This is a genomic window from Sinomicrobium endophyticum, assembly GCF_052983315.1.
In genome coordinates this window covers 1-41,975 of the sequence record NZ_JBRKIS010000038.1, presented here as the reverse complement: position 1 = coordinate 41,975, position 41,975 = coordinate 1, and the positions used below count along the sequence as shown (strand labels likewise).

The window sequence follows — 41,975 nt, the reverse complement described above, 5'->3', positions numbered from 1 at the left end:
CCACCAGGAACAACTCCGGGTTAGGAATAGTGTTCTGGAAGGCGCAAGGGAGCTTCGTAAGGGCCATCCTCGGCTGGGTTGTAGGAAGCTCTATGCGGAGCTCAAGCCTACCGGGATGGGTCGGGACAAGACCGAGGCCTTATTGCTGAGTCATGGCTTTAGGTTAAAGCGCAAGCGCAACCGTTACCGTACCACTTATGGGGGGAAGCATTGGTATCCTAATCGGATCACTGATTTACAACTAACCGGGATCAACCAGCTTTGGGTGAGTGATATTACCTATATCGCTGTATCGGCTAAGAAGCCTTATTACCTGACCTTGATCCTGGATGTGTACAGTAGGAAAATCAAAGGCTGGAGTTTGTCAGCCACCCTGACCGCAGAGGATACTATAGTTGTAGCTTATAGGGAAGCCCTGGCCACGACTGCTAAAACCGAACGGAAACAACTCATATTTCATTCGGATAAAGGCAGCCAATACGTTTATAAGCGATTAGCTGAGTTACATACAGAAAATCAGGTACAGCCTAGCATGGGCGGTAAAGCCTGGGAGAATGCTCATGCAGAATCTTTAAACGGCATATTAAAAAATGAATATATCGATTTTGACCACTCCCATATCAGTTTAAAACAAGGGAGAATATTGATAAAAAAAATCGTAGAAAAGTACAATTATCAACGTCCACATGGTTCACTAAAAAATATGAAACCTGTAGAATTTGAAACCTTTGTTCAGGGGTTAACCCCTGAACAAAAACCGAGATTTAAGATTAATTATTAACCAGAAAAAAGGCAACCATATTCAGGCATGCCCAATGCCCAAACTTGGAACCTGTAACCTGTAACCATTAAACGTTTCAATTATAGTTTTTTTAATGCGTTTGCCCTGGAAGTGAGATGGATTTGATAACGTAGTGTAAATAACCAAGAACTCCCGAAGACCAAGGCCTTCGGGAGTTAAAATACAATGTTAATGTATGCTTTTAGAACTGATAACGGATACCAAGGGCGATATCCAGATCCAGTCCGTCCCTGTAGTTATCCGTGAAACCCAGTTCCGGCCTGAAATCCAGGGATAAAATAAGTGGAATGTTGAAATTATATTCAATACCTACATCACCTGCCACGAAAAAGAAAGCACCGCTGTCATCAATATCTTTATTATCGTAGCTACCCAGACCACCACCGGCACCTGCATACCAGTTAAAATTACCTTCCAGGCTCCATACCCACTGGTACAAACCGGTAAGCTTAAAGGCATCCACATGGTCGGAGTCTCTCCAGCCCAGGTCGAGTTCCAGGCGGTTGTTGGACCCTAAAGCCCTTTGGTAAGAGATTTCCGCACCAAAACCTTTACTGTCTCCCAAACGAAGTCCAAGAGCATTGGGAGCGATCTCCTGTGCCTGGGATGTTGCCATAACCCCTACGAATAAAACGGCTAAAAAAACAAAATTTTTCATAACAGATATTATTAATTTAACAAAAATTATAGTTCAAGTTAGGGAATTTTTTTGATATTTCTACATCCAAATCCAATTGTTTTTTGCGAAATATATTGCAAAAACGGAAAGATTTACTCCAAAACGAATTTTAGAACTGGAACCGGATACCCAGGGCAATGTCCAGATCAAGGTCGTCCCTGTAATAATCGTTAAAACCCAGTTCGGGACGCATATCCAGGGAGATAACAAGGGGAATATCGAAATTATATTCCAGGCCTATGTCTCCCGCTAAAAACAAAAAAGTCCCGCTTTTATCCAGTCTGTCATTGTCGTAGCTACCCAATCCGCCGCCGGCACCTGCAAACCAGTTAAAGTTACCATCGAGTCTCCAGACCCATTGGTGCAGTGCGGTAAGTTTAACGGCGTCAACGTAACGGGAATTGCGCCACCCGAGATCGAGTTCCAGGCGGGTATTGCTTTTTAACAATCTTTGGTACGATACTTCCGCGCCAAATCCGTCACTGTCACCAATACGTAATCCGAGGGCATTAGGAGCTATCCGCTGCGCATGAGACACGGAAGCTACTCCGAGTACTACAAGTAAGAGCAAGAATGTTTTTCTCATATAGTTCAATTTAACTTTGTTTAATGCCATTACAACGCTATTTTTACACAAATCTTATTAGGATCATGTTAAAACCGGCAGATTTACAGCTCGAAGGCGAGATACGATATGATGATTTATATCGAAATATCTATGCCACAGATGCTTCCGTATACCGGAAACTTCCTCTTGCAGTAGCATACCCCAGGACCAAAGAAGATATAAAAAAACTCATAGCACATGCTGCGGAGAACAACTTGTCACTCATTCCCAGGACAGCCGGGACTTCCCTGGCAGGGCAATGTGTAGGAGAGGGGATTGTAGTAGATGTATCCCGCCACTTTACCAAAATATTCCACGTTGACAAAGAAAAGAAAACAGTAGATGTGGAACCCGGGGTCATAAGGGATGAACTAAACGAGTATCTGCATTTGTACGATCTTTTTTTCGGACCGAATACATCGACATCCAACCGTTGTATGATCGGCGGAATGGTAGGTAATAACTCCAGCGGAACGACTTCCATTCAATACGGAGTAACCCGGGATAAAGTACTGGAAATAGAAGCTGTTTTGTCTGACGGATCGGAAGTGATCTTTAAGTCTCTAACGGAAAATGAGTTTAAAGAAAAACTTGAATTAAACACCTTAGAAGGACATCTATATAGAAATTTACATGAAAAATTACTACCTGAAAGAGTAAGAGAACGTATCCGCGATGCTTATCCGAAACCTGAAATTCACAGGAGAAATAACGGATATGCCATAGATGAGATTATAAAGCAGAAACCGTTTGAGCAGAAGGGGGAAAACCTTAACCTCTGTAAACTGATCTGTGGAAGTGAAGGCACCCTTGCTTTTATCACCCGGATCAAATTGCAGCTGGAAAACCTTCCTCCGAAGCACAGTGTTATGGTGGCGGCACATTTTGACAGTATTGAAAGCTGTCTTAATGCTGTTGTACCGGTAATGCAACACAACCTGTTTACCTGTGAAATGATGGATAAGGTAATACTGGACTGCACCAAAAACAATAAAAGCCAGATGGCTAATCGCTTTTTTATAGAAGGAGACCCCATGGCTATTTTAATGCTGGAACTCAGGTCGGATGACGAAGCGGTGTTGGAGGAGAGAAAGAACAGTCTGCTGGAAGCACTCGTAAAAAGCAGCCAAAGCTATGCGTATCCGGTATTGTATGGCGATGACATTCAGAAAGCACTGGAACTGCGGAAAGCCGGGCTGGGACTGTTAGGTAACATTGTAGGAGATAAAAAGGCTGTGGCCTGTATAGAAGACACTGCAGTAGCCCTGGATGATCTTGCTCCTTACATAGCGGAGTTTTCCGCCCTGATGAAGAAATACAACCAGGGAGCGGTTTATTATGCCCATGCCGGGGCGGGAGAACTACATCTAAGGCCGATACTTAACCTGAAAGCCACGGAAGATGTGGCCATGTTTCGCCGTATAACCACAGATGTAGCAAAACTGGTTAAGAAGTATAAAGGTTCCCTGAGCGGAGAACATGGAGACGGGATTGTACGTTCGGAGTTTGTAAAACAGATGCTTGGGGAGGAAAATTACCGGTTACTGACGGAAATAAAATCGGTTTTCGATCCTAAGAATATCTTTAACCCGGGAAAAATAGTGCATTCACCTCCCATGGATGAATCACTTCGTTATGAGCCGGACCGCGAAGAACCTGAAATTAACACTTTTCTCGATTTTTCCGGCTCGGAAGGAATATTGCGGGCTACGGAGCAATGCAACGGTAGTGGTGATTGCCGGAAAACCCATCTGTCTGCCGGGGCTATGTGCCCGAGTTACCACGCGACGAAAAACGAAAAGGACACTACCCGTGCCAGGGCAAATACCCTGCGGGAGTTTCTTACCCGGTCAGAAAAGGAAAACAGGTTCGACCATAAGGAAATCAAAGAAGTACTCGATCTCTGTTTAAGTTGCAAAGCCTGTAGCAGCGAATGTCCAAGCAATGTGGATGTGGCTACATTAAAGGCGGAATTCCTTTACCAGTATCAAAAGGAAAACGGAACCAGTTTCCGGGACAAGGCTTTTGCCTACAATACGCAGCTAAATAGTTTTGTATCTTTTTTTCCCTGGCTGGTCAATGAGGTATACCGAAATAAGATTACGGCAGGACTGCTTAAAAAAGGAATCGGTATTGCGCCGGAAAGGAGTTTTCCCCCGTTAAACCCTTTTAAAAAGTCACTCTCGGAACCGGGAAATACAGCTGACAATATTAAAGATAAAGTTGAAGTTGTTCTTTTTATCGATGAGTTTACCAGTTATTTAGACGGAGATATCGGAGGTGATGCAATAGATCTTTTGCAAGGTTTGGGATACCGTATCCGGGTTTATAAGGGAGATAGTGGCCGCACCTTTATTTCCAAGGGTTTTTTAAAGCAGGCAGCAAAGGCTGCGGACAGGAATATAGAAAAATTACGAGGGCTGGTTTCCGGAAATAGCCCGTTGATCGGGCTGGAACCTTCTGCAATTCTGTCGTTTCGGGATGAGTATATGAAACTTGCTACAGATAAGGAAGAAGCTGGCAGACTGGCCGGAAATTCATTTTTGATCGAGGAATTTCTCGCTGCTGAAATGCAAAAAGGAAATATAACCAAAAGACAGTTTACCGATGATTCCAGACAGGTGAAAATACACAGTCATTGCCATCAGAAAGCTTTATCCGATCAGAAGGTCACATTCGATATTCTCAACCTGCCCGAAAATTATAACGTACGCATCATAAACAGCGGTTGTTGCGGAATGGCGGGTTCTTTCGGTTATGAAAAAGAACACTACGAAGTGAGCATGAAAGTAGGGGGGCTTCGATTGTTCCCGGCTATACGCGGTACGGAAGCAGACACCATCATCGCAGCGAATGGCACCAGTTGCAGACACCAGATACTGGACGGAACAGGCAGAAAAGCAAAACACCCGGTTACCATACTGAAAGAAGCTTTGAGGAAATAATGGAAATAAGATATGGAGAAGAATCAAATATCCCGTGGTAAACCTTCAAGTGTCGGGAAACTATAAAAATATTTCGATGCCATACGAATTATCGGGACGGAACATTTCATATCTCATGTAGTGAGTAGAATTTCTTTGGGTATGGAAATAGTTTTGATTTCGGAAGTGTTTGTTCCGGTTGCTGCATGACACACATAATCCGATGTAATGGACAATTTTTTCAAAAACCATATTTTGTTCCGGAACCGGGCCGGGTTACCGGAACAGTCCAGTTTTTTCATAGTATCGGTAATACCGCTTGCGGCTGCTTTCAGAACTGCTTCTTTCCTGGTCCAAATCTCGTAAAATGCCTGTTTTTGATTGTCCGCTTTAATGATATAATCTTTCTCACCGGGATGAAGAGGCCAGGAAAGTATGTCTGTGTCCATGTCTTCCGTAAATTCAATATCCAGGCCTACCGGCTCTGTTCTCCCAAGAAATAAAGCAACACACTGACGGGAATAGGTGAAGTTAAAAGTATCCCAGTCTTCAATATAGGGTTTCCCGTACGTGGTATGTTTCATCCGGTTCATCAGTTCCGGAGGATTTCCCGAATGCAGTATGGCTTTTTTCAGCAGTAAGTATGCAGCTACTCTTTTGGCTTTATCCGGGTCGAACCGGAAGGCATCTGTCCTGGCTTTAAAATACGGATTTTCAACCGGGATGTCCAGGTATTCTTTAAGATTGTCCTTGTCGAGCAGATGAAACCAAACTTTCACGGGGCAGGGCTTTGGTTAATTCTATCCGTAAAATTACGGTTTATTTCCTTAAAAGTATAAAGTTAGAGGTAGTATAAAGAGAGCCGGAAAACCTTTGAAACGAATCAGGTTTTCCGGCTCTTTCCTAAGGTAATTTATCTGGCATCCAGGAGGAAACTTTTTAGTTCGTCATAAGAACTTATATTCTGTTTCACTTTTTCTTTGCCCATTACGGCTTGAATCTGTTCTGGGATACCTACGTTCACTCCCAGTGTTTCCTCCACTATATCCAGGAATTTTACCGGGTGTGCGGTTTCCAGGAATATCCCGGTTTTTCCGGGGTTTTTGTCGAGATATTCTTTAAGTCCCAGGTAACCTACAGCACCGTGCGGATCAGCTATATAACCGGTTTCCTTGTAGATCGCGGCCATGGTATTGCGAGTAGCTTCATCCGTAAAACTGTAAGATGAAAATTTGGCTTTTAATACTTCGATATCATTATCAAAAAGCTGTTGTATACGTACGAAATTGCTTGGATTTCCTACGTCCATGGCATTAGATATCGTCTGTTTGGACGGTTTTGGAGCATACACACCGCTTTTCAGGTATTGTGGTACCGTATCGTTGATATTGGTAGCGGCTACAAAATGGCTAACAGGAAGCCCCAGTTTATTAGCCATAATACCTGCGCAAATATTACCGAAGTTTCCGCTCGGCACGGCGAATACGACGTCTTTATTCTTGTTTTTCAGTTGTTTGCAAGCGAAAAAGAAATAGAACATTTGTGGTAACCAGCGGGCAACATTAATGGAATTGGCTGAAGTTAGGTTCTTTTCTTTTAAGGTTTCATCCAGGAAAGCCGTTTTAACCATATCCTGGCAATCGTCAAAAGTACCTTTTACTTCCAGCGCGGTTATATTCTGCCCAAGGGTTGTAAGCTGTCTTTCCTGTATATCACTCACCTTTCCGGAAGGGTAGAGGATAACGACTTCTACACCTTCTACACCGAGGAAACCGTTTGCCACTGCACCCCCGGTATCTCCGGAGGTAGCCACAAGAACGGTAACTTTCCCGGAATCCTGTTTTCTGTCCCGGTTAAAATACCCGAGACACCTGGCCATAAACCGGGCCCCGACATCTTTGAATGCCATGGTAGGTCCGTGAAAAAGTTCGAGGGAAAAAACATCTTCCTCTACTTTTTCCAGGGGAAAATCAAAAGACAAAGTATCTTCTATGATGTTGCGAAGTTCTTCTTCCGGTATTTCGTTCCCCACGAATTGTTTTATGGCCCGAAAGGCGATTTCCGCATCCGGAAGGTTTTCGAGGTCGTTTAGGAAATCAGGTTCCAGCGGATGTGCCGATTCGGGAAAATACAATCCTTTATCCGGAGCAAGCCCCCTTATTACGGCATCTTTGAAAGTTGCCTTTTCACTTTTGCGGTTTAAGCTGTAATAGTTCATTATTTTTTACAAGTTGAGATGGTTCAGTATAAATTTGACACGGTCCTCCACGTTGATTTTCGGGAGTTCCACTATTTCATAATTCAGGCCGGTATATGTTTCGCGCATAACTTCATAAGTCCTCAGGGCTTCTTCAAAATCCTGTTTTCTCTCTCCGTCGGTCCGGTATATTTCTTCCCATGCCGGGAAAAGAAATACTTTGCTATGGTAACGATACCTGTGTATTTCATTTTTCATTTCTTCGGATACCGGAATATTTTCCAGGTAAGAATACGCGAGAGAATCCGGGATACCACGATCAAACAGAAGGATGCCGGTGGTTTTTCTTTCCACGGCATCCCGGTAAGAATCTATGGAATACCGTAACATCATATCCCGGTATTTTTCTTTATTTTTCCAGGGTAAAGCATCTCCTTTATTATCCATTTGTTCCCGGATGATCTCTCTTGCCACTTCCGGAACGTATTCCAGTCCTGATCGGGATAAAGCCTTCAGCGTAGTGGTCTTTCCTACGCCGGGGCCCCCGGTAAAAACATAAAACCCTTTTTCTTCCTGTGTATCCTTATGGAGCATTTTTAAAGGCGCTTTTTCAGGAAAGAATCCGCATTCCTTCCACGTTGATACCGGACACATGCACGTCAAAATCCACACCTGCATCGGCGTATATTCCGGCCATGGCTTCCGCTACTTTTGCCGCAGTGCCCTGTCCTTTGCTCAATGCAAAAATAGAGGGGCCGGACCCGGAAATCCCCCCTCCGAGAGCACCTGCGTCTAAAGCAGCCTGTTTCACCTGGTCGAATTTAGGAATGAGCAAGCTGCGCAGCGGTTCAATGATAACGTCGTTAAGAGACCTGGAAATTAATTCGTAATCTTCCGTGTACAGTCCGCTAACAAGACCTCCGAGATTTCCCCATTGTTGTATGGCTTTTTTTAATGGTACCGAATGTTTCAGCACGGAACGGGCGTCTGCTGTTTTTACTTCGATCTGCGGATGTATGACAGAAGCAAAAAGTTCTCCGGGAGTATGCAGTTTTATAACATCCAGGGGCTCGTAGCTGCGTACCAGGGAAAAACCACCGAGAAGGGCAGGGGCCACATTATCGGCATGCAGCGCACCGCTGGCCAGTTTTTCTCCTTCCATGGCAAAAGGAATGAGTTCTGCTGCGGAAAAAGGTTCTCCGAGAAGTTTGTTTATGCCGAATACGGCACCTGCGGCACTTGCTGCACTACTTCCAATGCCGCTTCCGGGTTTTATATTTTTATATATCTCTATTTCAAACCCTTGCGAACTCCCGAGCGCTTTAAGCATGGCCAGCGCGGATACACCTGCCACGTTTCTTTCCGTTTGGAGGGGAAGTTCCTGGCCCTCGACTTTGGTAATGGACACCTTACCGGCTTCCGTTTTCCGGACCACCATTTCGTCTCCAACCGTATCCAGGCATAATCCCAGTACGTCAAATCCGCAGGTGACATTGGCTATTGTTGCCGGGCAAAAAAATCGTATTTCGTTCATTTTATTGTTTTTTGAAACGACAAAAGATACCTGTAAACCAAAAACACCTTTTTTTTCGGTAAAACAGGCATCTCCTACTTTATTTACGGATTACATATTACCGGCCCTTATGATATCGGCGAAAATACCCGACGCGGTAACATCTGCCCCGGCTCCGGCTCCTTTTACAAGCAGGGGTTGTTCGTTATACCTCTCCGTAAAAAACAGTACAATGTTGTCTTTTCCTTCCAGGTTGTAGAAAGGATGGTCTTTGGGTATGTGCTGAAGTCCGACTTTAGCTTTGCCGTCTTCGAATTGTGCTACATATTTCAGCCTGCATCCTTCAGAAGCTGCGTTGGTGTATATTTTTTCAAAGTGCGACTTGTGATCTACCAGGGATTTGTAAAAATCATCCACCGAAACCGTATCCAGGCTTTCCTGTGGCAGGAAAGATTCGTTTTCAATATCGGCGATCTCCAGTGCATAACCACTTTCCCGGGCCAGGATGAGTATTTTTCGCATGACGTCAATACCGCTCAGGTCTATTTTAGGGTCCGGTTCGGTATAGCCTTCTGCCTGCGCCTGTTTTACGACCTCGCTAAAAGAACTTTTGTCATCGAAATTGTTGAATACAAAATTAAGGCTTCCGGAAAGCACAGCTTGTATTTTATTTACTTTATCTCCTGAAGCTACCAGGTTTTTGAGTGTATCGATAATAGGTAACCCGGCTCCCACATTGGTTTCAAAAAGGAAAGGCGCGTTGTACTTCCTGGAAAGGTCTTTCAGTAGGGAATAGTGTTCAAAATCGGAAGAACAGGCTATTTTGTTACAGGTTACTACTGCTATACTGTTTTTCAGGTAATTCGCATAAGTTTCGGCTACGATATCGCTGGCCGTATTATCTACGAATATACTGTTCCTGAGATTGAGTTCTTTTACCTTTTCAAAGAATTTTCCCATACCGGCAGTTTCTCCGTTTTCCAGGGCTTCTTTCCAGTTTTTCAGGTCTATCCCGTTGTCGTCAAAATACATTTTCCGGGAATTGGATAGGGCTACAACTCTTACGTTAAGCCGGAGCTTCTCCTTGAGGTATTTTTTTTGCCTGTCTATCTGGTTCAGGAATTTTTCACCCACATTTCCTACACCCATTACAAAGATGTTGAGCTGTTTCACGTTGTCTTCAAAGAAACGCTCGTGTAAGGTATTCAGGGCTTTTTTTACATCGGATTTGTGAATTACGGTAGAAATATTCCGTTCGGAAGCTCCCTGCGCTATGGCCCGGATGTTCACATTGTTCTGTCCGAGGGCACTGAACATTTTACCGCTGAGTCCCTGGTGACTTTTCATATTATCGCCAACCAGGGCTACGATAGCCAGGTTGTCTTCTACGATTACCGGTTTTATTTTTTTAGCGGCTATTTCGTACTCAAAGGCTTCATTGACAGCCTTCTCCGCTTTTTGCATATCTTTTTCGGCGATACCGATGCATATGGAATGTTCGGAAGAGGCCTGGGTTATAAGAGCAACGTTGATATTGTGCAGGGAGAGCACTTCGAAAAATCGTTTGGAAATACCGGAAATCCCAACCATACCGCTACCTTCCAGGGAAAGCAGGGCCATATTATCTATGTGGCTGATCCCGCGGACGGGCCGTGAGGAACCATTGGTGTTTTTGCGTATCAAAGTGCCTTTTTTCTCCGGGTGAAAGGTGTTGCGTATATGAATCGGGATCCCTTTTAGGAGTACGGGCTGAATGGTTGGCGGATACAGTACTTTGGCCCCGAAATGCGACAACTCCATGGCTTCTTCATAAGAGATGTCGGGTATGGCAAAAGCCTGTTTTACCAGTTTCGGATTTGCGGTATACATACCGCTTACATCGGTCCATATTTCCAATACGGAAGCATGCACGGCACCGGCTATGATGGCCGCTGTATAATCCGATCCACCCCTTCCGAGTGTAGTGGAATTTCCATTAGTCGAAGAAGCGACAAATCCGGGGGCCACAATTATTTTATAAGTTACGGTACCAAAATAGGTTTCGCAAAGATGGTTGGTAGCGGTAAAGTCTACAGCAGCCTTTCCGTAATTTTCATCAGTTTTGATAAGGGTCCGGCTGTCTTTATGAATAGCATCCAACCCTTCCGAAACAAAGAATTCACCTATGATATAGGAGGAGAGGAGTTCACCGTATCCCAATATTCTGTCCAGTAATTTGGATGTGGTTTCACCGATCAGAAAAGCCCCCTCCAAAAGAGTTTCCAGAGTGTTGAGCTCCCTTTTAAGGGCGCTTAGAATTTTACTTTGTGAAGATACCGGAAGCAGTTCCCGGGCAGTATCCAGATGTCGCTTCTCTATTTCTTCTATTATTTGGGTATAGCCTTCGTTGCGCACGGCAGCCTGTTCGGCTGCTTCCAGAAGAAGATCGGTTACACCGCTGAAAGCAGATACTACAATAACCTGTTTGTCATCTTTAGCATTGCTTTCTACGATATTTTTTACCAATTTTATGCGTTCGGCACTGGCAACGGACGAACCTCCGAATTTTAAAACCTTCATGTGTGAAAAATCTTGAGTTGATTATAAATATTAAGAGTTTGAATGTTTGGTTCAAACAAAAGAGATGCGGATTATATGAAAGAATTATACCCCAAACGGGGTAATAATACCAGTTGTAATAATGCCAAAAGAAATCATCCCGGATATAGAAGTACATCCTTTGAAAGTAATGGGTGATATATTAAAAGCTTCTGACATTTATTGAAGTATTGACAGTTCAAATGTAGTACATTTGTCAAAAGGAGCAAACATATTTTCGATTTTTGCGAAATTATTAAAGAAAAAATAAAAACTCAATACAATGAATATTTTTTCCCTTGAACAAATACGTGAAGCTGACAGATTAACAATTTTAAACCAGAATATTAGCAGTGATGCACTGATGGAAAGGGCAGGGGAGCAGGTTTTTGAGTGGCTTCATGGCAGGTTACAGGGCAATCCGGTATGTATTCATGTTTTTTGCGGTATCGGGAACAATGGTGGTGATGGCCTTGTTATTGCCCGTCACCTGTTGGAGAATGAATACCGTGTAAAGGCATATGTTGTCGACTTCAGCAAAAAGAGGTCCCCGGATTTTCTGCTTAATCTCGACCGGATAAAAAACATGAAACACTGGCCGGAACATTTTAACGGGGATAAAGGGGAAGAACTGCCGGAAATTGGCCGTGAAGACATTGTAGTGGATGCCATTTTCGGAGTAGGGCTTAACCGTCCGCCTTCCGGATGGGTGGAGGAACTGATACGGCATATCAATGCCGCCGGTGCTTTTGTGCTTTCCGTAGATATGCCTTCCGGATTGTTTATGGATAAAGGGCAGGAAAGAGATGCTGCGGTTATTCAGGCTGCACACACTCTTACGTTTCAATCCCCGAAACTGGTGTTTTTCCTCCCGGGCACTGGTGTTTATACCCCTTCCTGGGAAGTCCTGGATATAGGTTTGGACAAAGAATACCTGCAAAGTGTAGAACCTGAAGCCGTGCTTATAGAAAAAAACGAAGCAGTTTCTCTCTATATACCCAGAAAGAAATTCTCGCATAAAGGTACTTACGGACATGCCTTGCTTATAGGTGGCAGTTATGGTAAAATAGGGGCCGTATATCTTTCTGCAAAGGCTTGCCTGACCTCCGGGGCCGGGCTGGTAACCACATATATGCCCCGCTGCGGGTATTCGGTACTTCAAACCACCTTGCCGGAAGGTATGGTGCTGACAGATGCCAATGAAGAGCATATTTCCACTATTGCATTTGACATAGAGCCGGAGGTTATAGGTATAGGTATGGGATTGGGGAAACATAGGGCTACGGTAGATGCCTTTAAAGCTTTTCTGAAGAAGAACACAACCCCTTTGGTGGTCGATGCCGATGCGCTCAATATATTATCTGAAAATTCGGGATTGTTACAATGGATACCTGCAAAATCCGTGTTTACCCCACATCCGAAGGAGTTGGAACGGCTAATAGGGCCGTGGAAGGATGATATGGAAAAACTGAAAAAAGGAAAGGCTTTTGCAAAAGAATACGATCTTGTCCTGGTTATGAAAGATGCGCATACAATTGTAGTTTATGATGAAAAGTTATATGTTAACAGTACGGGGAATCCCGGAATGGCCACCGGTGGAAGCGGGGATGCTTTGACAGGGATTATAACAGGTCTTATAAGCCAGGGATACACTACTGTTAATGCTGCCATATTCGGTGTTTACCTTCACGGAAAGGCCGGCGATATAGCTGTTTCCCATACGGGGTACGAAGCGCTTACGGCAAGCGGAATTATAGATTATACGGGGGATGCCTTCCTGGACCTTTTTGCTCGTCCGGAGAATCCACCGGCCGGACAGGAGACCAGGCAATAGAAAAGCAGGAGGAATCACGGTTTTTCTATTTTCGCCTTTCACGATAAATAATTAATAATAAAAACTTGGTTTTTTTGGTTTGAATGTGGAATTTTGACCGATTTTTCAACTTCTGCAGGAATGAGGGATACACACTATATATGTACGGACATACTGAATTTGGAACAGATACTGGATATTGTCCGGAACGAGAAGAAAATAGCGCTTTCGGAAGAGGGTAAACTCAATATTAAAAAATGCAGGACATATCTGGATGAAAAACTGAAAAACCAAAAAGACCCCATTTACGGTATTAATACGGGCTTCGGATCGTTATACAACATTAAAATTTCGGGAGAACACCTGAATAAATTACAGGAAAACCTGGTCATGTCTCATGCCTGCGGAACCGGGGAAAAGGTGCCTGCGGATATTGTGAAACTGATGCTGCTGCTCAAGGTGCAGTCCCTTTCTTACGGATATAGCGGAGTGCAGTTATCCACAGCGCAAAGACTCATAGATTTTTATAATAACGATATTATCCCCGTGGTGTACACGCAGGGGTCGCTAGGGGCTTCGGGAGACCTGGCACCTCTTGCGCACCTGGCATTGCCGTTGATAGGAAAAGGAGAAGTATATTATAAAGGGAAAATCATACCGGCGGATGAGATGATGGAATCTATGGCGTGGGAGCCTGTGCAGCTACGATCCAAAGAAGGCCTGGCCCTGCTGAACGGAACGCAGTTTATGAGCGCTTATGGCATATCTATGGTGATACGGTCGTATAAACTTTCGTACCTGGCAGACCTTATTGGAAGTGTTTCATTAGAGGCATATGACGGAAGAATAGAGCCTTTTGATGCATCTATTCATCTCATAAGACCACATCGCGGACAGGTAAAGACTGCGGAAAGGATATCCGGCTTCCTCGAAGGCAGTGAACTTATATCCAGGAAAAAGAAGCATGTACAGGATCCGTATTCGTTCCGCTGTATGCCCCAGGTACACGGGGCTACGAAAGATACGCTGAACTTTGTGCGGAAGACCTTTAAAACGGAGATTAATTCGGTTACGGACAATCCTAATATCTTTCTGGATGAAGATAAAATATTGTCGGGAGGGAATTTTCACGGACAAGCCCTGGCACTTGCCCTGGATTATCTGGCGATTGCCATGGCGGAACTGGGAAACATTTCGGAGCGAAGAACATATCAGCTTATTTCCGGATTGAGAGGGTTACCGGCTTTTCTGGTCAACGACCCCGGACTTAATTCCGGTTTAATGATACCGCAATATACGGCGGCAAGTATCGTGAGTCAGAATAAACAACTTGCCACACCGGCCAGTATAGACAGTATAGTGTCTTCCAACGGACAGGAAGACCATGTGAGTATGGGGGCTAATGCGGCTACCAAATGCTTAACGTTACTGGACAATGTAGAGCGTGTACTGGCTATAGAACTGCTCAATGCATCACAGGCAATGGTATTCCGTGAGCCGGCCAAGACATCCCCTCTCCTGGAAAAATTTCTGGGAACTTTCCGGCAGAAAGTGCCATTTATAGGCCAGGACAGGGTTTTACATAATGATATTGCAGCAGCCATTGACTTTTTAAAAGATTACAATATCGAAGAAGAAATGCTAGCTGATTAACAACAGGGCGGATTGAAATTTTACAAAGGTTATCTGGTGAGGTAATATCAGGAGCAGGGTTTTAATCTATAACTTCATATAATAACAAGATAATACCCGTACAAATACCAAAAAAAACTTACCTGTCCCAAAACTTTATAACGGGATTGAAATAACCAAAAATCCCACAACTTTTCAATTAGCTAACCGAGAGTAACCCCCGGAGGTTTTTACATTATCCTGTATCCAGTTTTTAGCGTTTTCCAGGTTGTAAAAATACCGGAACGGTTTTTTGCAGAACAATTCTTCTATTCTGGAACTGAGCCTTTGTGCAGAAGTACTGACAACTACGGAAATAGCTACCAGGTTTTTAATTTTCTCTATTTCCGGATAAGTGAAAGGATCAACAGAATAAGAGTATATTCTGTTTGAAATATATCCGAAAGGCCTGTCTTTAAAATTTTCGAGACAAAGCGAAATGAGTATCTTATTTTGTTCAGATACAATATGTGTTCCCTCGTTTATTTCCGAAATAACGAAATTCTCGTGAAATTCGAGATATCCAAAGTCCAGTTTTATTCTTTTTGGCATAATGAGCGGGTTGTTTCCCGGTTAAAAAAGCATATCAAAAAGTATAGGTTGTTTTGAAAGGATGGTACGAAAATAAACTGGCTTTGAGGGAAATAGAAAAAAATCAGATAAAATGCATATATTTTCGAAGAAAAAGCTTTTTGGCAAAGAAAAGTAAAGGTCTGTACGGATTTTCCTGGCAGGGTTAGGGATTCAGGAAAACCCGGATGAGGGTAGGATAAAAGAAGAGGGTGTCTAAAAAGTCTTGAACTTTGTGGTTAAAAACCTTTTTAGATACCCTCTTGAATTCTCTACTTATGCTCTGTCACGATCCATCAGGATGCCGCGAAGTTGTTATATGTTTTATTCTTTAGGATTGTATTTAAGATATTTTTCGATAGCTTTTATCATCATAGAAGCAATATCTTTTTCCGTAGCGGTCTCAATACCTTCGAGACCGGGAGAGGAATTTACTTCGAGAAGCAAAGGACCTTTGGACGAACGGATGATATCCACTCCGGCAACCTGAAGTCCCATGGCTTTTGCTGCTTTCACGGCGATTCTTTTTTCCTCTGAAGTCACTCTTATGATGGAAGCAGTGCCGCCGAGGTGCATATTGGCCCGGAATTCTCCCGGAGGAGCTTCTCTTTGCATAGCAGCCACAACTTTACCATCTATAACAAAGCAACGGATGTCTTTACCGTTTGCCTCTTTAATGAATTCCTGAACAAGGATGTTCGCATTAAGGCTTTTGAAGGCATTAATAACACTTTCAGCGGCTTTTTTGGTTTCCGCAAGAACAACCCCTTTGCCTTGCGTACCTTCTAATAGTTTAATGATAAGGGGAGAGCCGCCTACCATTTTAATAAGGTCGTTGGTGTCCAGCGGAGAGTTGGCAAACCCTGTGGTGGGGATATCAATACCATTGTTAAGGAGTAATTGCAGGGAAAATAGCTTGTCCCTGGACTGGCTTATGGCAGCGGCACTGTTCAGGCAAAATACTTTAAGAGATTCGAATTGCCTGGTTAGAGCACAACCATAAAAGGTCATGGCGGGACGAATACGCGGGATTACCGCATCCAGTTCATTGAGTATTTTTCCTCCCCTGTAATGAATTTCGGGAGTTTTAGCATCCAGTTTCATATAACATTGGCGAATATTAAAAAACTTGACGTCATGTCCCCTTCGTTCTCCTGCCTCAATAATTCTCCGGTTGCTGTAAAGATCGGGATTACTGGCCAGAACTCCTATTTTCAAGCCGTCCCGGCTTTCTATTTTCAATTTGTATTCACTTTCAACATCTTCGTCGGACAATGCTCCCAGTAAAAAACTGCTTTCGGGGTCTACGAGCATGCGACCCATCATAGCTTCCCTGCCAAGCAGCATCCGATATCCCATACTGTCCCTGTTGGTGAGGGTGAGTTCTATATCCCATGAAGAACCATTGAGGTGCAGGGCAGTCCGGATCACGTAACGGTTTTCCCGGGTCCCGGTAGAGCTTTTTACAACCCTTTTGTCAATAACGAGTGCTTCACAATGAATAAGCTTCTTGCCGTTATTCTGTATAGGGAAAACATCGAAGGTAATCCACGTTTCGTTATTTCGCAGAAAAGGGTTTATGTTAACTGCATGAAGCGCAGAAGTTTTTGCTCCGCTGTCTACACGTACTTTTATGGCAGGAATCTGAAGTTGAGGCAGGGCAACCCACTCTTCACTTCCAACGATGGTTTTGTTTTCTGTCATGGTATGTTTTTATGGAATAAAGATGCTTTTTTTCATCGCGGCAAATAAACTACAATATATCAAAATTATAAAAGAAAAAATTGTAAATCTATTGTTACCTTTTTTGTCGGATAACAAGTGCTTTTTTCCTGGTATTACAAAACTCTTTTATACACAAAAGCCGCACTTTAAACAGAAAGGTAAAGTACGGCTTTATGCTGTGATGATCGTTATACTAAGATTAACTGTTTGTAGGCTCTTCTGCTTTTTTGATAGCAATGGTAAGCTCTTCTTTATCCTTGTCCAGGTCCATAAATATACTGTCGCCTTCTGCCAGTTTGGAGGTGATAATCTCTTCGGCAAGAGTGTCTTCTATATATTTCTGGATAGCTCTTTTGAGCGGACGTGCACCGTATTGCTTGTCAAATCCTTTTTCGGCGATATAATCCTTGGCTTCATTACTTAGTTTAAGGTTGTAACCGAGGTCTTTGATCCGGATATACAGTCTTTCAAGTTCAATATCAATAATCTTATGGATGTCTTCTTTTTCCAGCGGATTGAAGACTACCACATCGTCTATACGGTTAAGGAACTCCGGAGCAAAAGCTTTTTTCAGGGCGTTTTCAATAACACTTTTCTGATATTCACCTTCCTGTGCTTGTTTGGCGGAGGTTCCGAATCCGACACCCTGACCAAAATCTTTAATCTGCCGGGCACCGATATTGGAAGTCATGATTATAATGGTATTTCTAAAATCCACTTTTCTTCCGAGACTGTCGGTCAGAAAACCGTCATCTAACACCTGAAGGAGCATGTTGAATACATCCGGGTGCGCTTTTTCCACCTCGTCTAGAAGGATTACCGCGTAAGGTTTTCTGCGTATTTTTTCCGTAAGTTGTCCGCCTTCTTCATATCCGACGTACCCGGGAGGTGCACCGATAAGCCTGGATATGGCGAATTTTTCCATGTATTCGCTCATATCAATTCGTACCAGTGAATCTTCGGAATCAAACAGTTCCCTGGCAAGCACTTTAGCCAGCTGGGTTTTTCCTACACCGGTCTGACCGAGGAAAATAAACGAACCTATGGGTTTGTTAGGATCCTTAAGCCCGGCGCGATTTCTCTGTATGGCTTTGACCACTTTGCCAACGGCTTCATCCTGTCCGATAACTTTACCTTTGATGAGTTCAGGGAGTTTTGCCAGTTTGCTGCTTTCCGCCTGGGCAATGCGGTTTACCGGTATACCACTCATCATAGACACTACGTCCGCCACATTGTCTTCGGAAACGGTTTCCCGGTGCAGTTTGCTCTCTTCCTCCCACTTTTCCTGAGCAGTAGCGAGATCTTTTTCCAGGCGTTTTTCATCGTCACGCAACTTGGCCGCCTCTTCGTATTTCTGTTTTTTTACCACCGAATTTTTCAGGACCCTGACATCTTCGAGCTGTTTTTCAAGCTCCAGTATCTGTTTGGGCACTTCCATATTGGTGATATGCACCCTGGACCCGGATTCGTCCAATGCATCTATGGCTTTGTCCGGCAGGTAACGGTCCGTCATATACCTGTTTGTAAGTTTTACACAGGCTTCAATAGCCTCTTCTGTATAATTTACATTGTGGTGTTCTTCGTATTTTTCTTTAATGTTATGCAGTATCTCAATGGTTTCCTCTACCGTAGTAGGTTCTACGATAACCTTCTGGAAACGTCGCTCCAAAGCTCCGTCTTTTTCAATATACTGTCGGTATTCGTCCAGGGTAGTGGCTCCTACACATTGAATTTCACCTCTTGCCAGGGCAGGCTTGAACATATTGGAAGCGTCCAGACTTCCGGTAGCTCCACCGGCGCCTACAATGGTATGGATCTCGTCGATAAAGAGAATGATGTCATCGTTCTTTTCCAGTTCGTTCATCACGGCTTTCATCCTTTCTTCGAACTGTCCGCGATATTTGGTTCCGGCTACGAGAGAGGCCAGGTCCAGGGTAACCACACGTTTATTGTATAGTATCCTGGAAACTTTTTTCTTAACGATCCTCAGGGCCAGACCTTCGGCAATGGCACTTTTACCGACACCGGGTTCTCCGACAAGTAGCGGATTGTTCTTCTTTCTCCTGCTGAGTATCTGCGATACCCTTTCTATCTCTTTTTCCCTTCCTACTACGGGGTCCAGCTTGCCTTCTTCCGCCATTTGCGTAAGGTCACGCCCGAAATTGTCCAGAACCGGGGTCTTGGATTTTTTGGTGGATTTACCGCCGGAAGGATTGTTAAAAGGATTGTCCCTTGAAGGTTCTTCTGCTGATCCCGGCTCATCCGAAAAGGATTCGGCAGAAGGCAGGTCTATGTATTCGTCTTCGCTTGCACTCATAAACTTGAATTGTTCTTTGACCCCGTCATAGTCTACTTTAAGTTTGTTCAGCAACTTGGTGGTAGGGTCGTTTTCGTTTCTCAGTATACAAAGCAAAAGGTGCGCTGTATTTATGGAAGAACTCTGAAAGAGCTTAGCTTCCAGGAATGTTGTTTTCAGGGCACGTTCCGCTTGTCTGGTGAGATGTAAGTTCTTTTTGTCATTAGCAACAAAAGCAGAGCCTGAGTTGGCCGGACTGAGTATTTCCACTTTTCTTCGCAGTGTATCCAGGTCCACATCCATTGCATTAAGTATGTTGATTGCTTTGCCGCTGCCGTCACGCAGCAGCCCAAGCATAAGATGTTCCGTGCCTATAAAGTCATGTCCGAGACGAAGCGCCTCTTCTTTGCTATAAGCAATAACATCTTTTACTCTCGGTGAAAAATTGTCATCCATAATTTTGTCTCCTTTCGAATATCCCCGGCATTTAATAAAAAAGGTATGGGTACGGGGAACAGGTTTAAAAATAAAAATCTACAACGATATTACAAAAACCATACCCTTTGAAGTGGAACGTACTGCTAATAGACGAAAAATCTATGAAAAACAAAAATTTTTAACGTTCATTTTATTAACGGTTTGCGGGAGACTGCTGCCGGGAGAGGATAGGGCATTGTGTATGTCTCCTTCTTTTTTATGCATCCTTTGAAGGAAAAAACGATCTTTCTGGGCTTTGTAAGTGCATTGTAATGTCCTGGAAAAAGTGGAAAAAGCGTTGGAGCCTTCATATATCGCGATGTCTTGCCAGGGGGCAAATATATTGGTTATCAATGAAAAAAAAAGGCCCTGAACTGTTTGTTGTTACTGTTGATAAAATACTTAAAAAAGCAAGGGGTTTTGCTCATGGGAAGTGGATAAAATCCGTATATTGGCTCGATTTGAAATTAAACCTGTATAATTAATTTTTTTAATATGGCAGAAGGAGAAAAGCTGATACCTATTAACATTGAAGATGAAATGAAGTCGGCTTACATCGATTATTCGATGTCGGTCATTGTGTCACGTGCCCTTCCGGATGTGAGGGACGGATTAAAGCCGGTACACAGGAGAGTTCTGTTCGGAATGTATGAACTGGGCGTAATGAGCAACCGGTCGTATAAAAAGTCGGCTAGGATAGTAGGAGAGGTTTTGGGTAAATATCACCCGCACGGGGACAGTTCGGTTTATGATGCCATGGTAAGGATGGCACAGGAATGGAGCCTTCGTTATATGATGGTGGACGGACAAGGTAACTTTGGTTCCGTAGATGGTGACCCACCTGCCGCGATGCGTTATACCGAGGCGAGAATGAGAAAGATCTCGGAAGACATGTTGGCAGATATAGACAAAGAGACAGTAGATCACTCTCTAAACTTTGACGATACGTTAAAGGAGCCTACGGTATTGCCTACCAGGGTTCCGAACCTTCTTATAAACGGAGCATCGGGTATTGCAGTAGGTATGGCTACCAATATGCCTCCGCATAACCTGGCGGAAGTAATTGACGGAACTATAGCTTATATAGATAATAACGATATAGAAATTGACGAGCTGATCCAGCACGTCAAAGCTCCTGATTTTCCTACCGGGGGTATTATTTACGGGTATGACGGCGTAAGGGAAGCCTTTAAGACCGGAAAGGGCAGGGTGGTTATCCGCGCGCGAGCTACGATAGAAGAAGTACAGGGGCGTGAGTGTATCATTGTTACGGAGATTCCTTACCAGGTAAACAAGGCGGAAATGATCAAAAAAACCGCAGAACTTGTCAACGATAAGAAACTGGAAGGTATTGCCAATATCCGGGACGAATCTGACCGGAAAGGAATGCGTATCGTCTATATTCTCAAAAGAGACGCTATACCGAACATCGTACTGAATACCTTATATAAATATACAGCGCTGCAATCTTCTTTCAGTGTAAACAATATTGCACTGGTTAAAGGGCGTCCGCAATTACTCAACCTCAAGGATATGATCCATCACTTTGTGGAGCACCGTCATGAGGTTGTAGTGCGCAGAACGGAATACGAACTGAGAAAGGCCGAAGAAAGAGCGCATATCCTGGAAGGACTTATTATTGCTTCCGATAATATTGACGAAGTAATTGCTCTTATCCGGGCATCCAGCAACGGAGAAGAAGCCAGGGAAAAACTGATGGAGCGATTCTCTCTTTCCGAAGTACAGGCCAGGGCTATCGTTGAAATGCGATTACGACAGCTCACCGGACTGGAACAGGATAAGCTGCGTACGGAATACGAAGAGATCATACGTTTGATAGAGGAGTTGAAGGATATTCTTGCCCGTAAAGAACGCAGGATGGAGATCATAACAGAAGAACTCCAGGAAATCAAGGATAAATACGGAGATGCGAGGAGGTCTACTATAGAGTATGCCGGAGGAGACCTGAGTATTGAAGACATGATCCCGGATGAGCAGGTGGTGATCACCATATCGCATGCAGGATATATCAAGAGGACATCACTGTCCGAATATAAGACACAAAACAGGGGAGGTGTAGGGCAAAAAGCATCCAACACCAGGAATGAAGATTTCCTGGAACACCTCTTTGTAGGGACAAACCACCAGTACATGTTGTTCTTTACCCAGAAAGGAAAGTGTTTCTGGCTCCGGGTATACGAAATTCCGGAGGGGACGAGAACTTCCAAGGGAAGGGCTATTCAGAACCTTATTAATATTGCACAGGACGATAAGGTGAAAGCATTTATCTGTACGCAGGACCTGAAAGACGAAGAGTATATCAATAACCATTACGTGATTATGGCTACCAAAAAAGGAGTTGTAAAGAAAACATCTCTGGAGCAATATTCCCGTCCGCGACAAAACGGTATCAACGCTATTACCATACGTGAAGATGACGAATTACTGGAAGCAAAACTCACCACGGGGAACAGCCAGGTAATGCTCGCGGTGAAATCGGGTAAAGCGGTCCGTTTCGAAGAAGAGAAAACCAGGCCAATGGGAAGAAATGCTTCCGGGGTGCGCGGTATTACCCTTGCAGATGCATCGGACGAAGTGGTTGGTATGATAACAATCAACAATCCGCAGGAAGAAAGTGTATTGGTTGTATCTGAAAACGGCTACGGTAAGCGAACCTTTATCGATGATCCCGAAGATGGCAGTCCGATATACAGAATCACAAATCGTGGAGGAAAAGGTGTAAAAACTATTTCCATTACAGAAAAAACCGGTAAATTAGTGGCCATAAAAAGTGTATCCGATACGGATGACCTGATGATCATTAATAAATCCGGCATCGCCATACGTTTAAAGGTAAGCGATTTACGAGTTATGGGACGGGCAACCCAAGGGGTAAGGCTCATCAATATCAAAGGAAAGGATTCTATCGCCGCAGTAGCAAAAGTGATGCGTGAAGAAGATGCCGTTGATGAAGAATTTGACGGAACTGAAATGGATAATATGGAGACAAATGATTAATTTTGTTAAAATTTTATTTGAAGTTTGTTGAAATTCAAAAAATAAAACCTAATCTTGAACCGTTTTAACGGATATAATTAAAAAAGAAAACTATTTTAATTCAAGACTCATGAAGAAAAAGATTTTTATTTTTTCTGCGTTGTTAATTTCTTCTTTATCTATAGCTCAGAAGAAAGAATTGAGAGATGCGGAAAAAGCGTTGAAAAAAGGAAGTATTGAAGATGCCAGGACTGCATTGCAGAGTGTAGAGAGTTCCATTTCCTCGGCGGATGATAAGTTCAAAGCCCAGTATTATTTCCTGGATGGAAAATTAAACTACGAAGAAGCTAAAAAAGGAGGAGATTCGGATGCTTCTTACCAAAAAGCGGTGGAGTCTTTTAAACAACTTATTGACGTAGAGAAAGAAAGCGGTAGCGAAAAATATACCGGGGAAGCTTCTCAATTGATACAAACTATTTCTGCCGATCTTGTAAATTCTGCAGTAGAAGATAACCAGAACCAGGATTATGCAGCTGCCGCCAAAAAGTTATATATGGCATATCAACTGGATACCAATAACCAGGATTACCTGTATTATGCCGCTTCCAGCGCCGTAAACGGTGAAGATTATGATACGGCACTGAAATATTACGAGGAACTCAAAGAACTCGGTTATACCGGAGAAGCGGTTAAATATTATGCTACCAATAAGGAAACCGGGGAAAAAGAAGAACTTTCCAAGGACCAAAGGGATCTTATGATAAAAGCCGGTACCCATGAAAAACCGACAGATGAGAAGAGTGAATCCAGATTTCCGGAGATCGTAAAGAATATTGCACTGATCTATTCTCAAAAAGGAGATGATGAAAAAGCGATAGAAGCCGTTAAGGAAGCAAGAAAGGTAGATCCGGAAGATGTTAACCTTCTTATGACGGAGGCCAACCTTTACATTAAACTTGGACAAAAAGACAAGTTTAAAGAAGTAATGCAGCAGGCCATTCAGAAAGACCCTAAAAATCCGATGCTTTATTATAACCTCGGGGTTATCACCGGAGAGCAGGGAAATAAGGAAGAGGCCAGAAAATATTATGAAAAAGCGATTGAACTCGATCCTGAATACGAGGCAAGTTATATGAACATGGCTTCTTTGGTTCTCGGAGAAGAAGTGGCTATAGTAGATGAAATGAACAGCTTGGGAACTTCCAAAGCGGATAACAAACGCTATGACGAGTTGAAAGCAAAAAGGGAAGGACTTTACAAAGAAGCTGTTCCTTACCTGGAAAAGATACTGTCGCTGAACCCCAATAGTGTGGAGGCTACAAAAACCTTGATGAACATTTACGGTTCTATAGGAGAAGATGGCAAATACCAGGAGTTGAAGTCCAAACTGGATACTATGGAGTAAGACTAAAGCAGTAGCTTTTAATAAAACAAAAATAGCGGGATTCTTTCCCGCTATTTTTGTTTTATGATCGATTCTTATTCCTCAACAATATCTTCCTGGTTCCTGAAAACGAGCTTGTCGTCAAATTCATCCAGGAGAACAATACTATCGGTAGTTACCCTGCCACTCAGGATCTCTTTGGAGAGTTCGTTGAGAACTTCTCTCTGTATGATGCGTTTTACCGGCCTTGCACCAAACTGAGGATCATACCCTTTTCTGGCGAGATAGGAAATAGCTTCTTCTGTCGCATCGAGAACTATGTGTTGTTTCGCTATCATCCTGGTTACATTTTTAAGCTGTAACTGTACGATCTCCCTGATGTTGCCCTCGGTAAGCGGTGTAAACATGACAATGTCGTCGATACGGTTCAGGAATTCCGGTCGTACCGTCAGCTTAAGTAATCCCAGCACTTCTATCTTAGCGGCTTCCGTAGCACTTTGTACGTCTTTTACAGCTTCGAATTTCTCCTGTATAATATGACTTCCCAGGTTGCTGGTCATAACAATAATGGTGTTCTTAAAGTCCGCAAGCCGTCCTTTGTTATCTGTCAGACGTCCTTCGTCCAGTACCTGTAGCAATATATTGAACGTATCCGGGTGCGCTTTTTCTATCTCATCCAGCAAGATTACGGAGTATGGTTTGCGCCTTACGGCTTCCGTCAGCTGCCCGCCTTCATCATATCCTACATATCCCGGAGGCGCACCTACCAACCTGCTTACAGCGTGGCGTTCCTGGTATTCGCTCATATCTATGCGGGTTATGGCGGACTCATCGTCAAACAGGTATTCGGCCAGGGCTTTGGCGAGTTCGGTTTTACCAACCCCGGTTGTTCCCAGGAAAAGGAAAGATCCTATAGGTCGTTTTTCATCCTGCAATCCTGCACGGCTTCGGCGGATAGCGTCGGATACAGCCTGTATGGCCTCTTCCTGCCCGACCACTCTTTTGTGGAGTTCTTCTTCCAGTTTCAGGAGTTTTTCCCTGTCGCTCTGTAACATTTTAGTTACCGGGATTCCAGTCCATTTAGCTACGACTTCAGCGATATCTTCGTTAGTAACCTCTTCCTTGATAAGAGAACTGCCCCCGGATTGTTGCTCATTCAGCTGTTCCTGGAGCTTATCCAGTTTTTCCTGGGTCTCCTTGATTTTTCCATAGCGTATTTCCGCTACTTTTCCATAGTCACCATCCCGTTCTGCACGTTCTGCTTCCGCTTTAAAATTCTCTATATCTTCTTTGGTGTTCTGTATATTGTCTACAACCTCTTTTTCACTTTGCCATTTTGCATAGATCTCATTTCTGTCTTCTTTGAGATTGGCCAGATCAGCATTGAGGGATTTTAGTTTGTCTTCGTCATTTTCACGCTTTATCGCCTCTATTTCAATTTCCAGCTGCATGATCTTCCTGTCCAGCACATCGAGTTCTTCGGGCTTGGAATTTATTTCCATACGCAGTTTGGAAGCAGCCTCGTCCATCAGGTCAATCGCCTTGTCCGGCAGAAATCTGTTGGTTATATAGCGCTGGGATAATTCTACTGCGGCAATAATGGCTTCGTCTTTGATCCTTACTTTGTGGTGGGTCTCGTATTTCTCCTTAATACCACGAAGAATAGAGATAGCGCTTTCGGTATCGGGCTCGTCCACCATTACTTTCTGAAAACGCCTCTCGAGTGCCTTGTCCTTTTCGAAGTATTTTTGGTATTCGTCGAGGGTAGTAGCACCTATAGCCCTTAGTTCGCCGCGGGCAAGTGCCGGCTTCAGTATGTTTGCAGCATCCATGGCTCCTTCACCGCCACCGGCGCCTACCAGGGTGTGTATTTCATCTATGAACATTACGATGTTTCCGTCAGAAGAGGTAACTTCTTTGATTACGGATTTAAGTCGCTCTTCGAATTCCCCTTTATATTTTGCGCCTGCAATGAGAGCGCCCATATCCAAAGAATAGATCTCCCTGTTCTTCAGGTTCTCCGGAATGTCTCCTTGTATAATCCTGTGGGCAATACCTTCGGCAATGGCTGTTTTACCCACTCCTGGTTCCCCTACAAGCATGGGGTTGTTCTTCGTCCTTCTTGAAAGAATTTGCAATACTCTTCGGATTTCCTCATCACGTCCTATAACCGGGTCCAGTTTACCGTCGTTGGCAAGCTGATTGAGATTTTTGGCATATTTGTTCAGGGCGTTATAAGTTTCTTCCGCGCCGGAAGAGGTAACTCTTTCTCCTTTGCGCAATTCGGTTATAGCGGTTTGCAGTCCTTTTTCGGTTACTCCCTGGTCCTTTAAAATCTGCCCGATTTTACTTTTGGATTTGAAGATAGCCAGTATCAGGTGTTCGATGGATACGTATTCATCGTTCATTTTTTTTGCGATTACGCCAGCCTCGCTTAAAGCGGTGCCTGCTTCCCTGGAAAACATAAGCTGTCCGCCTTCTACCCTGGAAAAACTTTCCAGGGTTTTGTCCAGTATCTGTTTTAAGAGCGGGACGCTCACCTGAAGTTTTTTCAGTAGAAAGGGAAGTACGTTTTCATCCACTTCAAAAATAGCTTTGAAGAGATGTTCGTTTTCAATTTGCTGATGGCCGTAACCCTGGGCAATCTGCTGTGCCTGCTGTATGGCCTCCTGTGATTTTATCGTAAAATTATTAAGGTTCATCTGTATAGTTTTATTACGCTGTGTCTAATAGATTTAAACCGGTATGGTCAATTGTTGTTCCATTGCAGTAGGAGAGACAATATGTCAGTAAATTCTTAAAACAAGAAGACAATATGGCATTTTAGTTCTAAAGGATATCCCGTAATTGTCTTGTAAATAAATGCTGAGGATCCTTTATCTTTGTATTCTCTAATGCAAATTTTATTCAGATATAAAGTTATGGGATTTTTTGATACTATCTTCGGGAAAAAGACTCCGGATTCGGGGGAAAGTGATTATGAAAAGCAAAAGTCATGGGGCTGGGAACCACTTACAGATGTTAGACAACTGGAGGACATAGAGAAGGAAAGTCATACAGTCCCGGTTGTTATATTTAAGCACAGTACCCGCTGCGGAATAAGCAGGATGGCTTACAGGAATTTCGAAAGTGAAATGACCCCGGGAAAAGTGCAGGCTAAATTTTATTACCTTGACCTGCTGGAATACAGGGATGTATCTAATGCCATTGCCACCCGCTTTGGTGTGATGCACCAAAGCCCACAGCTCATACTTATCAGGGACGGAAAAGCCGTATACAGTGAATCTCACGGTGAAATATCGGCTCCTAAGCTGATGGATATACTGAAAGGTTGAGAACAGGTTTGTTTTGAATTACAATAGATATAAGGAAGAGGAAAGAACGGGTATTCGGAAAACAAAAACGCCCTGCATAGCAAGACGTTTTTAACCAACCAAAACCTTCCCGATAGTTTTTGCTACCGGGAATTAGAAACAATATTCGTTTTCCGCAATGATCTTGTCCGCTATTTTTTCGCGGAGCGCTATTACATTGGGTAAATTCGTATATTTTGTAAAACGTTTGAGTCCCATGAGCATCATTCGTTGTTCGTCGCCTTCCGCAAAGGAAACAATACCTTCTTTTCCTTTTTCCGTGATGATATCCACAGCTTTGTAAAGATATAACCTGGCCATGGCTATCTGCGCCCCGGTTTTTTCCTCTCCGTTCTTTTTAGCGAGTTTTTCCGTTCTGAGAATTACAGATTCAGCCATATAGATTTCGATAAGAATATCTGCGGCAGCCATAAGCAATTGCTGATGTTCTTCCAGTGTGGGACCGTATTTTTGTACAGCTGCCCCGGCGACCATTAAAAATACTTTCTTCAGTTTCCCGATCATTTCTTTTTCCTCCGAGAATAATTCCGAATAATCCGGAGTGTCGAAAGAGGGGATGCCCATGAGTTCGTCTGCCACACTTTTGGCCGGGGACAAGAGGTCCACATGTCCTTTCATGGCTTTCTTTACCAGCATACCCACGGCAAGCATACGGTTTATTTCGTTAGTACCTTCATAAATACGTGAAATACGGGCATCTCTCCAGGCAGACTCCATAGGGGTGTCTTCGGAGAATCCCATACCGCCGAATATCTGGATACCTTCATCCGTACAGTGCTGTATGTCTTCGGAAACGGCTACTTTCAGAATAGAACATTCTATGGCATATTCCTCCACACCTTTCAATTCCGCTTCCTGGTGGCTGTTCCCGTCGGATTTCCGGATTGCGATCCTGTCTTCTATATTCTTGGCGGCGCGGTAGCTGGCAGATTCTCCCGCATACATGGTAGCGGCCATATCGGCAAGTTTGGCCTTAATAGCTCCGAACTGTGCTATGGGAGTTTTAAACTGTACACGCTCATTGGCGTATTTTACAGAATTGGTAATTACCCTTCGCTGAGCGTCCAGACATGCGGCGGCAAGTTTTATACGGCCTATGTTCAGGGCATTCATGGCTATTTTAAAACCATTTCCGCGTTCGGAAAGCATGTTTTCTACCGGAACTTTGGTCTCGTTGAAGAATACCTGCCGGGTAGAGGAGGCCCTGATTCCGAGTTTGTGTTCCTCTTCTCCCAAGGTTATACCGTTTTCCGGGTCGTATTCCACAATAAAACCGGTGATATATTTATCGTCTTCGATTCTGGCAAATACGATCATAAGATTACAGAACCCGGCATTGGATATCCACATTTTCTGTCCGGAAATGAGATAGTGTTTGCCATCTTCACTAAGAACGGCTTTTGTTTTACCACTGTTAGCGTCGCTTCCTGCACCGGGTTCGGTAAGACAATAGGAGCCAAACCATTCTCCGGTAGCCAGTTTGGGTACGTACTTTTGCTTTTGTTCTTCCGTTCCGTAAAGAAGTATAGGCATAGTACCTATTCCGGTGTGTGCTCCGAAAGCCGTAGCTAACGAGCCTGTGGCGCCGGAAATATAATCACATACCAGCATTGTGGATACGAATCCCATTCCCATACCGCCAAGTTCTTCAGGTACGGATACACTGAGAAGGCCAAGTTCACCGGCTTTGCGCATGATCTCTTCAGTGAAGGCGTAGTCTTTTTTCTCAAACCGTTCTTTATTTGGCCATACTTCACGATCTATAAAATCTTTTACCGTGTCCCGCATCATCTTTTGCTCCTCCGAAAAATCTTCGGGGGTAAAGACATCTTCGCATGCGGTTTCCTTTACGAGGAACTGCCCGCCACGAAGGATGTTGTCTTTTTCTGCTTGTGTTTCCATAACCGTTGTATTTTGATTTATTCCTTTCTTACTCTATAATAACTCGTAAATTCCCGCTGCTCCCTGGCCGGTACCCACACACATGGTTACCATTCCGTATTTATTTCCGCGACGTTTCATTTCGTCGAACAGTTGTACGGACAATTTGGCCCCTGTGCACCCGAGTGGGTGCCCCAGGGCTATGGCTCCACCGTTTACATTGACGATATCCGGATCTATACCGAGCTCACGGATTACGGCAAGGGACTGGGAAGCGAAAGCCTCGTTAAGTTCCACCAGTTCAATGTCTTTAAGTTGCATTCCGGCCTGTTTCAATGCTTTCGGAATGGCTTTTATAGGGCCTATACCCATTATTCTGGGTTCTACACCGGCTGCGGTATAGCTTACCAGCCGTGCTATGGGTTCCAGGTTGAGTTCTTTTACCATTTCTTCGCTCATAACCACAACAAAGGCAGCTCCGTCACTCATTTGCGAGGAATTCCCGGCGGTAACACTGCCACCATTGGCAAATACGGGCCTTAGTCTTGCCAGGGCTTCTTTGGAGGTATCGGCCCGAGGACCTTCGTCTTTACCTACTGTATAGGATTTAGTTGCTTTTTTGCCGGAAGCGTCTACATAAACCTGTTCGATCTCTATGGGCACGATCTGTTGGTCAAACTTACCTTCGGCTTGTGCTTTTAATGCTTTCCGGTGCGAATTATAGGCAAATTCGTCCTGGTCTTCGCGGGATACCTTGAATTTCCCGGCAACTGCCTCTGCGGTCAGCCCCATTCCCCAGTAATAATCTTCATGCCCCGCTTTGGCTACGGCATAATCGGGGACAGGTTTGTATCCCCCCATAGGTATGTAACTCATGCTTTCGGCACCTCCGGCTATAATACAATCGGCCATTCCCGCCTGTATTTTTGCCGTAGCTATACCTATGGTTTCTATTCCGGATGCACAATACCGGTTAACCGTTACCCCGGGAACATCTACGATGTCGAGCCCCATAAGGGAAATAAGTCTCCCCATATTCAAGCCCTGTTCGGCTTCGGGCATGGCATTTCCGACGATAACATCATCGATACGGTTTTTATCCAGTCCCGGAAGTTGGTTCATCAGGTGCTGAATAGTCTCCGCAGCAAGTTCATCAGGCCTTTTGAACCGGAACGTCCCTCTCGGGGCCTTTCCAACGGCAGTCCGGTATGCTTTTACTATATATGCTGTTTTTTTCATTTTTTAGATTTTTTAGAACAGTTAGAAAAGAGAATCATTTTCCCAGTTTCTTGGATTTTCATTAATGTAATTGGTAATATTTTTATATGATCTTTTATCGTCAATAATAGATTCATGAAAACGCGGCTGCCAAGAAAAGTCGATTTTATGTTTTCTGGCGTACGTGGTTACGGAGGATTTAAAGCCACGTATTACGGACGATAAGTTTTTCCGTTGTACACCGAATGTGCCCTGAGGAGGAGGAGAGACGCAATGCATTGCGTCTTTACTTCGTTGGTTATATTGGTTTCTGCCAATTTCCAATATAGCATGGAAATGATTGGGCATAACGACATATGTTCCCAGAGACAGGTTCATATCGGGACGTAGTTCAGGGGTTTTGAGCCATTCCTGTTCTACAATTTCTCCTATTTCGGACAGATACATTTTTCCATTTTTAATGTTTCCGAAAAAACATTCACGGTTTTTAGTACAAATAGTTACAAAATAGGCCTTTGCCCATTTATAGTCCCATAAAGGCAACCGAGAGGAATCTATGCGGTATCTGTTCTTATATTTCTCCTGCATGGTAAACATTGTTACTATTTAATTGCGGAGCGGTTTCCCCGTTTTAAGCATATGCTGTATTCTTTCCAGGGTTTTTCGTTCTGTGCAGAGCGAGAGGAAAGCTTCTCTTTCGAGGTCGAGCAGGTATTGTTCGCTTACGGTTGTGGCTTCGGACAGGTCGCCGCCTGCCATGACATAGGCGAGTTTGTTGGCGATTTTCTTGTCGTGTTCGGATATGTATTTACCGGCATACATGCTGTCTGTTCCTACGAGGAACATACCGAGCGCCTGTTTTCCGAGTACTTTGACATCTTTTCTTCGGATAGGTTGTGTATACCCGGCTTCAGCCAGTAGTATAGCGTGTTTTTTTGCTTCGGCTATCTGGCGGTCTTTGTTTACCACAATGATATCTTTTCCTTTTTGGAGAATACCGAGGTCGTATGCTTCGTAAGCAGAGGTAGATACTTTTGCCGTACCGATAGTGAGGAAATATTCGCGAAGGACATTGAGTTCGACATCATCTTTTTTGAAGGTATCGGCTGCTCTCAGGGCCATTTCTTTAGAACCGCCTCCTCCGGGTATAACCCCGACGCCGAATTCCACGAGACCGATATAGGTTTCTGCTGCGGCAATCACTTTATCCGCATGCATACTCATTTCACATCCGCCACCGAGGGTCATGCCATGCGGAGCCACAACGACCGGAACGGAGGAGTAGCGTACACGCATCATGGTGTCCTGAAACATTTTAATGGCCTGATTCAATTCGTCATATTCCTGCTCCACGGCCATCATGAAGATCATTCCTATATTGGCGCCTACGGAGAAATTGGCTGCCTGATTACTTATAACCAGTCCGGCATATTCTTTTTCGGCCAGGTCTATGGCTTTATTGATTCCTTGTAATACCTCTCCACCGATAGTATTCATCTTGGACCGGAATTCCAGGTTGATAATACCATCGCCAAGATCTTCTATTACAGCGTCGCTATTGCTCCATACTTTTTTACTCTCCCTTATATTATTCAGAATGATAAATGCATCCTGTCCGGGAATTTTTACCTGCGATTTGGACGGAATATCGTAATAGTATGTGTTACCATCTTTTACGGTATAGAAGGAATCGTTACCGGAAGCAAGCATTTCTTCTATCCATGCTGCGGGTTCATGTCCTTCGGCCTTCATTATTTCCAGGCCTTTTTTCACACCAATGGCATCCCAGATCTCGAAAGGTCCGTTTTCCCATCCGAAACCGGCTTTCATGGCATCGTCTATTTTATAAAGGTCGTCCGTGATCTCCGGGATACGATGGGAAACGTAGGCAAACATGGCAGAGAAGTTTTTTCTGTAGAACTCCCCGGCCTTGTCTTTACCGCCTACAAGCACTTTAAAACGGTCTATAGGACGGTCTATGGTTTTGGTGAGTTCCAGCGTACCGAAAGAGGCTTTCTTGCCCGGCCGGTATTCCAGTGTGTCCAGGTCGAGAGAAAGGATTTCACTCTTTCCGTCGTCTCCTTTAACTTTTTTATAAAATCCCTGGCCGGTTTTGCTTCCCAGCCATTCGTTTTCCATCATCGTATTAATGAAACCGGGAAGTTTAAAAAGGTCATGGGCTTCATCATCCGGACAGTTTTCATACAAGCCGTTGGCTACATGCACCAGGGTGTCTAGTCCCACGACATCCACTGTACGGAAGGTAGCGGATTTGGGACGCCCGATTACCGGACCGGTAAGCTTATCCACTTCTTCTATGGTAAGTCCCATTTCTTTTACCTGGTGAAACAGGCTCATAATACCGAAGATCCCGATACGGTTTCCTATGAATGCCGGGGTGTCTTTGGCCACCACAGCAGTTTTCCCGAGAAATTTGTCTCCGTATATACTCAGGAAATCCAGTACTTCTTCGGAAGTTTCCGGTCCCGGAATGATTTCGAAAAGCTTTAGGTAACGTGCAGGGTTAAAAAAGTGTGTTCCGCAAAAATGTTTCCGGAAGTCCTCGCTACGGCCTTCACTCATAAATTGAATGGGAATACCGGATGTATTGGAAGTGATAAGAGTGCCCGGGGTACGGTGCTGCTCAACTTGTTCGAAAACCTTTTTCTTGATATCCAGTCTCTCTACAACAACCTCGATGATCCAGTCCGCATCGGCAATTTTCTTTATATCATCTTCAAGGTTTCCGGTAGCGATCCGGTCTGCAAATTTTTTGTGATAAATAGGAGAAGGATTAGACTTTAATGCCGAAGCCAGATTGTCGTTAGCAATACGGTTACGGACGGCCTTATCGTCCAGGCTCAGTCCTTTTTGCTGTTCTTTTTCGGTAAGTTCACGGGGGACGATATCGAGAAGCAGTACTTCTACACCGATATTGGCAAAATGGCAGGCGATGCCACTTCCCATAATCCCGGAGCCAATTACCGCTACTTTCTTAATGTTTCGTTTCATTTCTTTGTTTTCTGTGGTTTGTTGTTGTTATGTATTTTAGTACAGATGGAGAAAACCGACCGTACCTACGTTTTATAAATCTTCTTTTCTACGATAAGATTGTTGATGATATCTATAACGTCAAAAAATGCTTCAAGTTTATCTTCGGATATACTGTCTTTTATCACTTCGTTGAACCGAAGCACTACCGCTTTGGAGAGTTCCCTTTTTTCACGTCCGAGTTCGGTGAGACATATGAGAACGCTTCTACCGTCATTCGGATTGGGCTTTCTTTCGATCAGCCCCTTGGCCTGCATGCTTTTTAGTATACGGGATAAACTGGTAGCTTCCATTCCCATTTTCGGCCCGAGTGAAGTGGAAGGCGTGCCTTTGTCCCGGTCTATACTCAACAGGGTAAAACCCGTTGCCATGGTAGTATCGTACTTCCCGGCTTCCTCATTATACATCCTGGCAACGGCCTGCCAGGTAGCCCTTAGTGCATAATCTATGGTTTTGTCTTTCATGTAAATTGGTCTGAAAACCAAATATACAAAATTTTATTATGCGTGCATAATAAATTGACATTAAATTTTTATATCCATAAAACCGACCCTTAATTTATGATAATTTTATAACAATACCTACATAAAAGCTATCTCTTAACAGTTATTTAAAGGGGTTATTGAGGTTCTTTTAACGGAAGGAAAAGAGAACGATACATGCATCATTGCCCGGGCTTTGATATAATCGGGTGGGGTGAGATGTTCAAATCCCCTTTTGCAACGGAAGAACGAAGGGGAGTATATAACAAAAACCGTATATTTGTTATCGAACACGTTTTATTGACTTAATCTTATTTTTATGAGAAAACACTTGTTGTTGTTACCGCTATGTCTTTTAGCCGTACTTTCTTACGGGCAGGGAAATGAAAAGTTATCAGATTCTGTAGACGAACGGAAAATGGAGTGGTTTGCCGACGCCAAACTCGGAATATTCGTGCACTGGGGAATCTATGCCGTAAACGGTATAGATGAGTCCTGGTCTTTTTACAACGGGAAAATAGGCCATGAGGACTATATGAAACAACTACGGGGATTTACTGCCAAAAATTACGCCCCGGAATATTGGGCGAAACTTATCCGGGAGAGCGGTGCGCAATATGCCGTACTTACTTCGCGTCATCATGACGGAGTTGCCTTGTGGGATAGTAAGCAAGGAGGAACAACTACGGTAAAAGACACTCCTGCAAAGCGCGATCTTGTCACTCCGTTTGTGAACGCATTACGTACCAATGGCTTAAAAGTAGGAATGTACTATTCGCTTTCCAACTGGTCGCACAAGGATTACAACGAATTTACACGGGAGGAAAAACGTTACGATATACAGAAAGAACCTAAGCGATGGGAGCGTTATAAAAAATATATGTTCGGACAAATAGAGGAACTATCCGCAACATTTAACCCGGACCTCTGGTGGTTTGACGGCGACTGGGAACACAGTGCAGAGGAATGGGAAGCCCTTGAAATAAGAAAGCAGCTACTGGATAAAAACCCGAATACGATCATTAATTCCCGTTTACAGGGGTACGGGGATTATTCCACTCCGGAACAGGGGGTACCGGTATTTAATCCCCCGGCCAAATATTGGGAGCTCTGCCTGACTATGAACGGAAGCTGGGGATATCAGCCACTGGACACGGAATATAAAACGCCATATGAAGTGATCCGTATTTTTTCGGACATGATAAGTATGGGAGGCAACCTGTTACTCGATATCGGTCCTAAGGCAGACGGGGAAATTCCGGCGGAACAGATACATATACTCAAAGAACTGGGGAAATGGACGAGTAAACATAAAGAAGCGATATATGGCACCCGTAAAGGGATTGATCTCCATTATTTCTACGGCCCTACTACATTGTCGAAAGACAGGGAGACACTTTATCTCTTTGTGCCCGGAACATCACAAAACGAACTGGTATTAAAAGGGATTAAGAACAAAATAACTTCTGTAAGTGTCGTAGGAAGCGGGGAGAAGCTGGAGCACTATACCAGGGGAGCCATCGATTGGGCTCATTATCCCGGAATATCTTATGTGAAGATGCCACGGGAAGTAGCGGATACATATATGACGGTATTGAAAGTCAGCCTGGACAGCCCGTTGGAACTCTTCAGTAAATACGGACCGCAGGAAGAACAAAAACAGGAAAAAGACAACTAAGAACAACGAAACCTTTATCTGTTCCGTTCTGAAAATCAAAAGTCCTTAAAAATTCCGGCTGTCTTCCGGTTTTCGGGATTATGGGTAGTTTTTGATTATGAAAAAAACAACATTTTATTAGGAAAACAATACCCGTATTTCCGGCAGGGGCAAACAGCATTCAAAATTTTTCAAGGACTTTCTCTTTTCTGAATCCGGTAGCATGTGTATATACAAACAAACTACCGGATTTTTTTATTCCGAATATATTTCTAATTCTTATTTCCGTTTTCATCCAGACGATATATCTTGTCGTACAGGTCCTGGTACTTTTCTTTAATAATCTTTCTCTTGAGTTTTAGGGTAGGGGTAAGATGTCCGCTTTCTATAGACCATATGTCGGGGGTGAGTTCAAATTTCTTTATTTGTTCCCAATGCCCGAATCTTTGGTTATAAGAAGCGATTTCTTCCTTGTACCGGGCAATAACTTCCGGGTTTACCACAATTTCTTCATTGGTTTTCCCAATATTGATGCGTTTTCTTGCCGCCCACTCTTTCAGGAAATCAAAATTCGGAAGAATAAAGGCTGCGGGAAGCTTTTCGCCTTCGCCGATAACCATGATCTGTTCGATAAAACGCGATTGTTTCATTTCATTTTCTATGATCTGAGGGGCAATGTATTTTCCTCCGGAGGTTTTGAACATTTCTTTTTTCCGGTCCGTTATACGCAAAAAACCTTCTGTGTCTATTTCTCCGATGTCCCCGGTATGAAAATACCCGTCGGTCAATGCGGCTTCGGTTTTTTCCGGGTCTTTATAATAGCCTATCATTACATTGGGGCCTTTACAAAGTATTTCTCCGTCCCCGGCTATTTTAACTTCGACTCCGGGGATCATTTTTCCGACGGTACCGATTTTCCATCCCCTATTTTTCTGGCAGTTAACGGCTATTACCGGGGATGTTTCCGTAAGGCCGTAACCTTCCATAACCGGGATTCCCGCAGCGGCAAAAACCCTGCCCAGGCGGGGTTGGAGAGCAGCACTTCCGGAAACCATAATATCCAGCTTTCCACCGAGTCCTTCCTGCCATTTGCTGAAGATCAGTTTCCTGGCAATGCTCAGTTGCATTTCGTACCACCATCCGTTGGCTTTATACGGTTTGAATTTTTCTCCCAATTCCAGCGCCCAGAAAAATAGTTTTTTCTTGATGCCTGTTAATTCCGCTCCTTTGGCATAAATTTTATCGTATACCTTTTCCAGCAATCTGGGCACCACAGTCATTACATTGGGCCTGACTTCTTTGAGATTGTCTCCCATTTTATCTATGGATTCGGCAAAATAAATGGAGATGCCGTAGTACTGATACAGGTACACTACCATTCGTTCGAATATATGGCATATGGGAAGAAAACTCAATGCGCGGGAGTCTCCTGCATTCAGCGGAACCCGTTCGGCGCTGCCGAGTACGTTAGATACAATGTTATTGTGAGAAAGCATAACCCCTTTAGGCCTCCCGGTGGTTCCGGATGTATAGATCAATGTAGCCAGGTCGTCAGCTTTTATGGCTTTTTTCCGGGCTTCCACTTCCTCCTGGTTGGAGTCGTCTTTACCGGCATCGAGGATTTCCGTCCAGTGTTTTACTCCTTCTATTTTATCAAAAGAGTATACTTCCTGCAAGGAGGGGACTTTGGCCCGGATGGCATTTACTTTGGCCAGTACTTCTTCATCCGATACAAAACAATACCTGGATCCGGAATGGTTGAGTACGTATTCGTAATCTTCTTCGGAAATCGTAGGATAGATGGGTACGGTCTGGGCTCCTGTCTGCAACACACCTATATCGAGAATATGCCATTCTGTTCGGTTGGAGGATGAGATCACCGCCACTTTATCGTTTATCTTAAGGCCGGAGCGGAGAAACCCCCTGCTCATGCTGTTGGCCTGATCCACATAAGACCGGCTGGAAGTTTTCTTCCAACTACCGTCCTGTTTAGTTACCAGTGCATCATTAAGATCGTATTTTTCAAGTTGGAGGTAGGGAATATCAAATATACGTGTAACGTCAGTCATCTTCTGCTGTTTTAAACCTTGTCTTAAATTAAAGGTAAAGAAATTTATGGACAAAGGGATTGCAAAATATGAAAATTGTAGATATAAATCAATGGGGTCTCTAAAAAAAGAGAAGGTTGTTGTCAAATCTTTAATCCAAATGACGGTAGAGTATTTACATCTCTATATTCCGCTTTGTTAGTTTAGGTTACCTGAATCCCATTAAATCGGCTTATTCCGCGATATTCTTCTGCATGGAAATAAACCAAGGATTGCTCGTTTGTATACTTCAGGGGCTTGTCCGGCGGTAGTTGATTAGTTTCCGTTGAGGGTCTAAAACCCCGTAATTTATTGTAGCACCTTGACAGTACGAAAAAATTATAGTCCGGTTATTCTGAAATAAACAGAAAGTACAAGCTTAAAAATATTTCTGTTTTACGTAGTTTTGAAGGTAGAAAAACTGCAATATGAAAGACTGGTATAGTATTAGTAACATTGAGGAAACAGATTCACCGGCTGTGGTGTTATATGAGGAAAACCTGGATCATAACCTCCGGGAAATGCTCCATATGGTAGGAGGAGACGTAAGGAGACTGCGACCACATCTGAAAACCAATAAAATGCCCCAAGTGGTCAAACGTATGATAAGACTTGGCATTAAAAACTTTAAATCGTCTACGATAGCGGAAGCCGAGATGGCTGCAAGGGAGGGTGCGGAAAGTGTTCTCATAGCCCATCAGCTTGTAGGTCCAAAGACAGATCGTTTTTTTATGCTTGCGGACCGTTTTCCGGAAACACGTTTTTATACGATTATAGATAATCTGCAGACCCTCGAAATATGGAATACAAAGGCGAAAAAGACAGGGAAGAAGGTAGCTGTTTTTATCGATATAAATAATGGAATGAACCGATCCGGAGTGGAGCCGGGATCCGGTTTAGCTGAACTTATAAATAAAACGGGAAAGGCAGATTACGTAGATTTAAAAGGATTACATATCTATGACGGCCATCATCGCCACCCGGATTATGCAGAAAGAAAGGAGAAACTGGAAGCGGGATTCCGGGAGCTTCAGGAGGTGATTTCTGTATTGAAAAAGACCCACCCGGATCTGCAGGTCGTATCGGGAGGGACTCCTGCATTTAGCACGCATAGCCTGGACAAAGAGAAAGTATGCAGTCCAGGCACCTGCGTGTTCTGGGACTGGGGATATGATGAAAAACTTCCGGAACAGGATTTTAAATTTGCCGTACTCCTGGTAAGCCGCGTGATCTCCAAACCGGCAAAAGGAATTGTTAGCATAGACCTGGGACATAAAGCAGTTGCTGCGGAAAACCCGATAGACCGTCGGGTGAAATTCCTGAACCTGTCCGGGTACGAGTTGCTTTCCCAGAGTGAAGAGCACGGGATTCTTCGGGTAGACGACTGGGAAAACATAAGTGTGGGAGATGTGTTGTACGGTATTCCTTATCATGTATGTCCGACAATTAACCTACATGATGAGATCCCGGTGATCCGCAACGGGAAAAAATCGGATGTCTGGGAAATCACTGCAAGGAAACGTCGTATTACCATTTAAACAGGTTTTAGAGGTGTTCGGGAAACCTAAATAAGATCAAAATCAGGAAATTATCCCGTAATTTCCCTTGGAGATACGTGAGAAATCTTACCTTTGTGGCTAAACGACTATAAATTAGATACATTTTATTTATGAGTAAAGTAAAAGCAAACGACACGGTACGAGTGCATTACACGGGAAAACTGAACGATGGTCAAGTGTTTGACAGTTCTTTGGACCGCGAACCCCTGGAAGTACAACTGGGACAGGGGAGCCTTATACCCGGGTTTGAACAAGGACTGATAGACATGGAAATAAGTGAAAAGAAAACAGTGACCATTCCTAAAGAAGAAGCTTATGGTGAAGTGCGCGAGGAACTTTTCCATTCTATTAAAAAAGAGGAACTTCCCCCGAATATAACACCGGAAGTAGGTATGGGATTAGTAGCCAAAAATCCAGACGGTTCCGAATACCAGTTGCGTGTTGCTGAAGTAGAGGAAGATCACGTAGTTTTGGACGGCAATCATCCCCTTGCCGGGCAGGATCTTACCTTTGACCTGGAGCTTGTGGAGATAAAATAATGATTATTAATATATAGTGTTATGTTATTTGAACATTCGGTTCATCGGATAAAAGTGGACTGAATTTGCAGAAATAACCGTAACATATGAAATAATTTATCTGAAAAAATCCCTGGAAATCTTAATTTTCCAGGGATTTTTTATTGCTGTTATGTCATTGCTTTCAAAGAAGCTCGCAGGTTATCCCCAGGGATTCCATAACGTGTATTACCTCGTCGGGATCTATATTCTGGTCCTCTATACGTAATATATGATCTGTATCCTCCAGGTCGAAATTAATAACAGCATGCGGCAAATGCCGGGATAATACCAGCATACATATATCGGCCGGAACGGAATAGGTGATATTTGTTCTGAATATTTCTACGGTAATAGAAGTTTCTTTCTTCATGTTTTTTAGAAACTGTTTAAATCCCATTAAATGGGTCTAATTCCCCAACGCCTGTCCTGATCCCGATCCCGATAATTCCTAAAATCCGCATGTCTATAGTAAATCATTACCCCCCGTTTTGATTTTGGTGCTTTAAGGATTAAACGTTGCTTTTTTTGTAGGTTTCCGATATCTTTTTAAATGTTGGGGCATACTTCCCCTGTTAAAGTTTTTATACTTTCTCTGTGGAGGTCATTATTTTACGGAGCGTTTTTGTTTTTGCCAGCTAAGTTTTTAAGGGCATATTTCCATAAACCCTGAGGGATACTTGTCTGGAACGTTTTATCCATTTTGATGGCAGGAGGATAAACCTAAAAAGGAATTTTTTAACACGATAGCAAGGCTTTAGTGTTTTGTATTTGGAGGAAAAGCATTCCATGATATGATGGTAAAGGTTGCGGCAGATTGCTGTTAAATATAAAAAAACGGTATTCTTGCCCAAGGCGGAGAAAGGCATCCCGTCCCACCCGAAATCGTTCTTGAGGATATCAAACTGACGCTCCATGTTCCCCCTGTGATTGTAGAGCCGAACCAGTTCGGTGATATGGAGTTCAAGGTTATTGGTGAGTATGGCGCGGTATTGATAAGCATCCCCGGTAAAAGCATCGGTTTGTTTTGTAGGTTTGAACGACCGCTTGACCACCAGTCTGTATTGGACAGGTTTTTCCCCGGCCTTTTTGGCCTGTTGTTCGAATGGGGTCACTAAAACCTGTCCAATTTCCATAACGTTATTATTGGCATCCGATATGGTGTCCCAACTTTCTACTTTTTTGAAATATTTTTCCACATAACTGTTTTTACAGCCAATGTAAAAGTACCTTACCTTTTGTTGCACTAATTTCACAACATCATATTGATAGGAAGCAGCATCGGCCCTGAAGTGGTCAATTTTACGGTCTATATTAGCTTCCAACAAATGGAACAGGCGAGATAATGTATCCCACTGAAAGGACTTTGCGTCACTGTTCCCGTTCCTGTTTTCTATGTAAAGGACCTGGTTCTCATTAATGGTGCAGACCCCGGGTTGATACCCCGGGGCACGCTTATAGGTCATTTTACTATCCTTTTTTTTATTGAAAATGATGGTATTGTCATAATCCACCAGGAGTTCCTTTTGTTTAAAAACACCCAAATGTTTCAATACCTCCATGTTCAATTGCCCCAAGACCGAGTGGGTGCTGTATGTGTGAAGTACAGAACCTCTTTTGGTCTTACATTGGGCAGTGGGTTCGGATAAATTACCTATACGCCGTAGCATCGTGTCGGAACTAGGCATATTCAGGTAAGGATTGCCTTTGAAATGATGTTTAAGATGGGTTTGAAGATCCTCGATACAGTCGCCACCACATAAGTAAATGCTTAGCAATGAATACAAGACATCGCTCCAGGAATATTTGGATTGGGGCGCAAGCTCTGGCAGGTTATTATCCAATAATTTACCTATACCGGATGCCGAGAGATACTC

The 41,975-nt window shown here is 43.6% G+C and carries 30 protein-coding genes; 11 read left to right on the top strand and 19 right to left on the bottom strand.

The window, feature by feature from the left end:
* On the top strand, positions 1 to 781 hold a 781-nt coding region (locus ACVBDU_RS13725; protein WP_447178419.1), incomplete at its 5' end, for an IS3 family transposase.
* 202 nt (positions 782 to 983) lie between these two features.
* Here the strand turns inward: ACVBDU_RS13725 and ACVBDU_RS13720 are convergent.
* Both ACVBDU_RS13720 and ACVBDU_RS13715 read right to left on the bottom strand, forming a co-directional pair.
* The gene (locus tag ACVBDU_RS13720) at positions 984 to 1,460 is read right to left on the bottom strand and encodes a hypothetical protein (RefSeq protein WP_447180303.1); all 477 of its coding nucleotides are present in this window, start codon (positions 1,458 to 1,460) and stop codon (positions 984 to 986) included.
* Positions 1,461 to 1,590: 130 nt separating this feature from the next.
* Positions 1,591 to 2,067 carry a hypothetical protein gene (locus ACVBDU_RS13715; RefSeq protein WP_447180302.1) on the bottom strand — a complete coding sequence of 159 codons (477 nt, stop codon included), beginning with the start codon at positions 2,065 to 2,067 and terminating at the stop codon, positions 1,591 to 1,593.
* Positions 2,068 to 2,132: 65 nt separating this feature from the next.
* On the opposite strand from ACVBDU_RS13715, the gene ACVBDU_RS13710 reads away from it, so the two are divergent.
* A complete protein-coding gene (locus tag ACVBDU_RS13710) occupies positions 2,133 to 5,033 on the top strand; it encodes an FAD-binding and (Fe-S)-binding domain-containing protein (protein ID WP_447180301.1) in 2,901 nt (966 codons plus the stop codon).
* A 113-nt stretch (positions 5,034 to 5,146) separates the two neighbouring features.
* Here ACVBDU_RS13710 and ACVBDU_RS13705 read toward each other — a convergent pair whose 3' ends face one another.
* The 5 genes from ACVBDU_RS13705 to thrA all read right to left on the bottom strand — a co-directional run bounded on the left by ACVBDU_RS13705 (position 5,147) and on the right by thrA (position 11,281).
* Entirely contained in the window at positions 5,147 to 5,791 is a 645-nt protein-coding gene (locus ACVBDU_RS13705) for a 4'-phosphopantetheinyl transferase family protein (RefSeq protein WP_447180300.1), read from the bottom strand.
* Between the two features lie 134 nt (positions 5,792 to 5,925).
* Complete coding sequence (thrC, locus tag ACVBDU_RS13700; RefSeq protein ID WP_447180299.1) at positions 5,926 to 7,230, bottom strand: threonine synthase; 1,305 nt, start codon at positions 7,228 to 7,230, stop codon at positions 5,926 to 5,928.
* A gap of 6 nt (positions 7,231 to 7,236) precedes the next feature.
* Complete coding sequence (locus tag ACVBDU_RS13695) at positions 7,237 to 7,803, bottom strand: AAA family ATPase (protein WP_447180298.1); 567 nt, start codon at positions 7,801 to 7,803, stop codon at positions 7,237 to 7,239.
* A 16-nt stretch (positions 7,804 to 7,819) separates the two neighbouring features.
* On the bottom strand, positions 7,820 to 8,743 hold the full coding sequence (locus ACVBDU_RS13690; protein ID WP_447180297.1) for a homoserine kinase: 924 nt from the start codon (positions 8,741 to 8,743) through the stop codon (positions 7,820 to 7,822).
* Between the two features lie 90 nt (positions 8,744 to 8,833).
* Complete coding sequence (thrA, locus tag ACVBDU_RS13685) at positions 8,834 to 11,281, bottom strand: bifunctional aspartate kinase/homoserine dehydrogenase I (RefSeq protein ID WP_447180296.1); 2,448 nt, start codon at positions 11,279 to 11,281, stop codon at positions 8,834 to 8,836.
* A gap of 301 nt (positions 11,282 to 11,582) precedes the next feature.
* Here thrA and ACVBDU_RS13680 point away from each other — a divergent pair, with 301 nt between their 5' ends.
* Positions 11,583 to 13,133, top strand: coding sequence for an NAD(P)H-hydrate dehydratase (locus ACVBDU_RS13680; RefSeq protein WP_447180295.1), 1,551 nt, complete (start codon positions 11,583 to 11,585; stop codon positions 13,131 to 13,133).
* Positions 13,134 to 13,253: 120 nt separating this feature from the next.
* Complete coding sequence (gene hutH, locus ACVBDU_RS13675; protein ID WP_447180294.1) at positions 13,254 to 14,765, top strand: histidine ammonia-lyase; 1,512 nt, start codon at positions 13,254 to 13,256, stop codon at positions 14,763 to 14,765.
* A gap of 174 nt (positions 14,766 to 14,939) precedes the next feature.
* Here hutH and ACVBDU_RS13670 read toward each other — a convergent pair whose 3' ends face one another.
* From ACVBDU_RS13670 to ACVBDU_RS13660, 3 genes are all read right to left on the bottom strand, one after another.
* On the bottom strand, positions 14,940 to 15,335 hold the full coding sequence (locus ACVBDU_RS13670; protein ID WP_447180293.1) for a hypothetical protein: 396 nt from the start codon (positions 15,333 to 15,335) through the stop codon (positions 14,940 to 14,942).
* A gap of 342 nt (positions 15,336 to 15,677) precedes the next feature.
* Positions 15,678 to 17,057, bottom strand: a complete 1,380-nt coding sequence (rimK, locus tag ACVBDU_RS13665; RefSeq protein ID WP_447180292.1) for a 30S ribosomal protein S6--L-glutamate ligase — start codon at positions 17,055 to 17,057, stop codon at positions 15,678 to 15,680.
* 220 nt (positions 17,058 to 17,277) lie between these two features.
* On the bottom strand, positions 17,278 to 19,830 hold the full coding sequence (locus ACVBDU_RS13660) for an ATP-dependent Clp protease ATP-binding subunit (protein ID WP_447180291.1): 2,553 nt from the start codon (positions 19,828 to 19,830) through the stop codon (positions 17,278 to 17,280).
* A 374-nt stretch (positions 19,831 to 20,204) separates the two neighbouring features.
* On the opposite strand from ACVBDU_RS13660, the gene ACVBDU_RS13655 reads away from it, so the two are divergent.
* The 3 genes from ACVBDU_RS13655 (at position 20,205) to ACVBDU_RS13645 (ending at position 24,253) form a co-directional block, all read left to right on the top strand.
* Positions 20,205 to 20,336: a hypothetical protein gene (locus ACVBDU_RS13655; protein WP_447180290.1), complete on the top strand. Its 132-nt coding sequence runs from the start codon at positions 20,205 to 20,207 to the stop codon at positions 20,334 to 20,336.
* 10 nt (positions 20,337 to 20,346) lie between these two features.
* Entirely contained in the window at positions 20,347 to 22,869 is a 2,523-nt protein-coding gene (gene gyrA / locus ACVBDU_RS13650; protein ID WP_447180289.1) for a DNA gyrase subunit A, read from the top strand.
* 109 nt (positions 22,870 to 22,978) lie between these two features.
* Positions 22,979 to 24,253: a tetratricopeptide repeat protein gene (locus tag ACVBDU_RS13645; RefSeq protein ID WP_447180288.1), complete on the top strand. Its 1,275-nt coding sequence runs from the start codon at positions 22,979 to 22,981 to the stop codon at positions 24,251 to 24,253.
* Positions 24,254 to 24,327: 74 nt separating this feature from the next.
* On the opposite strand, the gene clpB is transcribed toward ACVBDU_RS13645, so the two are convergent.
* A complete protein-coding gene (clpB, locus tag ACVBDU_RS13640; protein ID WP_447180287.1) occupies positions 24,328 to 26,934 on the bottom strand; it encodes an ATP-dependent chaperone ClpB in 2,607 nt (868 codons plus the stop codon).
* A 219-nt stretch (positions 26,935 to 27,153) separates the two neighbouring features.
* Between clpB and ytxJ the strand changes: the two genes are divergently transcribed.
* A complete protein-coding gene (gene ytxJ / locus ACVBDU_RS13635; protein ID WP_447180286.1) occupies positions 27,154 to 27,567 on the top strand; it encodes a bacillithiol system redox-active protein YtxJ in 414 nt (137 codons plus the stop codon).
* A gap of 132 nt (positions 27,568 to 27,699) precedes the next feature.
* Here ytxJ and ACVBDU_RS13630 read toward each other — a convergent pair whose 3' ends face one another.
* The 5 genes from ACVBDU_RS13630 to ACVBDU_RS13610 all read right to left on the bottom strand — a co-directional run bounded on the left by ACVBDU_RS13630 (position 27,700) and on the right by ACVBDU_RS13610 (position 34,220).
* Positions 27,700 to 29,508 (bottom strand): acyl-CoA dehydrogenase FadE, encoded by a 1,809-nt coding sequence (locus tag ACVBDU_RS13630; protein WP_447180285.1) that lies wholly within the window; start codon positions 29,506 to 29,508, stop codon positions 27,700 to 27,702.
* Between the two features lie 33 nt (positions 29,509 to 29,541).
* Positions 29,542 to 30,726 (bottom strand): acetyl-CoA C-acyltransferase, encoded by a 1,185-nt coding sequence (locus ACVBDU_RS13625; protein WP_447180284.1) that lies wholly within the window; start codon positions 30,724 to 30,726, stop codon positions 29,542 to 29,544.
* A 21-nt stretch (positions 30,727 to 30,747) separates the two neighbouring features.
* On the bottom strand, positions 30,748 to 31,152 hold the full coding sequence (locus ACVBDU_RS13620; protein ID WP_447180283.1) for a transposase: 405 nt from the start codon (positions 31,150 to 31,152) through the stop codon (positions 30,748 to 30,750).
* 159 nt (positions 31,153 to 31,311) lie between these two features.
* Positions 31,312 to 33,717, bottom strand: coding sequence for a 3-hydroxyacyl-CoA dehydrogenase/enoyl-CoA hydratase family protein (locus tag ACVBDU_RS13615; protein WP_447180282.1), 2,406 nt, complete (start codon positions 33,715 to 33,717; stop codon positions 31,312 to 31,314).
* A gap of 65 nt (positions 33,718 to 33,782) precedes the next feature.
* Positions 33,783 to 34,220 carry a MarR family winged helix-turn-helix transcriptional regulator gene (locus ACVBDU_RS13610; RefSeq protein ID WP_447180281.1) on the bottom strand — a complete coding sequence of 146 codons (438 nt, stop codon included), beginning with the start codon at positions 34,218 to 34,220 and terminating at the stop codon, positions 33,783 to 33,785.
* Positions 34,221 to 34,557: 337 nt separating this feature from the next.
* Between ACVBDU_RS13610 and ACVBDU_RS13605 the strand changes: the two genes are divergently transcribed.
* A complete protein-coding gene (locus ACVBDU_RS13605; protein WP_447180280.1) occupies positions 34,558 to 35,916 on the top strand; it encodes an alpha-L-fucosidase in 1,359 nt (452 codons plus the stop codon).
* 251 nt (positions 35,917 to 36,167) lie between these two features.
* Here the strand turns inward: ACVBDU_RS13605 and ACVBDU_RS13600 are convergent, their stop codons facing one another.
* A complete protein-coding gene (locus ACVBDU_RS13600; RefSeq protein WP_447180279.1) occupies positions 36,168 to 37,964 on the bottom strand; it encodes an AMP-dependent synthetase/ligase in 1,797 nt (598 codons plus the stop codon).
* Positions 37,965 to 38,410: 446 nt separating this feature from the next.
* Here ACVBDU_RS13600 and ACVBDU_RS13595 point away from each other — a divergent pair, with 446 nt between their 5' ends.
* Both ACVBDU_RS13595 and ACVBDU_RS13590 read left to right on the top strand, forming a co-directional pair.
* Positions 38,411 to 39,520 (top strand): D-TA family PLP-dependent enzyme, encoded by a 1,110-nt coding sequence (locus ACVBDU_RS13595; RefSeq protein ID WP_447180278.1) that lies wholly within the window; start codon positions 38,411 to 38,413, stop codon positions 39,518 to 39,520.
* A 131-nt stretch (positions 39,521 to 39,651) separates the two neighbouring features.
* On the top strand, positions 39,652 to 40,080 hold the full coding sequence (locus ACVBDU_RS13590; RefSeq protein ID WP_447180277.1) for an FKBP-type peptidyl-prolyl cis-trans isomerase: 429 nt from the start codon (positions 39,652 to 39,654) through the stop codon (positions 40,078 to 40,080).
* A gap of 163 nt (positions 40,081 to 40,243) precedes the next feature.
* Here ACVBDU_RS13590 and ACVBDU_RS13585 read toward each other — a convergent pair whose 3' ends face one another.
* Complete coding sequence (locus ACVBDU_RS13585; protein WP_447180276.1) at positions 40,244 to 40,471, bottom strand: hypothetical protein; 228 nt, start codon at positions 40,469 to 40,471, stop codon at positions 40,244 to 40,246.
* Positions 40,472 to 40,736: 265 nt separating this feature from the next.
* Positions 40,737 to 41,975, bottom strand: a 1,239-nt coding sequence (locus tag ACVBDU_RS13580; protein ID WP_447178411.1) for an IS1380 family transposase, incomplete at its 5' end; no start/stop codon positions are given.

Coding starts and splice junctions, on each gene's coding strand:
- ACVBDU_RS13720 (WP_447180303.1), bottom strand. CDS start 1,460: ATGAAAAATTTTGTTTTTTTAGCCGTTTTATTCGTAGGGGTTATGGCA.
- ACVBDU_RS13715 (WP_447180302.1), bottom strand. CDS start 2,067: ATGAGAAAAACATTCTTGCTCTTACTTGTAGTACTCGGAGTAGCTTCC.
- ACVBDU_RS13710 (WP_447180301.1), top strand. CDS start 2,133: ATGTTAAAACCGGCAGATTTACAGCTCGAAGGCGAGATACGATATGAT.
- thrC (WP_447180299.1), bottom strand. CDS start 7,230: ATGAACTATTACAGCTTAAACCGCAAAAGTGAAAAGGCAACTTTCAAA.
- ACVBDU_RS13695 (WP_447180298.1), bottom strand. CDS start 7,803: ATGCTCCATAAGGATACACAGGAAGAAAAAGGGTTTTATGTTTTTACC.
- ACVBDU_RS13690 (WP_447180297.1), bottom strand. CDS start 8,743: ATGAACGAAATACGATTTTTTTGCCCGGCAACAATAGCCAATGTCACC.
- thrA (WP_447180296.1), bottom strand. CDS start 11,281: ATGAAGGTTTTAAAATTCGGAGGTTCGTCCGTTGCCAGTGCCGAACGC.
- ACVBDU_RS13680 (WP_447180295.1), top strand. CDS start 11,583: ATGAATATTTTTTCCCTTGAACAAATACGTGAAGCTGACAGATTAACA.
- hutH (WP_447180294.1), top strand. CDS start 13,254: ATGAGGGATACACACTATATATGTACGGACATACTGAATTTGGAACAG.
- ACVBDU_RS13670 (WP_447180293.1), bottom strand. CDS start 15,335: ATGCCAAAAAGAATAAAACTGGACTTTGGATATCTCGAATTTCACGAG.
- rimK (WP_447180292.1), bottom strand. CDS start 17,057: ATGACAGAAAACAAAACCATCGTTGGAAGTGAAGAGTGGGTTGCCCTG.
- ACVBDU_RS13660 (WP_447180291.1), bottom strand. CDS start 19,830: ATGGATGACAATTTTTCACCGAGAGTAAAAGATGTTATTGCTTATAGC.
- ACVBDU_RS13655 (WP_447180290.1), top strand. CDS start 20,205: ATGAAAAAAAAAGGCCCTGAACTGTTTGTTGTTACTGTTGATAAAATA.
- gyrA (WP_447180289.1), top strand. CDS start 20,347: ATGGCAGAAGGAGAAAAGCTGATACCTATTAACATTGAAGATGAAATG.
- ACVBDU_RS13645 (WP_447180288.1), top strand. CDS start 22,979: ATGAAGAAAAAGATTTTTATTTTTTCTGCGTTGTTAATTTCTTCTTTA.
- clpB (WP_447180287.1), bottom strand. CDS start 26,934: ATGAACCTTAATAATTTTACGATAAAATCACAGGAGGCCATACAGCAG.
- ytxJ (WP_447180286.1), top strand. CDS start 27,154: ATGGGATTTTTTGATACTATCTTCGGGAAAAAGACTCCGGATTCGGGG.
- ACVBDU_RS13630 (WP_447180285.1), bottom strand. CDS start 29,508: ATGGAAACACAAGCAGAAAAAGACAACATCCTTCGTGGCGGGCAGTTC.
- ACVBDU_RS13625 (WP_447180284.1), bottom strand. CDS start 30,726: ATGAAAAAAACAGCATATATAGTAAAAGCATACCGGACTGCCGTTGGA.
- ACVBDU_RS13620 (WP_447180283.1), bottom strand. CDS start 31,152: ATGTATCTGTCCGAAATAGGAGAAATTGTAGAACAGGAATGGCTCAAA.
- ACVBDU_RS13615 (WP_447180282.1), bottom strand. CDS start 33,717: ATGAAACGAAACATTAAGAAAGTAGCGGTAATTGGCTCCGGGATTATG.
- ACVBDU_RS13610 (WP_447180281.1), bottom strand. CDS start 34,220: ATGAAAGACAAAACCATAGATTATGCACTAAGGGCTACCTGGCAGGCC.
- ACVBDU_RS13605 (WP_447180280.1), top strand. CDS start 34,558: ATGAGAAAACACTTGTTGTTGTTACCGCTATGTCTTTTAGCCGTACTT.
- ACVBDU_RS13600 (WP_447180279.1), bottom strand. CDS start 37,964: ATGACTGACGTTACACGTATATTTGATATTCCCTACCTCCAACTTGAA.
- ACVBDU_RS13595 (WP_447180278.1), top strand. CDS start 38,411: ATGAAAGACTGGTATAGTATTAGTAACATTGAGGAAACAGATTCACCG.
- ACVBDU_RS13590 (WP_447180277.1), top strand. CDS start 39,652: ATGAGTAAAGTAAAAGCAAACGACACGGTACGAGTGCATTACACGGGA.
- ACVBDU_RS13585 (WP_447180276.1), bottom strand. CDS start 40,471: ATGAAGAAAGAAACTTCTATTACCGTAGAAATATTCAGAACAAATATC.